This window comes from Exiguobacterium sp. s35, from assembly GCF_018617535.1.
GTDB classification, from domain to species: domain Bacteria; phylum Bacillota; class Bacilli; order Exiguobacteriales; family Exiguobacteriaceae; genus Exiguobacterium; species Exiguobacterium aestuarii.
On record NZ_JACSKI010000001.1, the window covers coordinates 1,210,985 to 1,268,655 of the forward strand.

The following is a 57,671-nucleotide window of genomic DNA, read 5'->3' on the forward strand; positions in this document are numbered from 1 at the left end:
GTGAAAAATCAGTTTTCAATATGGATGTATCAATCTTTTCTTCCTCTCCGACCTCTCCTATGTAATCTAATACATATTTCTTGAAGTTTTGTTTGTTCTCCTCCGCATCGGTTGTTTCAAGGGATGCATTCAAATATTGTTGGTATTGGGTGTAAAGTGGGACGATTGTCAATTCATTCTCTTCGTTGATTTTTATCGTTTCGATTGAAATATCAGGCTCAGACGTTTTAGATTCTGACGTTTTTTCATCATCACTACATGATGCTAACAGAAGTACTGAACTACAACATAGAATACCGAATAATTTTTTCAGCTGAATGACCTCCATCTCAATGATTAATATTCATCGTTCGCTTACTTATGTTAAATTATACCATTAATTACTCTCATGACCTTCCTAATCTCATCTAATACCATGATGTCATTATGACCTTCACAACAAAAAACGACTCAAACCCTTTCTAATGAGGGCTCAAGCCGTTTGTGATTATTCTTTCCCTGCAATTTGACGACGCACTTCTTTTTCGAGCTCCGGCTCCGGAGGCATCCATCCTTCAGGTTTCATAACTTTGTTGTCCGACTCGCGTAAAATCGGTTTCCCGTCCGGTCCAAGCTTCGCCATATTGGCACGCTGGACGATTTCAAACAACGGAACGGGATCAAGTCCGAGTTCAACGAAACTGCCCATCACAAAATATAACGCATCCGTTAACGCATCCCCTTGACCAACGAGGCGTTCCACATCATCTGACGGTGGTGCGTCTTGTAATGATTTTTGGACCGCGTTTTGGAAGCCTTCTTGGAATTGCTCGATGGCCTGTAAGAACTCTTCTTCAGTCTGTGACGATTGGTGTAAAAATTCAACGACCGCTTCCTCTGCCGTCCAAACCGATCGTTTTGTCGCACGATCAAGTGTCAACGGTTGCGGAGATTTTGCTCCTGGATGTCCGAAAGTCTCGTGGAATTGTTTCACTTCTTCAAAAAAGTAACGTTTGCTCATCTGTTCTTCCCCCATTGTTAGTCCACGGAAACGAATGCATCCAAATCGAATACTTCCGGGTGGACGATTGCAAAGATTTCATTGTCTTGTAAAAACATGCCGGTCGAGTCATACACGCGAGGTGTCACCATCTGACCGTTGATGGTACCTTCTTCCGGGTTGACCGTATAGAGGACGAGCTCTTCCGAGTCGAGCACGTATATTCGGCCTTGTCGCTCGACAAGCCCAACGCCTTCGAATCGCTCAAACTTTTGCTGGATTGAGGCGCTCATCCCGTCAGCCGATAACGCTTGACGCGAATCGAGCATCCATTCCGTTTCCGGTTCTTTTTCCTCGACTGCCTCATCTGGCGTATCCTGTTCATTCTCAGGTGCCTCTTCTTCCGCAACGGCTGTGTCACTAGAGACACCGTCACTCGTCGAAACGTTTTCTGTTGTCGTTTCTTCTGTTGATTCTTCAGTGCCTTCAACATTATCATCAGATTCTGTCGATTCTTCTGACTCGTTTTCTGCAGGCGCTTCCGGTTCAATTTCACGCTCTTCGATATAAAGGAGCTCAAGGTCCGGCGTGTCTGCTAATCGATTCATCATGAAGAGACGATTCGATTCTCGGTCATAGCCGAGACCAAAGATTCGGTCTTCCGATACGAGACCTTTGATTTGTTTACGCGGTCGTTCGACCCAACGCCCTTCTTCCCGCTCAATCGTGATGAGCGTCCCGTTTGCTGTCACCGCATATACGAGGTTCTCTTCGACCATCCGCATCCCGATAAAGTCATCGAGGCGCATCTGACCCGTATTTTCGAGTTGAAGCACTGAGTTAACGCGTGTGCCGTTTCCGCTCACTTCGAAAAACTCAGCCTGCTCGGTAAGCACGAGATAGGCCCCGATCGTATCGCTATAGTACACTTCATCGATCTGGTTGATTTGCTCGAGCGCATCGGTCGTATCAATATCTTCGTCATCTTGTGCTGCCTCCACAGGTGGGAGGGATGCCGTTTGATGACTCGTTTGAATGTCGATTTTTTCAAATGTCGAGGCGACCTGTCGCTGAATCTCTTCATCAGAGAAGACAAAGACGTAGCAAAGGATCACGCCGACCACGACAGCACATAGTGTCGTGTATAGCACATAAGAACGTTTCATGGACATGTCGTCCCCTTCTACTTCAGTATCGCCCTTTAGTGTATCAAAACCGACCGTAAAAGAAAATGACCTCACCAAAAAGAAAAGAATGTGCGACAATGTCACACATTCTTTCGATTATCCAACTACGATATTGACGAGTTTTCCAGGAACGACAATGACTTTACGAACCGTCTTGCCTTCTGTGAACTCTTGGACACGCTCGTTGCCGAGTGCCTCCGCTTCAAGCGCTTCTTTTGATGCGTCACGCGAAACGTGCATTTTCGCACGAAGTTTCCCGTTCACTTGGATGACGACTTCAATCGTGTCACTCACAAGTTTTGACTCATCGTACGTCGGCCAAGCCGCATACGTCAACTCTTCCGTCATGCCCATCTTCTCCCACAACTCTTCAGACAAGTGTGGAGCGACCGGTGAAAGCATCTTGATGAAGTCGACCATTTGCGATTTTGGCAACGTCTCTTGTTTGTTCGCTTCATTGACGAAGACCATCAATTGAGAGATTGCTGTGTTGAAGCGAAGTGCTTCATAGTCTTCAGTGACTTTTTTCACCGTCTGATGATACGTACGTTCAAAGTCGGCAGTCGGTGCCACGTCCGCAAAGTTCGTTTGATCGAACAAACGCCATACGCGGTCGAGGAAGCGACGTGCCCCGTCAAGACCATTCGTTGACCATGCGATTGCCGCGTCAAGCGGGCCCATGAACATTTCATAAAGACGGAGTGTATCCGCCCCGTGTGATTTCACGATATCATCTGGGTTGACGACGTTCCCACGAGATTTCGACATCTTCTCGTTGTTTTCACCGAGAATCATTCCTTGGTTATACAATTTTTGGAACGGTTCGTTCGTCGGGACGACACCGATATCGTAAAGGACTTTATGCCAGAAACGTGCATAGAGCAAGTGAAGAACGGCATGTTCCGTACCACCGATATACAAGTCGACTGGAAGCCAACGCTTAAGTTTCTCAGGGTCCGCAATCATTTCTTCGTTATCTGGATCGATGTAACGGATGTAGTACCAGCAGCTACCTGCCCATTGTGGCATCGTGTTCGTCTCGCGACGACCTTTTTCCCCTGTGACAGGATCTGTGTACGTCAACCACTCTTCTGCGTTCGCAAGTGGCGACTCACCCGTACCAGACGGTTTGATTTCATCGATGATTGGAAGTTCGAGCGGAAGCTCTTCGACCGGTACCGTCTTCATCGTTCCGTCTTCCATGTGGACGACCGGAATCGGCTCTCCCCAATAACGTTGACGACTGAACAACCAGTCACGAAGACGGTATGTCGTCTTCGCACGACCTGTACCAGCAGCTTCGAGTTCTTCAATGATCGTCTTGATCGCATCGGCTTTATTAAGACCGTTCAAGCTACCTGAGTTGACGTGTTCTCCGTCTTCGACGTAAGCCGCCTCTTCCAAGTTTCCACCTTTGACGACTTCACGGATCGGGAGGTCGAACGTTTTTGCAAACTCATAATCACGCTCGTCGTGTCCAGGAACGGCCATGACTGCACCTGTCCCGTATGTCGAGAGGACATAGTCTGCTGTCCAAATCGGAAGTTTCTCACCGTTTACCGGGTTGATTGCATAAGCGCCCGTGAAGACACCTGTCTTCTCTTTAGCGAGGTCTGTACGCTCAAGGTCCGTCTTCTTCGAAACTTCCTCGATGTAAGCCTCAACTGCCGTTGATTGTTCAGGCGTTGTGATCACTTTCGTAAACGGATGCTCTGGTGCGAGCGTCACATATGTCGCTCCGTGAAGTGTGTCCGGACGTGTCGTGAAGACTGTGACAATCTTGTCGTGACCGTCGACTTTGAAGTCGACCTCGGCACCGACCGATTTCCCGATCCAGTTGCGTTGCATCTCTTTTACGCTCTCTGGCCAGTCAAGACCTTCCAAGTCTTCAAGCAAACGCTCCGCGTATTCTGTGATGCGAAGCACCCACTGTTTCATCGGGACACGGTATACCGGGTGGTTCCCACGCTCTGACAAGCCGTCGATGACTTCTTCGTTCGCAAGGACCGTACCGAGTGCCGGGCACCAGTTAACGGCAACTTCGTCGACGTAGGCAAGGTCACGCTCGAACAATTGCGTGAAGATCCATTGTGTCCACTTATAATATTTCGGGTCCGTCGTGCTGATTTCACGAGCCCAGTCATACGAGAAACCGAGTTCTTTCAACTGACGGCGGAACGTCTCAATGTTACGCGCTGTGAATTCGCGTGGGTCGTTCCCTGTGTCGAGCGCGTACTGCTCGGCAGGAAGACCGAACGCATCCCAGCCGATTGGGTGAAGGACGTTATATCCTTGCATCCGCTTCATACGAGCGATGATATCCGTCGCCGTGTAACCTTCCGGGTGACCAACGTGAAGGCCGGCACCTGATGGGTACGGGAACATATCAAGGACGTAGAAACAATCCTTCTCCGGGTCTTCTGTCGTTTTGAATGCGTCTTTCTCTTCCCAACGCTTTTGCCATTTCGGCTCGATTTCTTGATGTTTAAAATAGCTCAACATTCTTCCTCCTCTGCATAATAAAAAGCCTTCCGTCCCCGAAAATGGGACGAAAGGCTTGAAAGCTCTCCGCGGTACCACCCATGTTGCATTGCTGCCACTTGAGACGCCGATAACGAGGCGTAACCCCGGTTTTCCCTACTCGGTTCAGGAAAACAGCTCCAAGGCGAGTTCACGACCTCCATTTATCGATTCGCACCAACCATCGACTCTCTTTGAAACGGAACGTTCGCTACTAATCCTCTTCATCGCTTGCTATTCATCGTAGTCTATTTTAGCCCATTCTGAAATTCAACGTCAACTTGATTTTTCAGCGACGCGAATGTCTTTCATAATGACGAATAGAGTAAGGGCGAACGTAGCGAGCAGAAGAAGCATGCCGAAGACCGCAGTAATACCGAACATGTCATAGACAAATCCAGACAATGTAGGCCCAATCATCCGGCCGACTGATGCTGCGATATTGACGAGTCCCTGATATTGTCCTGCTTTACCAGGCGGTGCGAGTTTCGCCGCAATCGTCGGGACTGCTGGCCAGACGAACATTTCCCCGATTGTCATGACGACCATCGCGACCATGAACATGCCAAATCCGCCGGCGAACGGCACGATTAAAAAGGCACCGAGGAAAATCGAGGCTCCGATAATCAATTGGCGTTTCAAGTCGTCCTCAAACTGTCGCAAGACACGGTTGAGTAACGGCTGTGCGAATACGATCATCGCCCCGTTCACCGTCCAAAGCAGTGAATATTGGCTGATTGTGACACCAAGGTCTTTCGAATGAACGGCGATCGTCCCTTGCCACTGAACGTACACGAACCAAAGCACGGCGTAACCGACGGCGACATACCACATCGACTTCATCGTTGCGCTCGAGAGCGTCGTGGCGGCTGCCTCTAACTGTGACTGAACGACAGGACGTGCCGGGTTTTTCAAATAGCGAAGTCCAAATAAAAGGACCACGACAAATAAGACCGACAAGAAGAAGTTTGCATAAAAAATCCACTCGATGTTCAAACGCGCGATTTGACCACTCATGGCCGTACCGAGTGCGACACCTACGTTTTGCGCAACGTAAATCGCGTTGAACGAACGGCGTCCACCTTCTGGCCAGATAAGTCCCGCAAACGCGTAAACGGTCGGAAAGACGAGTCCACCTGAGAACCCAATCATACCGAGCCACACCAAATAGCCGAAGAACGTGGCGTGGAACAGTAAAAATCCGAGTGAGCTCGCAAGCAACAAACCGACAGAAATCATGAGCGTCATCTTTCCACCGATTCGGTCGAATAATGTCCCTCCGATGTAGTTTCCGACGATTGCGAGTGCGGAGTTCACAAGAAGTGCCACCCCAGCAAGTGTCATCGACTCACCTAAAAAATCATGAATATACAGTGTGTTAAATGGCCATAAAAAAGACGCCGCCGTTGTATTGAGCGCCATCGCAATGACTAGAATCCATACCGAAATTGGCATTTTATTGTTCACACCAAGTCCTCCTTTCATTCCTCTTTCACATCAAAAAAAATCGGCACAAATGGCCGAATCGACAAGATTTCCTTATCAAACCTAAACGAATGCCAAAGAAGTGTCAAGAAAAATTACTTATTATGAAGTTTTGTCATTTTTCATTTGTGATAGCATGAGCAAGGAAGGAGAGAGATGTTGAATGAATCCATTTGGTCAAAACCGATATCATACGTTGAACGAGGCGTATCGCCGAGAATATGGAGGAAAGGTGTTCAAGGTCCCGCTCGATGGCGGATTCACCTGTCCGAACCGTGACGGGCGCGTTTCAAAAGGAGGATGTACGTTCTGTTCAGACGACGGGAGTGGTGACTTTGCAGGAAATGCTTGCGATCCGATTCCCGTTCAATTTGCCGAAGTGAAGGCTCGTCTTCACCGAAAGTGGAAGAACGCCAACTACATCGCTTATTTCCAAGCATTCAGTAACACGTACGCGCCGGTCGAACGGTTACGTGAGTTGTACGAACCTGCACTTCAAGAAGAAGGCGTCGTCGGTCTCTCGATTGCGACACGTCCGGACTGCTTGCCAGACGATGTCGTCGCCTATTTGGCAGAATTGAATGAACGTACGTCGCTTTGGGTGGAGCTCGGCCTTCAGACCATCCATGACACGACGGCGAAAAAAATCAATCGTGGACATGACTACGAGACATTTTTGAGCGGTCTTGCAAAACTTCGACGCCACAACATCCGTGTCTGTGTTCATATCATCAACGGTTTACCCGGTGAGACACTTGAGATGATGCTCGACACAGCCCGAGAAGTTGCTAAAATGGACATACAAGGAATCAAGATCCATTTACTTCACGTCTTGAAGCATACACCGCTCGCCCGTCAATACGAAAAAGGCCTACTCGACTTGATGGAGGAAGATGACTATGTCTCCCTCGTCTGCGATCAGCTCGAATGTATACCTCCCGAGGTCATCGTCCATCGTTTGACAGGAGACGGCCCACCTGACTTATTGATTGGTCCGTTTTGGAGCCGTCACAAGATGCAGGTGTTAAACAAGATCCGTGCAGAATTGGAACGACGAGATTCTTTCCAAGGAAAAAAGAAGGATGAGATGTATGGGATTAATGAGAGTACTACCTTTTGCAAAACAATTACTACATGACCACCTTGAAGAAGGTCATGTCGCCGTCGACATGACCGCCGGAAACGGACACGATACGCTGTTTTTGGCGAATGCAGTGGGCGAAACGGGTCATGTGTATGCATTTGATATCCAGTCAGAAGCGGTCGCGTCCACACGCGCACGTATACAGGAAGCCGGTCTCGATGAACGGGTATCCGTCATTCATGACAGTCACGACACGGTTCAAGCGGTCGTCGCGAACGAGACGCGCCCCATCTCCGCTGCCGTCTTCAATTTAGGTTATTTACCAGGAAGCGATAAATCAATCACGACTCACGGGAATACGACGATTGCCGCGTTATCTCAATTATTAGAGGTCATGACCGTCGGCGGCGTCATCGTCATCGTCATTTATCACGGGCATGAGAGCGGAAAAGTCGAACGGGATGAAGTGCTTCATTACGTGGAGTCGCTCGACCAAAAACAGGCTGGCGTCCTCCGCTACGGTTTCATCAACCAAATCAATCATCCCCCATTCATCGTGGCGATTGAAAAACGCGCATAAGCAAAAGGCGGCTCATTCGAGTCGCCTTCTGTCATTCTTGAATCAATTCATAAAACGTCATCAATGTCTCCGCAAACTTGGTGTTCAAACGTTCATATCCAAAATGCGGGAATCCTTCCAACCGACGGATGTACACTTGATCCCCACCAATCTTCCGGCAGACGTTTAACGTCAACTTCACGTCCGCAAATTGATCGTCTGGTGCGTAGAAACAAGCAAGCGGAAGTCGTGGTAAGTGCTTCTTCTCTTCTTGATGTTCCACGATTTCTTCTTCAATCTCTCGATATTGCGCATACGTAATCTCACCGAAGCGTGACGATTCCTCGCCTCCACCAGTGAATGTCATCATCCCGAGCGGTAAGTCTGGTCGGAAACGGTCGACAGCACTCGCGACGACTTGTTTCAATCCGCCCATTTGACGAGTGGCATGCCAATCAAATAAAGGAGAGATATACGTCAAACTCCCAAGCGGCACATCATACTCTTGCAAGAGTCGGTTCGTGAAAAGTGCCCCGAGACTGAATGCAACGACGTGGATTGGTAGTTTGTATTCCCCTGCCTCACGCAACGCTCGCTTGATGAGCTGTTTATGGTCATCTGCCGTCAATCCGACCGATTGGTCACGGACGACAATTACCTCGTACTCGTCTTGGAGTCGGCGAATAAAGTTCTCACTAATCCGAGACGTGAACTGTAGCGGGTACACGATGACGATGACCCCTTTTCGTGCTTCTTCATATGTCATGCTGCCGTCACCTCATTTATGGACTATGTGTATTGTATCAAAAAAACATCAGCCGCAACTGATGTTTGAAAAAAATCCGTCTGGAGGCTTAGCTCGGATGATATCGTAAATGAATGAGTTCCATCGGTTGGTCGTATACCTCTTCTTGGATCCGATTCACTTCTTTAAACGATTGATGCAAAAGGAAGGCAATCGCTTGGTCATTTGAATTTTCAACGTACACTTCCATCGGTTGTGTTTTTTTCGATTGGAGATAGTTTAAAAAGGCTGCCCCATATCCGTTCCGGTGATAATCAGGGTGAAGATAAAGACGAAGCATCTCCCACATGTCACCGCGATCGATGGCATGACAAAATCCGATGACATCTTCTTCGAACTCGCCGACGATAAAATATTGCTCTCGTGCTTCTTCACTCGAATTGATCGCTCGAACAATCTCTTCTTGTCGATAAGCGCGCTCCATTGCTTTCAAACGATTCAAATCATCCTCTGAAATCGTCGCAAGTGCAATCGTTCGAATTAATGCTGCATCTTCTGGAACTGCTTCCCTCATGTTCATGACAGCTTCCCCCTTTTGGCCAATCTATTTGTATCATTCCCTATCGTCACGTTTTTATCCTGCCATTCGTTTCTTTTTCATGACGATTCATAAGAAAACGTTATGTCCGCAATCGACTAGGGTATAACACTAGCAATGCCAATCACATGAAGGAGTGGAACAACATGGAACCAAAATTAGAGCATGACCCGAAAGTCGAACAAACAGAGAATCCGAACCGTCAATTTGACCAAATGGATGCAGGAGGTCCAAAAATCAGCGTTGTGACCGGGATGTTACTCGGTGCCCTCGTCGGTGGTCTCCTCGCCTTACTTAGCTCTTCGAATCGGGAGCAGACGAAACAATCGCTTACGAATGCAAAATCTTCGGTCGGAGGCATCGTGAACGAAGTCAAACAAGACCCAGCAGGGAAAGCATCTCAAGTCATTGAACAAGTAAAGACCGCTTCTGGAAAGATTCAGGAAGTCTCAACAGACGTTCAAAACGTATATGAAAAAGTGGTCGGAGAAGTCGATACAGTCAAAGAAGACGTCAATAAAATCGTCGAGACGGCCCAAGAAGCCAAATCAGATTTACAAGACATCGGTGAAAAAGTCGTCGAAGCGAAGGATACCGCGCTTGGACAAGAAAACACTTCAACTGATTCGTCATCGAATGATCATAAACAGACACCTCCAACGACTTGAACCTAAAAAAACGACCTTTCCGTGGAAAGGTCGTTTTTGTTGATTACGCGAAACGCTTCGCGCCTTCTTCAAGAACTGCTGCTTTATCTGTTTGCTCCCATGGGAGTTCGATATCTGTACGACCGAAGTGACCGTAAGCTGCTGTTTGCTTGTAGATTGGACGGCGAAGGTCAAGCATCTTGATGATGCCTGCTGGACGGAGGTCGAAGTTCTCACGAACGAGTTCAACGAGCTCTGTTTCGCTCAATTTACCAGTGCCGAACGTATCGACAGCGATTGATACTGGATGTGCTACCCCAATCGCGTAAGCGAGTTGAACTTCTGCTTTATCCGCAAGTCCTGCTGCAACGATGTTTTTCGCTACATAACGAGCTGCGTATGCTGCCGAACGGTCAACTTTTGTAGGATCTTTACCAGAGAATGCGCCACCGCCGTGACGTGCGTATCCACCGTACGTATCGACGATGATTTTACGTCCTGTAAGACCTGCATCTCCTTGTGGTCCACCGATTACGAAGCGACCAGTCGGGTTGATGAAGTATTTTGTTTCAGCATCGATGAGTTCAGCCGGGATGACTGCTTCGATGACATACTTTTTCAAGTCTTCTTGAATTTGCTCGAGTGTGATCTCTTCTGCGTGTTGTGTCGAGATAACAATCGTGTCGATACGAACAGGGTTGTTGTCCTCATCGTACTCAACCGTTACTTGCGTCTTACCATCCGGACGGAGGTAATCAAGCATACCGTTCTTACGAACTTCAGCAAGACGACGTGACAATTTGTGCGCCAATGAGATTGGAAGCGGCATGAGTTCAGGTGTCTCGTTTGTCGCGTATCCGAACATGAGACCTTGGTCACCTGCTCCGATTGCATCGAGTTCCTCTTCAGTCATCTGACCTTCACGTGCTTCGAGAGCTTGGTCAACACCTTGCGCGATGTCTACTGATTGCTCGTCAATCGACGTCAAGACTGCACATGTTTCTGCATCGAAACCATATTTCGCACGTGTGTATCCGATTTCACGGATTGTTTCACGGACAACTTTCGGGATATCCACGTAAGTTGACGTTGTGATTTCACCAGCTACGAGTACAAGACCCGTTGTGACAGACGTTTCTGCCGCAACACGGGCATTCGGGTCTTCCGCTAAAATGGCATCCAAAATCGAGTCAGAGATCTGATCACAAATTTTATCTGGATGTCCTTCAGTAACCGACTCTGAAGTAAAAAGTCGACGGTTCAATTTTGACATTCAAAAAACCTCCTATAATAAGGGTGATATGTGGACGGTACTCGTTCCCCTTACGCGTTGCTTTGGGACGGTAATGAAAAAAACCTCCCCCGATGACATACATGGGGAAAGGTTGAATCGTTCTTCCTTACCCTCTTATCGTTCGAAGCTAATGGCTTCGCTTCAGGATAGCACCTTTTCCGCACAAGACTTCATGTCGGACGGTTGCTGGGCTTCGTAGGGCCTTGTTCCCTCCACCGCTCAGAATAAGAGTATCCGTTACGAAAACCATCATATAAATGACGCTCGATTATGTCAAGGGAATCAGACGAATTCGTTAAAGTTTTCACCGACTTGCAAAACATTTCTGTTTGTGAATCGTCAAACATTTTTTTAATTCGTTTCTGTTTTTTAACACCTTGTGATAAGAGAATGTGATAAACTGTCTTTGTAAGAAAGCGCTTACTTAGAGAGAAGAAACGCTTGTGTTTGATTAGTGTGTCACATATAATTAAAAATGTCATACTGATTAATCGTAATCGCGGAAGTATGCGGATTTCATCCACATCTATTTAGGGGAAAGGTGGGATTCAGGATGGCGACAACGCTCCTGAAAATCGAAGAATTAATTAATGGTGCCGACATGAAACGGAACTTGACGGTTCCAGAATTGGTGGAAGAAGCCATCCAAAATGGTGAAGGTGTACTGACAAAAGACGGGGCTTTATCTGTCAGCACCGGTGCTTTTACCGGACGGTCACCGAAAGACAAATTCGTCGTACAAGATGAAGTCAGCAACAACCTTGTCGATTGGGGAAAAGTGAACCAACCGATCGCGGAAGAGAAGTTTTCAGCACTTCTCGACAAAGTACTCAACCATTTAGAAAAGAAAGACAAACTTTATTACCTCGAAGCGTCTGCTGGTGCCGATGAGCACTATACGTTACCGGTCCGTGCCATCACGGAATATGCATGGCATAGTCTGTTCGCAAAACAGCTATTTCTACGCGAATGGCCAACGAAAGGTGCGTTCGATCCGTTCACTGTGATTTATGCACCGAGTTATAAAGCAGATCCTGCAGTGGATGGCACGAACTCAGAGACGTTCATTCTCGTTTCATTCGCCAAGCGCACAATTCTGATCGGGGGAACAGAATACGGTGGCGAAATTAAAAAATCAATCTTCTCCGTCATGAACTTCTTGCTACCTGAGCAAAACGTCTTATCGATGCACTGTTCGGCAAACGTCAACGATGCAAACGAAACGGCACTCTTCTTCGGGTTGTCGGGAACTGGGAAGACGACACTTTCAGCTGATCCACAGCGCCACTTAATCGGAGACGATGAGCATGGATGGTCACCGGATGGGGTCTTCAACATCGAAGGCGGTTGCTACGCGAAGACGATCAACCTTTCGCGTGAGAACGAACCACAAATCTATGATGCAATCCGTTTCGGTTCATTGATTGAAAACGTCGTATTGAATGAAGATCGTACGCCGGACTACAAGAACATTTCCTTGACTGAAAATACGCGTGCGGCATATCCGATCGAATTCATCGACAACGCGATGCTCCCATCACGTGCCGGTCATCCAAATACGATCGTCTTCTTGACGGCCGATGCGTATGGTGTCTTGCCACCAATCAGCAAACTGACGAAAGAACAGGCGATGTATCACTTCTTGTCTGGTTATACGTCTAAGCTTGCCGGTACGGAGCGAGGAGTCACAGAACCACAAGCAACGTTCTCGACTTGCTTCGGTTCACCGTTCCTTCCGCTCGCTCCTGAGCGTTATGCGGATATGCTCGGTAAATTGATTGAAGAACACGATGTGGATGTCTACCTCGTCAACACGGGCTGGACAGGTGGAGCATACGGCGAAGGTTCACGTATGAAACTCGCCTATACGCGTGCGATGGTCAATGCCGCCGTCAACGGTCAGCTTCGTGATGTGGAGACGATGAAACATGACATTTTCAATGTCGAGATTCCTGTAGCCATCGATGGTGTACCGAGTGACGTGCTCAATCCGCGAGATACGTGGAGCGACCCAGCTCGTTATGATGTAGAGGCAAAAGCACTCGCCATGAAATTTAAAGAAAACTTCAATCGCTTCACGAAAGCAAGTGAGTCCGTCATCGCAGCCGGACCACTCGTCATCTAACACAAAAGCACTGACTCGATTTTTTTATCGAGTCAGTGCTTTTTCCTGTCGCAACATCCAATCCATCGCTTGTTCGGTCGTCTCCCATTTATCCCAAAACGGGAGCTGGTGACCGAACGGGAGCACCCAAAACTCTGCCTGTTCTCCTAATTTCTCGGCGACGGCTGTCGCATGACGTAAGCGAACTTGTTCATCGTCCGTACCGTGGATGAGCAGTGTCGGGGCGACCCATTCCTTGTAAAGCGGAGAACGGTCGACATACGCAGATTCTGCAGACTCGGGGTCCCCACCCGTCATCCGACGTAACATCTTCCGCATCGAACGCTGTTCTTCATACGTCCACTCGAGGTTTGTCACGCCAGCCCATGAAGTAACCGTCGTGACCGGTCGTTCGGAAGCGAGCGAGAGGGCCATCATGCCCCCTCTTGAAAAGCCGAGGACGTGAACCGGTCGTCCACTCATATGGACACGGTCGAATAGCGAGAGCACGTCCTCTAAGTCTTCTCCTCCAAAGTCTTCTTTTCCCGTCCCGCCGTGATTGCCACGATAGACCGGGGCGACGACATGAAAGCCCCGCGATGCAAACTGCATGAGACGTGGTAAACGAACATCCCCGATTCGCGCCGTTCCTCCTCGTAAGTACATCAACACTTGGCCGTTTGAACGTTTCGGCTCAATCGAATACGCCACGACCTCTTCCCCATCTGTCGTTGTATACCATCCTCGTGTCACTCGGTAACCCGCATAAGGTGGTAACACATCGATTCGGTCAAACCAGTTTTTGATCATAAAGAACCCTCATCGTTTCTGGTAGGACACGGTCTTTCATCATGAAGCTGTAGCGTGGATTGCGCAATAAGTTATCCGGCAAGGCATCGATCAAGACAGCCCCATCTGTCTCGTCAATGGCAGGATGATCCTCGAATCGCTCAATCTCCGCATAATAAATGTTTTTGATGACCGTATCACCTCTACCTAACACACGGTACTGTCCTAAATAGCGCAACGTTTTGACGACTCCACCGGTCTCTTCGTACACTTCCCGGATAGCGGCATCGTCCTCGTGTTCTCCTGGCTCGACTTTCCCTCCTGGAAACTCGAGTCCGCGCTGTTTATGCTTCGTCAATACCCACTTGTCTTCATATCGGGCGACGACCCAGACGTGGAGCGGCGTGTCTGAGAACGGATAATGGGTGAAGCTTAACTCGACTTGATTATGATAGTAATCCTTGAATGTCTTCATAGTCCATCCCTTTCTTTCCCCTGTCTACTCTCACTTTACCTTGTCTTCACCCAGTTTCAAACAAAAAAATCGGTCCGACGCGCGGACCGATTCGTTTTCTTATTGATTCAAACGTTTTTCGAGCTCTGCTTTTTGTTCTTCATACCCCGGTTTACCGAGTAACGCGAACATGTTCGCTTTGTAAGCCTCGACGCCTGGCTGGTTGAACGGGTTCACCCCGAGGATGTATCCGCTCATCGCACATGCTTTTTCGAAGAAGTAGAACAAGTAGCCGAGGTGATACGGTGTCATCTCTGGCAATTCGACGACCAAGTTCGGTACATCGCCGTCAGTGTGTGCGAGAAGTGTTCCTTCTGTCGCTTTGTCGTTCACGAACTGAATCGTTTCGCCTGCGAGGAAGTTCAAACCGTCCAAATCTTGAGCGTCTTCTGGGACGTTCATCGAATGACGGACTTCTTTCACACGAATGACCGTCTCGAACAAGTCACGACGACCTTCTTGGATGTATTGCCCCATCGAGTGGAGATCCGTCGAGAAGTCGACAGCCGCTGGGAAGATTCCTTTGTTGTCTTTTCCTTCTGACTCACCGTAAAGTTGTTTCCACCATTCTGACACGTAGTGAAGAGCTGGCTCATAGTTGACGAGCATCTCAATCGATTTTCCTTTCGCATAAAGGGCGTTACGTACGACTGCATACTGATACGCTTCGTTTTCAGCCAATTCTGGTGAGCTGTAAGCGTTCTGCGCTTCACGTGCACCTTCCATCAATGCATCGATATCAATTCCAGCAGCGGCAATCGGAAGAAGTCCGACTGGCGTGAGGACAGAGAAACGTCCACCGACATCATCTGGAATCACGAACGTCTCGTATCCTTCTGCGTCCGCAAGTGTCTTGAGTGCACCACGGGCACGGTCTGTCGTTGCATAGATCCGCTCACGCGCTCCATCTTGACCGTACTTGTCTTCCATGAACTGCTTGAGAACACGGAATGCAATCGCAGGTTCTGTCGTCGTTCCTGATTTTGAGATGACATTGATTGAGACCTCTTTGCCTTCAAGTACTTGAAGCAACTCTCTCATATACGTTGAAGAGATATTGTGGCCCGCATAGAATACTTGTGGTGCCTTGCGCTCTTCTTTTGACAATACGTTGAAGAACGAATGTTGAAGCATTTCGATCGCTGCACGGGCACCGAGGTAAGATCCTCCGATTCCGACGACGACGAGAACGTCTGAATTCTCGCGAATTCGTTCCGCCGCAGCTTTGATTCGTGCGAACTCATCTTGATCGTATTCGGTCGGAAGATCGACCCACCCAAGAAAATCACTTCCGGCACCGCTCCGCTCGTGAATCACCGAGTGAAGGGTTTTTACCGTTTCTTGCATTTGGTCGATTTCGTGCTTCCCTACGAATGAGAGCGCGTTTGAATAATCGAAACGTACAGTTGACATGTCATTTCCTCCTTTAAATCGCTCGTAAAAGAGCCATACATGACCCATCATAAACGGAAACGCTAGATTCGTTCAATCATTATTGCAAAATAGGCAATAAATTGCCTTATTTGCTGAGTTCGAGGATATGCGCGACATCTTCACGTTCGAGTGTACGGAAACGACCGAATGCGCCACGTTTCATCGCAGAATCGAGAATCGCATCGAATGTCGACTCATCGATATCGTAGTCACGGAGTGAGTTTGGTGCACCGAGCTGGTCGAAGAATGCACGAATCGCTTCGATTGTACGTTTCCCAGTCTCCAAGTCGTTTTTACCTGGCTCCACATCGAATACTTCCGTACCGAGTCGGGCGAAACGTGAAGCATTGTCTTCATCCAATACGTGCTCCATCCAACGTGGGAAGAGGATCGCGAGACCACCAGCGTGCGGGATATCGTGGACAGCCGATACAGCGTGCTCGATGTTGTGCGATGCCCAGTCCCCAGCAGCACCCATTTGAAGGACGCCGTTCAACGCCATCGTACCTGAGAACAAGATGATGGCACGTAAATCGACGTTTTCCAAGTCGTTCACGAGTTTCGGTGCCGATTCAACGACCGCTTTCAAGACACCTTCTGTCATGCGTTCCTGTACTGGCGCATGGTTCGGGTGGAAGTATTGTTCGAAACAGTGGCTCATCATGTCGACAATACCGTAAATCGTCTGATCTTTTGGAACCGAGACCGTGTAGCGTGGGTCAAGGATTGAGAATGTTGGGAAGACGAGTGGGTGACCCCAACCGAACTTCTCTTGTGTTTCCCAGTTCGTGATAACCGATCCTGAGTTCATTTCTGATCCTGTTGCCGCGAGTGTGAGGACCGTTCCAAATGGTACCGCCTCTGTCGGGATATGTTCGCGAAGCACGATGTCCCATGCATCCCCTTCATAAGGAATCGCTGCTGAAATCAGTTTCGTACAGTCGATGACGGAACCTCCGCCGACCGCGAGCAACGCATCGATGTTTTCTTCACGTGCAAATTTGACCGCACGACGTACTGTCTCAATACGCGGGTTCGGTTCGACGCCAGAGAAGTCTACGTATGAGATGCCTGCCTTTTCAAGCTCAGCCACGACTTCATCGTACGTTCCGTTCTTTTTGATGCTTCCGCCACCATAGACGAGCATCACTTTCTTCGCGTCGAGCGCGCCAAGTTCTTTCGATAATGTTTCGACTTGATGTGTACCGAAGATCAATTTCGTCGGGTTTTTGTATTCAAAGTTGTGCATGATTCATCCTCCTCGTAGAAATATGTAACACCTACACTATATACCCTGTTTTCAAAGAATGAAAAGTATCGTGCTTATGCGTAAATGCGATCGATGATGCGATGGAGTATGACGGCTTCCTCTGCTTGCCGATAGTTCGGTTCCTTTCGGCACGCTTCGAGAAACAGCTGAATTTGACGTTCATACGGATCATGCTCCGTCAAATAGGCAGGTCGTTCGTCAAACAACGCCCCATATTTTTCAGTATGGAGCGTGAGCGGGAATAGACTTGCCCCGGCATTCGTACCTCGGCACTCGACACGCATCGTATCTTCTGCTTCGACATTGGCCATGTAACTGACGTCGAGCAATAAAGAAGCACCCGTATCGAAGGTGATCATCGCTCTCGCCGTGTCTTCGACAGACAGCGATTCATGGTCCCATTTGCCCATCAAGCCCACACCCGGACGGTTCCCTAAATATTGCCCGACATGACCGACAACCTCTTTCGGTTCCGGATAACCCATCAAGTGAAGCGCGAGATCTAACATATGGACGCCGATATCGAGTAGTGCCCCTCCGCCTTGTAGTTCCTTGTTCGTAAACACGCCCCATCCAGGAATGCCGCGTCGGCGAAGGGCAAGTGCCGTTGCCGCATAGATGTCCCCCATCTCTCCTGCGTCAATCATCCGTTTTAGGAGAACCGTGTCGGCACGATGCCGATAATGAAACCCATAATGGAGCGTCTTTCCCGCTCGTTTCGCTGCTTCTAACATCTCCACCGCTTCATCTTCCGATATGCCCGGAGGCTTCTCACAAAGCACATGGCATCCCGCTTCTAGTGCAAGAAGCACTTGCTCTTTATGTAAGGCGTTCGGCGTACAGATGCTGACCGCATCGAGCTGTTCGTGCGTGAGCATCTCTTCGACCGTTTCATAGACGTTCGAAATGTTAAACTGTCGTGCGACACGTTCACCGTTCGCCCGTGTCCGATTCATGACCGCTACCACATCCACCCCTGCTTTTACATAATTCGGAATGTGAGCACTCGTCGCAATCCCGCCCGTTCCAATGATGCCAATCTTCATCTAATCTCCCCCTATTCGAATTACAGTTTCGTCATAAGCCCCATCGATTCCTGTAAAACACAAAAAAGGTGACCCGTTTAGAACGGGTCACCTTGGAACACTTACTTCTTGAAGTTTGTGTTTTTGATCCAGTCTTCAAGTTTGTCTTTGAGGACTGTGAATCCTGGAGCTTCTTCTTGCTTGAAGTTTGAAGATGCTTCGTTGCGGCGTGGCGCACGACGAGCTGGCTTCGCAGACTTCTCGCGTTTTGGAGCTTCTTGAGTCGCTTTCATTGAAAGCTTGATCTTTTTAGAAGCTTCGTCCACTTCAAGGATTTTCACTTCAACTTCTTGACCAACTTGAACGTAATCGTTTACGTCTTTTACGTAGTCGTGTGAGATTTCTGAAATGTGTACAAGACCTTGAGTCTCGTCATCGAGTGCTACGAAAGCACCGAAAGGTTGAATTCCTGTTACTTTACCTGTTAATACTTGATCTTTTTCGTATTTTGCCATTACAAACAACTCCTATGCTAAATTCATCAACTTACTATAACATACTTTTTTCGATAAAGTGTACAAATTAGTAAAAAAGATTATTTTTGACGTGTTGTTATGTTTTAAAGTCGAAGCGCGGGGTAAATACAAATCAAGCAAGACTTCAAGTATTCCCCCCTGATTCCGCTAGGCGACTCGCCTAGCCCTTTTTTTGTTCAAAACGTCGTGAACGGCTTTTGATGGCGAATCGGATAGACCGTTTCTCCAACCATTTCGTTCAACATCACCGCATTTCGATAGACAGCCATTCCTAGATTCGTCGCGGCGGGGCCATGGGAATGTTCCAAGTTCGTATGTGTGAACAACTTCCCACCTAACGACTCGCTCATCACCACTTCATATGTGTCATGCACTGCCCATTCTCCCTCTTCTTCCCATACTACCGGAAGCTTATCTACCCAAGATGGGATTACCGGGCGATACCCTGTCGCCACAACGACGAGGTCGTACTCTTTCTCAATCACTTCTCCTGTATAGCGCTGCGTCCCCTTCAAACGATGCGTCAACCAATCATAGGAAATGGATTCCACCTCGACTTGCGTCAGCATCTCTGCTCGCTTCGGCTCACCTTCTGCAGTCCGGTGATAGAGCGCCTCATAAATCGCCGTCATCGTCTCAGGGTTGACGCCATGGCGGAAACGTTCAAATGACTGAAGCAATTTCTGACGTGCTTCGTAAGACAAACCGTGAAAATATTCGATGTAGTCCACACTAAAAATCTCGTCCCCAATCTTTCCTGCTTCAAGTGACTCGAAATGATCGGAACGTGTAATCCAGTCGACACGTTGTTCATCCGTCGCTTCACGAAACAGATCAAGAAACACTTCTGCCGCACTCTGTCCACTGCCGACAACCGCGACGCGATAACGATCTCGAAGGACGTCCCTATAGGTCAAATACTCGCTCGTATGGATCACTTGTTCAAAACCTTCCGGCACAAACGGTTCTGCCCCAGTTCCAAGAACAACATGTGTAGCTTGAACTTGAGTCGTTTCACCGTTTGATTCGACCGTCACGAGAAAACCATTTTCCTCGACCGACACATCCGTCACCTCATGATTGAAGTGGACGGTCGACAGCTGTTCGGTGACCCAACGCAAATATCGATTGTATTCCGTCCGAGGTATCTTATCTTGTTCTTGCGTGATGAACGTCTGGAGACGCCCCGTCCCACTCAAGTAGTTCAAGAAACTCGATGGATTGGTCGGGTCTGCGAGCGTGACGAGATCTTGTAAGTAATGTGTCTGCATCGTCATCCCTTCGATAAGCATCCCTTCATGCCACATCATTTCCTTCCGCTTTTCAAAGCAAATCCCGCGCAATGATGTCTTTTCCGCGAGAGCCATTAATCCAAGATTATAAGGACCACATCCGATTGCAACAAAGTCAACTTGTTTCATTTTCTTCACCTCGCCCGTCTTTTCCCTCTCATTATATCGCTAAAACGGCAAAAGACCCTCACGAATGAGAGTCCTTGACCGCTGTGACTTCGAATTGCTGCATGAATCGATGGATGCGTCGAATCGCTTCTTGTAACTGTTCGAGCGACGTCGCATAGCTCGCCCGAACGAACCCTTCCCCACTCTCACCGAAGGCGTTCCCTGGGACGACGGCGACCCGTTCTTCAAGCAAGAGACGTTCCGCAAATTCTTCACTCGTCAACCCCGTGTGTCGAATCGACGGGAAGGCATAGAAAGCTCCACCCGGCACGTGTGTCGGGAGACCTGCCTCGTTCAGCGCCTGAATGAAATAGTTCCGACGTTGACGATAGCTCTTCACCATGTTCGGTACGTGTTGATGACGTGAACGAAGTGCCTCGAGTCCGCCGAATTGAACGAGCGTCGGGGCACACATCATGCCATATTGATGCACCTTCAACATTTCCCGCGTCACGACTTCAGGGGCACAAGTGAAACCGAGGCGCCATCCCGTCATCGCGAACGCTTTTGAGAAACCATTGATGACGATTGTCCGGTCCCGCATATCGTGAAGTGTCGCGAAACTCGTGAACGGCTCGTCATAGCAAAGTTCTGCATAAATCTCGTCACTGACAACCCAAAGGTCATACTTGGTCGCGAGTTCCGCGATTTGCGCGAGCTCGTCGGCGTTCATCGTCGCTCCCGTCGGGTTGGACGGGAAGCAGAGGAGAATCGCCTTCGTCCGCTCGGTAATGACGCGCTCGACATCATCACGGTCGAGGCGAAAACCCTTTTCAGGACGACAGGCGACAGGAACAACTTTCCCACCCGCCATCTCGATGAGCGGTCCGTAAGATACGAAGGCAGGTTCGACGACGATGACTTCATCTCCTGGGTTCAGGAGGGCACGGAATGCGATATCGAGCGCCTGTGAGGCACCTGTCGTCACAATTAATTCCGATGCCGGATCGTATTTGACTGAAAATCGTTCTTTCATATAAGTAGCAATCTCTTCTCGTAGTTCGATGAGCCCTGCATTGGCACTATACGCCGTATACCCTTGTTCGAGTGCGACATAGCTCGCTTCTCGTACGTTCCAAGGCGTGATGAAGTCCGGTTCCCCCACCCCGAGAGAGACCACGTTTTCCATCGTTTGCGCCAAATCAAAGAAACGGCGGATGCCTGATGGCTTCATGGAGACGACTTGATTTGATAATGACTTCATGGCGTGATGTTCAACCGCTTGTCTTCAGTTTGTGGGGTGAACAAAATCCCGTCGTGTTTGTACGTCTTCAATTTGAAGTGTGTCGTCGTCGATAAGACCGAGTCAAGTGGTGACAACTTGTCAGAGACGAACGAAGCCACGTCTTGGAGCGAGCTCGCTTGAATGACGACTTGGAGATCGTAAGCACCTGACATCAGATAAAGGGCCGTCACTTCCGGGAAGCGATAAATACGCTCGGCCACATCATCAAATCCACGTCCTCGTTTCGGCGCAACTTTGACATCGATAAACGCCGTGACATCATGCCGGTTGATTTTTTGCCAATTGACCATCGCCCGAAAACCAAGCAAAATGCCGTCTTGTTTGAACTTCTCGAGCATCGACTCAATCGTTTCTTCATCAAGCGCCAACAAATCAGCCAACATCTTCGTCTCCAAATAGCCCTTTTCTTCTAACAACTCTAATAGTTCAAGTTCTTTTGATGAATACATACTTATTCTCCTTCCGTCCGACCAGGTAACACGCCTGTGAACGTTCTCTCTGTCTGCCTCACATATGGACGTCGTTCCTCTTGGACCATATGGAAATTCTTCATCCCCATGTCTGTCAGCCCATGCTTCTGACAAAAGCGGTCAAAGTAACGACGTCTCGTTTCGTCTTGTTTCGCTGATAAGTTGTCTGTCCCATTGAATGCGTAGAGAACCGTTGCTCGAGCGGGATGGGACACGGTGAACGTCTCCATGACCCTCAAGAAAAAATCCCAGTCCCAATAATTATAGACATCTTCATCGAAGAGACCGATTGTGTCATGGATTGATTTGCGATACATCGTACCGGACGGGATGAACGTCGAGTCCTTTCGCATCCGCTCACGGTCGAAGTCATATGCGAACGGTTCCCAGTCCGTCACTACTCGACGACCGCCTTCCCATGTAAAACGGAATAGCTCGGCATCCGTATAGACGAAGTCCGCTTCTTGAAGATCGTGCAAACCGTCCTCGATGTGAGTCGGCATGAGCAAATCATCATCGTCTAACAGTAAGATGACGTTCCCTTTCGCTTCGAGTACGCCACGATTCCGCGCACGGACGTGATGATTCTCCCCGACTTCAATGACACGCACATCCAATTGATTCAAAAAAGGCGCCAAAATATGCTGTTTTGGCGGCCCTTCATTATTCATGACCAAGACTTCGAACTGCTGAAACGTTTGGACCGTTAAGCTTTCAAGCAGCTCCGTCAATTCCATCTCGCGCTTATAGGCTGGAATGACAATCGAGACAACCGGGTTCATCCGCGATATGCCGTCTCAACGTGTGGAAGGATTGCTTCCCAACTCACGCCATTCTCTTTTGAAACGGTTACAAAGTCGCCGTATGCGAATACACTCTCGACACCTTCAATCTCGACAAGTTTCGCAAGGAGCGGCTGATCTGTCGCTTCTCCTGCTTTCACACTTTGGCTTTTTGCGCCGAATACGTTCTCTGGAAGTGTGACTTTCATTGCATTCGGGTTTGGTGTTGGATCAATTCGTAACATTATTCTTCCTCCTTATAGTTGGCAAGATGACGACGCGAATAATTGCTGCGCCATCTTCATGATTTCTTGTTCAGGTGGACACTCATCGAACGCCTCAAGAAGCGTGCGGCGAATCACCTCGGTCAATTGTTCTGGGGATTCGACATAGGTCAATGCCATCATCACCTCATCGAACTCCGGTCCGTATGAACCTGTTCCATAACCGAGCGGGTCCCATGTTAATAATAAGTCTTCTGTACGCACTTGTTAAACCCTTCTTTTCGTTGAAATCCATGTCCTACCTCATCAATCTACCTTACTTTTTGTTCGGATACCAGCCTTGACAAACGGATTCATTCGTCACGATTTGACGAAACACTATATCTAGTGTCGACCGATTCATGCAGGTATTCTGATGATCGACGTCAAATACAATACATTCGTGCCTATATAGAGGTTCAAACACCCCTTCTTCGAAGATGAAATCGAATTCATTTTTCTGTGAAGAACTATGCAATTAGAATTCATAAAAATTTTTCATCTCATTTCTCTGTCTCAAATTGGGTCATGAAGCCCTTTTCGAACAAAAGCAAAACACCGCCCTGCACATTCAAGAATGTCAAGGATTGAAAAACTAAATATAGGTGTTTTATGATTAAAAAGATAAAAATGTGTCAATATATAGTTAACAGCTATTTTGGTCGTTGACACATTATTGTGACAGGTTAGGAAGTTCTTATTATACTTTCATAACGTCTATATCTATTAAAGGAGTGATCGATTTTGACATCCCCTATCCACCACGAGACGATGCTACCAGCAGCACCAACGCTTGCTGATGTTTCTTCTCTTATTCAATCTATCCAAACACGGTATCCTCATTTAAGTGTACAGCGTTACGAGGAACGCGCGATTCGGGCGCTCGATACGAAGACGCTGACACAAGATGTAGTATATGACTTATTGACGATGCATGCGCTCGATATGTTGAAAGCCGAAGAACCGGACTGGACGTTCGTGGCGACTGAAATGTATTTGAACCGTCTCTATCTAGAAGCGGCACGCAATCGCGGCTATGATGCGTCGATGCGCTACGGCAACTTCCATCACTTGATCGAGACGTTGACATCAAAACGCATCTTCACTTCAGCACTAATTGATACGTACTCAAAAGAAGATATGGACCACCTCGAGACCTTGATTGACCCGTCTCGCGACCGTCTCTTCACTTACATCGGACTTCGCACGTTATCGGACCGTTACCTCGGCCGCGACCATGTGAAGAACTTATACGAGCTTCCACAAGAGCGCTTCATGGTCATCGCGATGACCCTCATGCAAAAAGAGGATGAAAAAACACGCCTCAAACTCGTCGAAGAAGCGTACTGGGCGCTCTCAAACCTTTATATGACCGTCGCAACACCGACGTTATCGAACGCTGGTAAGTCATATGGTCAGCTCAGCTCTTGTTTCATCGATACAGTCGACGATTCGCTTCGCGGCATCTACGATTCCAACACCGACGTGGCAACACTTTCAAAAGGTGGCGGCGGAATCGGCGTCTACCTCGGTAAAATCCGCTCACGCGGAAGTGACATCAAAGGATTCAAAGGCGTCTCGAGTGGTGCCCTTCCTTGGATGAAACAATTGAACAATACGGCCGTTTCTGTCGACCAACTCGGCATGCGCCAAGGTTCGATTGCCGTATATCTAGACATCTGGCATAAAGACATCTTCGAATTCTTAGATGCAAAGTTGAACAACGGGGATGAGCGTCTTCGGACGCACGACTTGTTCACAGGAGTCTGTTTACCGGACCTCTTCATGCGTACGGTCGAGGCACGCGGTGAGTGGCATTTGTTCGACCCGCATGAGATTCGCACGGTGATGGGATATAGCCTTGAGGACTACTTCGACGAAACGGAAAACGGCGGTAGCTTCACAGAGAAATACATGGAGTGCGTCAACACACCAGAATTGTCTCGCGTGACCGTACCTGCCATCGATCTCGTGAAACGTTACATGCGCTCACAGCTTGAGACAGGTACGCCGTACATGTTCTTCCGTGACGCCGTGAACCGGGCAAACCCAAACAAACACGCCGGTATGATCTATAGCTCGAACCTCTGTTCAGAGATCGCACAAAACATGTCGGCAACGACGATTGAAGAAGAGTACACACAAGACGGAAAAATCGTCATCACGAAAACACCAGGTGATTTCGTCGTCTGTAACTTGAGCTCAATCGCACTCGCCCGTGCGGTGAAAGCAGACGTCCTCGAACGCCTCATCCCGGTTCAAATGCGTATGCTCGACAACGTCATCGACTTGAACACCATTGAAGTGCCACAGGCGATGATTACGAACCAGAAGTATCGTGCGGTCGGTCTCGGCACATTCGGATGGCATCATTTACTCGCCCTCGAAGGAATCCGCTGGGAATCGGTCGACGCCGTTCAATACGCAGAGAAACTTTATGAGAAGATTGCTTACCTCACGATTCAAGCTTCGATGGAACTCGCGAAGGAGAAAGGCGCGTTCGGCGTCTTCGAAGGATCGGAATGGCATACAGGGGAATACTTCAAGCGCCGGAACTATCGCTCGCACGATGATTTGGATTGGGATGGTCTCGCAGAAGCCGTTCACCAAAACGGTGTCCGTAACGCCTATATGATGGCTGTTGCACCGAACTCGTCGACTGCTATCATCGCGGGTAGTACCGCTTCGATTGACCCGGTCTATAAGAAAGTCTACTCAGAAGAGAAGAAGAACTATAAGATTCCAGTCACGGTGCCAGATTTGACACCTGAGACGAACTGGTTCTACAAATCAGCTTTCGAAGTCGATCAACTATGGAGCATCCGCCAGAACGCATCGCGTCAACGTCACATCGACCAAGCAATCAGCTTCAACTTGTACGTGAAGAACGATGTGAAAGCGACAGAGCTTCTCGCGATGCACTTAGAAGCTTGGTCTCTCGGTATGAAATCGATTTATTACACACGTTCAACGACCGTTGAAGTAGATGAATGTGAGTCTTGTGCCTCATAACTGATTAACTAACGAATTCGTCCGTTTTTATGAAAGGTGGTTAACGACATGAACATTGCAATCATTTGTCATTCGATGAGCGGAAACACGGAAGAAGTGGCGACGCTCATCGAGTCGACCCACCATCATCGTGGTGACCACGTTGTCCGCTACGACGCAGATCGGGTCGGATACCGGGAAGCCCAGTCTCTTGCGTCATGTGACCTCGTCTATTTCGGATCATATACGTGGGCAGATGGCATCTTGCCGGATGAAATGAAGGACACGTTCCGTCTCGTGCTGAAAGAATTGAATGTACCGATTCGTCAGGCAGCCGTATTCGGAACAGGTGATAAAATGTTTGTTCACTTCTGTCGAGCGGTCGATGAGATGGCGTACCACCTTTCAAAATACGGAATCCCACTCGCCGGTGAACTGCTCAAAATTGAGCAGTCGCCTCGCAACCAACCGTTCAACGTCCAGCACTGGGCAGAACGGATGGCTCAGAATGTAGAAGAAGGAGTCATGCACCATGTCGATTCAGAAAATCAAATTATTGTCGCCCAAACATCCTAACCGGGCAACCGCCATCATCGGTGGCGAAACAAGCTCAATCGTGAACTGGAACGATATCGCATATCCTCAGTTTTATACGATTTACAAACAATTGCTTTCAAACTTTTGGATCCCAGATGAGATCTCGATGTCGAAAGACATGCAACAATGGCCGCAGTTAACGGAACGTGAACAAGATGCGTTCAAACGGATCATCGGGCTGTTATCGATTCTCGACTCTGTCCAGACACGATATATCCTCGAGTCGTCGATGTTCTCATCAGATTCATCCGTACACGCCGTACTTGCCGTCATCGCGCAACAGGAAGTCGTACACAATCAATCGTATAGTTACGTTTTATCAAGCCTTGTCCCACTCGCTGAACAAAATCGCATTTTTGATATTGCGAAAGATGACGAGATGGTCATGAAACGTAACCAATTCATCTTGGACTTATATGAAGAGTTCCGCTACACGCCAAACGCAGAGAATTTCGCAAAATCACTTGTGGCCTCGGTTATTTTGGAAGGCATCAACTTCTATTCTGGCTTCGCCTACTTCTATAACTTGGCCCGTCATCAAAAGATGGTCGGGACGTCAACGATGATCAGTTATATCCAGCGTGACGAGATGCAACATTCTTACTTCATCAGCCAGTTGCTCCGTGCCGTCTTGACTGAAAATCCAAAGATTGATGCGGATGGACAGTTCAGCCAATTCGTATACGATACGATGGCAGAGGCCGTCGACCTTGAGATTGAGTGGTGTGAATACGTCCTTCGCGACCTCGATGGACTAGACGTCAGTGAGATGCGTGACTACGTCAAATACTTGGCAAACAAACGCTTACGTGTAATCGGTCTGAACGACTTATACGAAGGATATGACGAAGATGTCATGCCTTGGATCCGTGCATACTCAGACGACTCGCTCAACGCAACAAAATCTGATTTCTTTGAACAAAAATCGCGTTCGTATGCGAAAGTGACAGACGCCAACGGTTTCGACGATTTGTAAGATACGCGATCAACCGAACCTTTACATGGTTCGGTTTTTTTGTTGCATCAAAAAAACCTTAGACACGTTCGTCTAAGGTTTTTCGAATTAATGATAAGTTTGTACGTATTTAGCGATTCCTTCCGCAACACCCTCTGCCATACGTTGGCGGGATGCGTCACTGCGAAGATACGTCAAATCCGTTGGAGAAGAAATGAATCCGAGCTCTACGAGAGCTGATGGCATCGTATTATACGTAATGACGTAATAGTTTGCCGTCTTAACGCCTCGGTTTGACATCCCACTCATCTTTCCGACTAGGTTGCTTTGAATGTTCGAGGCCAACACGCTGCTACGTGCACTGTGGGCCGAACGTGTCGAATAGAATGTTTCCAATCCTTTTGCCGCTGACGAACCTGCTGCGTTGACGTGCATACTCACAAATAAGTCACCACGCAACGACTTCGCTGCAGCGACACGTTGATCAAGTGTCAAGTAAACGTCTGTCGAACGTGTCAGACGAACTGTATAGCCGTATTTCGAACGAAGATAGGCTTCCACACGTTGTGATACATCTAATACAATCGTCTTTTCATAAAGGGAACCGTTCAATGCCCCTGGGTCTTTCCCACCATGTCCAGGATCAAGAACGATGACAGCTCCAGAAGATTCACTCGGTTTCGACGACGAGACGAATCCTGAGGAAACGTAAGCATCTTTTCCGTTGTACTTAATCTTGTGGAAACCATTTACCGTTGCATAGTAGGCAACAGCCGTGCCGTGATCGAGTTTCCCTACTACGCTTGAGTTAAGGCTCGCTTGAGAACGAACATTCAGCACATCACCTGGTGTGTTGATATATACCGTTCCTTTTGGTGCCGCTTCAGGCGCAGCCGGAGCTTTTCCAGCCGTCAACCATGAACTTGCCGTGTAGTAGACTTTCGACCCGATGTGAACTGTCGACCAGCTTGCATTATACGATTTGTATGATACAGCTGTGTATTTCGGAAGCACAAGTTGCACTGGCGAACTTTGATGCGTTCTTCCGAACAAGTTGACGTTTCGGTTGGCATACCCCTGAGTCAATCCGTCGTTTGGTTCCGTTGTTGTAGGTGGTTGTGTTTCCGTTTTAGAAGTTGAGATCCAAGCTGTCGGTGTATAGTATGTCGCATTCCCGATATATACGGTCGACCAACTTGAATTGTACTTACTTGAAACGACTGCAGTATTGATTGGCAATACTTTCGCTACGCTAGAACTTTGGCTTCTCATCACGAAAAGTTTTAACTCTCGGTTTGCGTATCCATTCTCTTTGACAATCTGTGGTTTGAGCGATCCAGGCGTAATCCACGCTGTCGGCGTATAGTATGTCGCGTTTCCGATATACACGGTCGACCAGCTCGAGTTGTATTTGCTCGAAGTGACGACTGTATGTTTCGGTAACACCTTCTGCACAGCCGAACTTTGACTCCGCATCGCAAACAATTTCATTTCACGGTTTGCGTAACCTTCCGTTCGGTTCACTGTTGCATCTGTCAGTTTTGGTGCAATGTACATCTTCGCAGCATAGTATGTCTTTCCGTTCAAATAGACTTTCGCCCATGAAGAGTTATGAACGGCATACTTGACTTCTGTCCCTTTTTTTAACGTCGTGACAATGCTGGCTGCACGATGTGATGTGACACGGATGTTTAAGTTTTCGGTTGTCACACCTGTTGAAGTTGCTGACTGAGTCGTCAACGAACTCGAAGGAGAAGAAAGTTTGCGGATGTATTGAGCCGATGCATAATATGTACGACTATCGACATACACTTTATGCCAGGACTGATTATAAGTCCCGTATTTCACTTTCGTGCCTTTCGGCAATGTCTTGACGACTGTCCCGCTCAAACTTGGTGTTGAACGAATATTCAAATTCACAGTCGTCTCCCCATCGTAAGTTGCGGCTTCAACTGAAGGAAGTTGCATTCCAAATAAGAGAACCGTTAAGATGAGTGCGATTTTTACAAGCTTCATTTTCATCCAAAATATTCCTTTCTTCTAGCGGCATTTCCTACTAACAACAATTTCATATTAGCATAATGCTTTTTTAAAAAAAGTAAATATTTGAAAAAAAGATGAATGTTTTTGATAAAAAGGTAAATGTTTTTATTGATGGGGTTTGATGACTAAGAATTGATGATTTTCGTAAGTTTCTTCTACAATATGAAAGGTTTCAGGAATCCGATATTCATAACCATCTTCATATAAAAGACCATCTTTTGATTGTTGAATCACAAATCCATCAAGTCCCTCAATATGAGCAATTTTCAAAAAACGTTCGACGTGTTTCTCTCTCTCCATATATCGGTCAAACCGCTCAAAAGGTTTAGGGTCAATCCCACCCCAATAGCGTCCAGACTGATACGTGACGTAGGTTCTGACGGAAGTTTCCGTAATCGGATCCGGTGTATGATCGAAACGCCCAAAGTCACGGGTCGATTTTTCATCAATTAATGCATACAATGAGTCAAACAATTCATAGTTGCACTGTTCCCCTAAAGAAATCACAGCACGTTGCAGTTGCTCGATATGAAGCTGTAACGACTCTCCTTGGCGATTTGGCTTCAGCTTTTTATCTCCTTCGTAAGCATTCAATATCCTCGCCACTTCTCCGGCCTCTTCTACGATTTGAAAATATAACTGTTCTTTCGTCACTTCTCTTACATCCGCTTCTTGTTGTTGAAGTGAGATGGCATACTGGTTCGCGAGACACGTGGAAATGACGAGCACATCGAGCAGTTCTTCTTTTAGCTCCTCCGCTGATTCTCTCCGCATCGCCCCTCCCACTTCTCCTACTTCTTCTAATAATCGTGCCAGCCCCGATAACGGTCTCCAATAACCTCCCAAATGAAGAATCATCGTATCAATTTTTTGTTGAATCTCTCTCATGTTCATTCACCTATCTTTCTGCTTTATTTACCGTCTACATGATATACTATGCTCAATCTAACTGTCCGGAAAGGGTGGGTTTTTCATGTCTTCGGTAAGACTTTGGCAACTGCTTCGGTTCGTACTTGTCGTAATCGGCTTATTTTTGATTACATGGGTACTGAACATCCTCTTCGAATATACGTATCCTTTCGTGTTTGCCCTACTCTTATCACTCTTGACCGTTCCACTCGTCAATTTTTTCGAACGAAAAACCAACATGCCGCGTGCACTCGGGACACTGATCTCGTTGTTGATCGTCCTCAGTATCGTCGTCGGCATCATCACCATCGTCATCATCCAATTGATTCATTATGCGACAATCGCAGCGGAGCGACTTCCTGAACAAATCCAAACGTTCACTGAATATGTCCAGCGCTTGTTCAACGAAAAGATTGCACCACTCGTCAACGATGCGTACGAGAGCTATCAACAATTGAATCCTGGACAGACGACTTCATTAGAAGGCGGGATCACAGAGCTCGGTGTCCAACTCGCGGCCGCAATCGGTGTTTTATCCCGTGGTGTGGCAAGTGTCCTACAAGGCATGTTGGCAGCACTCCCACTCGTCCTGCTGCTTGTCGTCGTCATTGTGCTCGCCTGGTTCTTTATTACAAAAGACTGGCCCTCATACGTGACGTCTCTAAATCGCCTGAATAAACGCAAAGGTTTTAAAGAGTTCGAGGAAGTGATGATCAACCTGAAGTCCGCTTTATTCGGTTACGTTCGAGCACAACTGACGCTCATTTCCATCACCTTCGGAATCGTACTGGTCGGTATGTTCATTCTCCGAGTCGACAATCCGCTCTCATTCGCTTTACTCGCAGGGTTCTTCGACCTTTTACCTTATTTAGGTGTCGGTACACTACTCATTCCGTGGGCCGCCTATGCCGCAGTATCGGGCGATTGGTTCGTCGCCATCGGATTGATTGTGCTATATATCATCGTCATCGTTCAACGAAACCTGGCCGAACCGAAGATTGTCGGTTCCCACATCGGGTTGAATCCGCTTGCCGCACTCATCTCGATTTTCGTCGGTCTAAAACTATTCGGTGTATTCGGCTTCATCTTAGGTCCCGTACTCGCCGTTCTATTGAAGGCTTTATACAACGCCAAAGTCTTTCATTATATGTGGCGGTTCGTCGTCGGTCCGACCGCCACGACAGCAAAAGAGCGATGAAATCAACATTTCATCGCTCTTCTTTCATTTGAGGTACAGCTACTTTCGGCTCATTTGCTTCAGCCGGGTGTAACGAAAGACCACTCGTCCCCGCTTCATAGGCGGCTACTGCCAAGATGCAAGCATCGATAATGTCATCGATTTGGACGTTTGACATTTTCCATTTCCACGGAGTGCTTTTCGAGTATTTTCGAAGTAACTCGATTCGCTCATCCTGCCCTTCGACTGTCTTTTTCGAATGACTTGCCTCATGCCCCATCATGACCGAGAAGCATACTTCTGGGTGAGATTCATAAACGTCTTCCGCTAACACCTGCTGGAACTCACGGATACGCGGAACCAAATGCCAAGCCTGTTTGCTAATCCCTTTATCGATCAACAATCGACTTCGTTTGTTCGCTTCCTCGTATGTCTCTTCATGAAGCACTTCTTGAATCGGCGGGGTGAAGACGGACGATTTCCGCTCGACGAGTTGGCTCCGCATCCACGCGTCACATGCTCGACTCGGATGGTCGACCGTCCCTAAATCTTTCGGCATATCCACGAAATGCATCGCACCGTCAATGAGCAACTCCTCTAGCGTTTCTGAAATCGTCAAACATAAGGAAATGCTATCGTATGTGATGCGCACCCAGCCTCCGCGTGCGCCGTCAATTCCTACTCCTACCATGTCGTACCTCCTGTAACATCATCAACACGCCGAACACGGCGAAAAATACTGTACATCCTAACCAGATCCGGTTCGGCCAAACCGTGTACGCAAAGCCACACAGAATCGCCAAACCGATCAAGAGGAGCGCTCTTAGCGCTCCCACGTTTCAATCATCCGTGCAAGCGTTCGGACCATGACACCAGTCGGGCCTTTCGGGCCGAGGTCGTTCGCTGCAGCACGTTCGCTCGTTCCTGCGATATCGAGGTGAAGCCACGGTGTATCGCCGACAAACTCGCCGACAAACGCTCCACCGAAAATCATGTGACCGAAGCGACCAGGTGAGTTGTTCAAGTCGGCTACTTCTGATTTTCTCACTTTGTCGATGAACACATCAAAGTATGGCATTTGCCAAACGAGCTCATTCGTCTCGCGACTCGCTTCTTCGAGTGAGCGATAGAGGGTATCATCGTTCGTCAGACAGCCCGTCACGTCTGTACCGAGTGCGACGAGTACACCGCCTGTTAGCGTAGCTACGTCGATGATTGCTTTTGGCTCATACGTTCTCGCGAACGTGACAGCATCCGCTAGGACGAGGCGCCCTTCCGCATCTGTGTTGAGTACTTCGATCGTCTTGCCGTTCATCGCCGTGATGACATCATCCGGCTTGAAGGCATCGCCTGAAATCATGTTGTCTGTCGCACCAATGATTCCGATGACGTTTTTATTCGGACGTGTGCGTCCGAGTGTCTCGAATAGTCCAAGGACAGTAGCCGCACCACCCATATCGCCTTTCATTCCGACGATGCCGTCTTTCGGCTTGATTGAATAGCCACCTGTATCGAACGTGACGCCTTTTCCGACAACCGCAATCGGAGCTTCTTCCTCTGCACCACGATATTCCAACACGATCAATTTCGGCGGGATCGTCGAGCCTTGGTTTACGGCGAGGAGTGCACCCATTCCGAGCCCTTCCATTTCTTCTTTTTCTAACACTCGGTATTTGAAATCATGGCGTTTCGCTAATTCTACCGCATAATCCGCCAACGTCTCTGCTGTCAAAATATTAGCCGGCATCATCGTCAACGTTCGGGCGACATTGACCCCTTTCCCATAAGCAACACCTGCATCGATATCTTCTTGTGACACATCCCCAAGAAGTGTGATGTTTGGCTCTTCGACCGTTTGTTTCGGCTCTGACTTGTATGTAGGATGAGCATACGTCGCCATTTCAAATGCTTCTGCGAAGATGCGAGCCGCGTCGTTTGTGAACGTGTCGAGTGCGACTGCGACGTCCTTTAGTCCACGCGCATGGACGAGCTTCGCCACTTTCCCGAACCAGTTCCGTACATTCTCTGTCGTGATGTCGTTTCGTTGTCCAAGTCCGACAAACAAGACGCGTGCCGTTTCCCCAGCAAACGTCGGCAATAACGTCACTTCTCCTGTTTTCGTCGAAAGGTCTCCTGATTGAATAAGTGCTTTCACTCGTCCACCGAATAATGCGTCGAGCCCTTCATCGATTGAATCAGCCGCACCGATTCCAACGATCATCGTGTCATATGAATCTGTCCAATTTAATTGAGCAATTTGATACATCTTGCCACTTCCCTTCTTTATATATGGTAAGCATAGCGAACTTCTCCAAAATAATGAAATAGTATGCGTAAGAGTCAAGAAATCTTCGAATTCAGGGGCTATCTCCTCGTTGTGACGTTGTTTTATTTTATGATAGGATAAGAAAGTACGCAATCGGGCTTCTCTTCATCGTGAAGTGAGGCCAATTTGACTGGTCGAGGCTTCCCCTAGTCGTAGACCGTTGCTACTTTAACTTTCTTCGTTCTCGTTAATTCTTTTTTCTTTTCGGGTATGAAGTAACGAGGCAGGAAAGTACACTATTTCTTTGAAAAGAGGGACTACGCTTATGTCACACATTAAAGGTATTGGTGCATCTGCAGGAATTGCAGTTGCAAAAGCATTCGTCATGGAGACACCTTCATTTGATATCCCAACACACAAGATTGAAGATGTCGCTGCAGAAAAGGCACGTTTCCAAGATGCAATCGCACAATCTAAAACAGAGCTTGAAGAAATCCGCGAGCACACGCTTCGTGAACTTGGTCCAGACAAAGCCGAGATTTTCTCAGCTCACCTTTTAATCGTTGAGGATCCAGAAATCGTTTCGCAAGTGAACGATAAAATTGAAAGCGAAAACATGAACGCGGCGAAAGCACTTGACGAAGTCGCACAGACGATGATCATGATTTTTGAATCGATGGACAACGAGTACATGCGCGAACGTGCAGCTGACGTTCGTGACGTGACAAAACGTGTTTTGGCACACATTCTTGGGGTGACATTCGTGACACCTGCATCGATCTCAGAAGAAGTGATCATCATCGCTGAAGACTTGACGCCTTCAGACACGGCACAACTCAACCGTAAATACGTCAAAGGGTTCGCGACAAACATCGGTGGACGTACGTCTCACTCTGCCATCATGTCACGTTCACTCGAAATTCCAGCGGTCGTTGGTACGAAAGTGGCCCTTGAAGAAATCAAAAACGGTGACCTCGTCATTATCGACGGTACGGAAGGTGACGTGTTCGTCAACCCTTCTGAAGACCTCGTCAAAGAGTACGAAGGCAAACGTGCTGATTTCGAAGCTTACAAAGAAGAGTTGAAGCAACTCGTCAACGAAGAGTCTGTCACTGCTGACGGTCATAAAGTGAAGCTTGCAGCAAACATCGGAACGCCAAACGACTTAGAAGGCGTCTTGAAAAACGGTTCAGATGCAATCGGTCTTTATCGTACAGAGTTCTTGTACATGGACTCTGAAACATTCCCGACAGAAGAAGAGCAGTACACGGCATACAAAACGGTTCTTGAAGGTATGGAAGGCAAGCAAGTTGTCATCCGTACACTCGATATCGGTGGCGACAAAGAATTGTCTTACCTCGACCTCCCGAAAGAGATGAACCCGTTCCTCGGCTATCGTGCGATTCGCCTTTGCCTCGAAGAAACAGATTTGTTCCGCACACAACTTCGTGCCCTTCTCCGCGCATCAGCTCACGGTAACCTCGCGATCATGTTCCCAATGATTGCGACACTTGAGGAGTTCCGCGCAGCGAAAGCTATTCTCCTTGAAGAAGAAGCGAAGTTGAAAGAAGAAGGAATCGAAGTCGGTCAATACGAAACAGGGATGATGGTTGAAATTCCATCAACGGCTGTCATGGCGAAACAATTCGCAAAAGAAGTCGACTTCTTCTCAGTCGGTACAAACGACTTGATTCAATATACGATGGCGGCTGACCGCATGAACGAAAAAGTATCTTACTTGTACCAACCGTTCAACCCTGCCATCTTGAACCTTCTCCACAACGTCATCACAGAAGCACACAAAGCTGGCAAATGGGTCGGTATGTGTGGAGAGATGGCTGGAGAAGAACTCGCGATTCCAATCCTTCTCGGTCTTGGACTCGATGAATTCTCGATGTCAGCTTCAAGCGTCCTTCGTGCACGTAGCCTCGTGAAACGCTTGACGAAGACAGAAACAGAATCGATCGTCAACGAAGTCCTCAACATGGACACAGCTGAAGAAGTCGTGAACTTCCTTAGCGAAAAGTTTGACATCAAAAAATAACGTCAAAAGTCCTTCTCTCGAGCGAGAGAAGGACTTTTTTACATACCTATTTAGAAATCAAAGTCGTCCGGGTCTGGACCGACACGTTTATGCTGGTCGAGTGCATCAATTCGTTCCATTTGTTCTTTGCTCAACTCAAAATCATGCAGACTGAAGTTTTCTTCGATGCGATGCGATTTGACCGATTTCGGAATGATGACCCATCCTGTCTGAAGATGCCAGCGCAACACCACTTGAGCGACAGAACGCTCCACTTCTTTCGCGATTGTAACTAACGTCGGCTCTTCGAACAATCCACCTTGCATGAGCGGTGCCCAAGCGACCGGTACGATGCCATGCTCGGTCATATACGATGATAATTCGGTTTGACGAAGCAACGGATGCCGCTCGACTTGGTTCACGGCTGGAACGAGTTCACTGTTTGCAGCCAATGTCTCAAGGTGATGAATCTGGAAGTTACTCACTCCGACCGCTCCGACACGTCCGTCTCGGTACAATTGTTCAAGGGCGCGCCAAGAGTCAACGATTTTGTCTTCCACCGGCCAATGGATCAAATACAAATCTAATTGTTCTAAGCCGAGGCGTTCGAGTGAAGCTTCATACGCAGCGATAGCAGCATCATATCCTTGATCGGCGTTCCAAAGTTTCGATGTGATGAATAAATCATCCCGGGAAATATTCGCCATCTCCATCCCTTTTCGAATCCCGATTCCTACACCTTCCTCGTTCTCATAGACGGCTGCCGTGTCGATGTGGCGGTATCCTTGACGAATCGCTTCCACGACGGCATCGATGACCGTATCCCCGTCCTCTACTTTGAAGACACCAAGTCCAATCGCAGGAATAGCTTTTTGTCCGTGATTCAACTCTATAGATTGTTTCATTTGTACCCCTTCTTTCGTGAGAATTCTTCTTCACTATAAAAGGGATTCCTACTTTTCGGAATAAGGCACATTGAAGTAACTATACAAAAAGAGCCGCTCCATTACTGGAGCGGCGTGTGAAACTTGGTTACTCTGGACCTCTGTCATCGGCTCTAAAGTCGAGCGCTTCACCTGCGACGACCGTCTCACCGAACGGTACGACGACGACTTTTCCGTCTCCGTTCGTCCAAATGATCGGTGTGATGAGTGAAGGTACTTTATCTCGAATCGCATTGAGATCGACTTCGAGAAGTACGTCTCCCGCTTCGACTCGAGCACCTTCTTCTACTTTCGCAGTAAATCCTTCCCCTTTCAAATTGACCGTATCGAGACCGACATGAATCAGTAGTTCACGTCCATCGTCAGCCAAGATACCGATCGCATGTTTCGTTGGGAAGAATGTCGTGATTTGACCCGTCACCGGCGAAACGACCTGACCTGAGCTTGGTTCAATCGCAAATCCTTCTCCCATCATCCGACCAGAGAAGACTTGATCTGGTACATCATCAAGTGACAACAATACACCTGACATCGGAGCGAGGAAGCGATGATCAGCTTGTTCAGCCGCTTCCGGTGTAATCACCGCTTTTTCAACTTTTTCTTTCGGTTTATACTCGCCACCTTCGATGATGGTCGCGATTTGTGATTTGAGCGTATCCGACTTCGGTCCAAAGATGGCCTGAATGTTATCCCCTACTTCAAGGACACCGGCAGCACCAAGTGTTTTCAGGAGGTCTTTGTCGACTTGTTTGACGTCATTGACCGTAACACGAAGTCGAGTGATACAAGCATCCAAATGTTTAATGTTTTCAGGACCACCGAGTCCGACGAGCACTTCATACGGCAAGTCGTCCCCAATACCTGCTTTGTCCCCTTTCGCGGCGGTCTGAACGTCACGTCCAGGGATTTTCAGGTCGAATTTCGTAATAGCAAAGCGGAATCCGAAGTAATAGATAACCGCAAAGACGAGTCCGACCGGAATGACGAGCCACCAGGCTGTTCGGTTCGGCAAGACGCCGAAGAGAAGGTAGTCAATAAGACCTCCAGAGAATGTCATCCCGATCTTGACGTTCAGGAGATGCATCGTCATAAAGGAGAGACCCGCAAAGACGGCGTGAATTCCGAAGAGAAGTGGTGCGACGAAGACGAATGAGAACTCGACTGGTTCTGTGATCCCTGTCAAGAATGACGTGAGGGCAGCTGAGAAATAGAGACCTTCGACGTCTTTCCGACGTTCTTTCGGAACCGTGTGGAACATGGCGAGACAGGCAGCGGGTAACCCGAACATCATGAACGGGAATTTCCCGGTCATGTACGTACCGGCTGTGAACTCGACGCCGTCACGTAGTTGCGCGAAGAAAATCCGTTGGTCCCCTTGTACGAGATCACCGGCTTGGTTCGTATATTCCCCGAATTGGAACCAGAACGGAGAATACCAAATATGGTGAAGACCGAACGGAATCAAGGAACGTTCTACCAATCCAAAGATGAATGCTGATAAGGCAACGTTTGCCTCGATGACCGTACTTGAGAACGTATTGATCGCATTCCCGATCGGTGGCCATATATACGCGAGCGCAATCCCGATAATCAAACTGAATGCGGCCGTCGCAATCGGGACGAACCGCTTCCCGGCAAAGAATCCTAAGAAATCTGGCAACTTGATGTTGAAATACTTGTTGTACGCATAAGCTGCAACAAGACCTGCGATAATACCCCCGAATACCCCCATTTGGAGCGTCGGGATACCGAGAACAGACGCATACTGCGGATCGCCTTGAACGATTTCCGCGGTAATCCCGTTCCACGTGCTAATAACTTTGTTCATGATCAAATAACCGACAATGGCTGCCAGACCAGCAACCCCATCCCCGTTCGCCAGGCCAATCGCGACCCCGACGGCAAACAGTAACCCTAAGTTTGCGAAGACGATGTCCCCGGCATCTGTCATGACTTGCCAAATCAGGACAAGTGAGTCATTTGCCAGAAACGGGAGCAATTCAACGAGGTCCGGGTTTTGGAATGCGGTACCAAACGCCAAGAGAAGACCGGCTGCCGGTAAAATCGCAACCGGAAGCATGAGTGCTTTCCCGACCCGTTGTAAAACGCCAAACACTTTCTTCCACATCATGGTTCCCTCCTTTGTCAGAATACTTACTTTTTCCCTCTAACGTTTGGATGAAACCGTTTCATATAAAAGAAAAAGACCAACCCCGAAGGATTGGTCTAAATGATGATTAGTTTGCTTTCTTTTCGTTACCTGAAGCGATAACCGCTTGAATTTCTGATTTCAATGCATCCGAACGTGGTCCGAAGATTGCTTGAATGTTGTTACCAACTTCAAGGACACCAGATGCGCCAAGGCGTTTCAACTCATCTTTGTTGACTTGGTTCTTATCTTTTACTTCGACACGAAGACGTGTGATACATGCATCGAGGTGCTTGATGTTTTGTGAGCCACCAAGACCAACGAGGATATCTTGTGCAAGTTCCGAACCAGTAGCTGTTGATTGTTCAACAACCTCATCTTCACGACCTGGTGTTTTAAGGTTGAACTTACGGATAACGAAGCGGAATCCGAAGTAGTAAACAACCGCGAACACGAGACCAACTGGAATGACGAGCCACCAAGCCGTACGACCTGGAAGAACACCGAAGAGCAAGAAGTCGATCAAACCACCTGAGAACGTCATCCCGATCTTAACGTTCAAGAGGTGCATCGTCATGAACGAAAGACCTGCGAACACTGCGTGTACTGCGAAGAGAAGTGGTGCTACGAACAAGAATGAGAACTCGATTGGTTCTGTGATACCAGTCAAGAACGATGTAAGGGCAGCAGAAGCCAAGAGACCACCGACAACCGCTTTACGCTCAGGACGTGCTTCATGGTACATTGCGAGTGCTGCTGCAGGAAGACCGAACATCATGAACGGGAATTTACCAGTCATGAACGTACCTGCTGTCAATTCAGCACCGTCACGAATTTGTGCGAAGAAGATCGCTTGGTCACCACGAACGACGTTACCCGCTGCATCCGTGTATGAACCGAATTCAAACCAGAACGGTGAGTAGAAGATGTGGTGAAGACCGAATGGAATCAATGAACGTTCGATCAAACCGAAGACAAACGCTGCGAATGTACGGTTTTCTTCCAACATGATTTTTGAGAATGCGTTCAAACCATCTTGTACTGGTGGCCAGATCAAAAGCATGACGAAACCAGCAACGACTGCTGCAACTGCTGTTACGATTGGAACGAAACGTTTACCAGCGAAGAAACCAAGGAACTGTGGCAATTCAATATTGAAGTACTTGTTATAGGCCCATGCGGCGATGAGACCCATGATGATCCCTCCGAATACCCCTGTTTGGAGTGTTGGGATACCGAGTACGTTCGCGTATGCTGGGTCACCTTGAGCTAACACTTCAGGTGTGAGTTCGAGCCAAACACCCATCACTTTGTTCATGATCAAGAATCCGACGATTGCTGCAAGTCCGGCAACTCCGTCACCTGCTAAACCGATGGCGACACCGACTGCGAACAAGAGCGCCAAGTTCGAGAAGATGATTCCACCCGCTTGCTCCATCAATTGAGCGAATTTCACGATACCGTCGTTTGTTAACCAATCGGCGCGTGATGTAAGTTGTGGGTTTTGCATTGCGTTACCGAATGCAAGAAGAAGACCGGCTGCCGGCAAGATCGCAACAGGAAGCATAAGTGCTTTACCGACTTTTTGAAGAACACCAAAGATCTGCTTAAACATCAACATTTCCTCCTTTTTTTTAAGTACGTATAAACAATATGATAGCGGTGTAGATGTCAGACAACCGACGTATCTAAACGTTTTCATAAATCACGTTTATAAAAACAGAAAAGGCATGAATAAGGATAGAACGTAGACCTCTCCCAACGGAGACATCACATAACGTTCCACTCCTTACTCATGCCTGATCGAATCAGTAACACGTAAGACACGTGGTATCATTTATCTACTTGTTAGGCGCTGGAGATGCATCGTCAAATATGTCGCTTCACCTCGTGGGACGGGACGCTTTAACTCGCGTTCCATGATGCCCATCAGCTCCCAAGCAGTACTATAGCATAGCGGATATTCGTCGCGCAACACCTTTTCAATTTTTTGTGGTGCCTCGACCATCTCACCCGTCGCAACCCGCTCAACGGCGTACCTTAAGTGCCGAAGTAAGCGCTTATAATCGAGTGAAGTTCGGTCCAATTTTACGTTCAAACGACTCTCAATCGTCTGGACGATTTGGCCGATGATTTGGTTATGACGATTCACTTCCAGGACATTTTTGAACGTCGTCGCTGAGTGAATATGGAGGGCAATGAATCCAGTCTCCGCATCTGGAAGAAGTACGTTCAAGCGTTCATGGAACATATCGACGATTCGTTCCGCGAGCGCAAACTCGTTTGGATAAAGAGATTCCGTCTCAAGTAAAAACGGATTCGTCACTTCCATCCCTTGCTCGATTCGTTTCATCGTGAAGAACAAATGGTCGGTCAAGCCGATATGAATGTGCTCATCGACTTTTTTACCCGTACTCGTCTCGATGAAGCCGACGATCTCTTGCATGAACGCAATAAAATCCTCATCGACATGTTTGACGAGCTCTTGATACTGCGACTGTTCTTCTTTATCTGTCAGTTGATACACTTTCTCCGGGACGCTGGCCGGGTCGACGAGGTCGCCTGGTTTTTTGCCAAAGCCAATTCCCTTCCCGAGTAGAATGACTTCCGGATCCGTATCATGTTGACAAATGACAACGCTATTATTCAACACTTTTTTGATCGTATACATCGGTAATGTCATTCGCATCGCATCCCTTACTAAAAATCGTTTCGCTATCTAGTATATCGGTTCATGCCCTAAAAAAGTAGGGACAAAACAAAAAAGGCGAACATTTCTGTCGCCATTTAAAACATTGAATAACCGCTCTTCCGTAAGAAACGAATCGTCACGCCAGCCAAGATTGCTCCGAGCAACCCGAAACCGAGCATGAACAAATCGAGAAGTTGCAATCCGACGAGACCTTCATAGATCCCCGTGAGTGCAGTTGACGTCTCGGTCACGTAACTCGAAAGTTTGACATTATCAATCATCATGATGACAAAAATCGGATAAATGAACACGAGTGTCCATGTCTTTTTAAGTAACATATTCAAGATGAAGCCGATACTGAAAAAAATCGTCATATATAAAACGGCCCCAATGACTGCTTGGATAATATGCATGTGATGCCCCCCTTGTCCGCTCTCCATTATACAAAATTTCAACCGACGTGGTCAAAGAACTTCCTATGACAATTTCGAAAGAAAACAGCTCGTTCTGAATCAGAACGAGCCGTACGTTAATCGAAAATTAGAACTTCCCTTTTTTGAGGACGAGTCCGTATTTTTTCAATTCGATGAAGTGTTTGTTGTCGATGACTTTCTTCATGAATGAAGCGTTGCGACCGAAGATTTTTTTACCCATGACGATTCCGATTCCATCGTTATGACCGAGCGAAGCGACTGTTCCTTTGCTCTCGTAAGTGAACTTCGAAGTCGATTTGCCATTGATGAGCGCAGCAATGTTTTTCGCAACGTTGTGCGCTTGTTGTGTTGCGATTTGTGCCGTTGGTGGGTATGGACGGTTCGAAGCAGGATCCATGACTGCCGAGCAGTCACCGATGATGAAGACGTTGTCGTGACCTGGTGCGCGGTTATCTGCTTCCACCATGACACGGTTACGAACCGCTTCAAATCCTGATTTTTCGATGATCGGGCTACCACTTACGCCACCTGTCCAGATGATCGTGTGGGCGTGGATCGTTTCCGTCGTGTCACCTTGAAGTGGACCGAATGTCACAACACCCGGCTCAACACCTTTGATTCCGTTACCGAGTTTCATCTCGACACCGTTACGCTCCAACCATTTCTGTGCGTACGTTGTGAGTTCTGGGTCGAAACCTGGAAGAACCGTTGGCGCTGCTTCAATGTTGACGATGCGAACAGCTTCGCGTGGAACGTCATATTGTTTGCAAAGCTCTGGGATTCGGTTGACGATTTCACCGAGGAATTCGATTCCCGTGAATCCAGCACCACCGACAACAATCGTTACGAACGAGCTGTCAGAAGAACCGTTTGTTTTATATTGAGCGAATGAGTACTCGATGTGCTCTTTAATTTTACGAACACTGTTCAATGAGCTAATTGTCATGGCATTTTCTTTCAAGCCTGGGATACCGAATGTTTCCGGTACACCGCCGAGACCGATGACAACGTAGTCGTATTCGACGACAGAACCATCTTCAAGCGTGACTTGTTTCGCAGCAGTATCGACGCGATCGACGATCCCTTTGACAAGTTTCACACGTGACGGGTTCACAATGTCGTTAATGTAAATGCGTGCTTGGTCTGGGTTCATCGTTCCAGCAGCTGGTTCGTGAAGCCAAGTTGTTTGGTAGTGATAATCATGCTTGTTGATGAGCGTGATGTTCGCGTCACCTGCAGCGAGTGTCTTTTGAAGGTTGACGGCTGTGATGAGTCCGCCAAAGCCCGCGCCAAGAATAACAATGTTAGGTCGTTTCATGTTCATTTCCACCTTGTTTAAAGTTTTGTTTTTTCGAACAACTATGTTGTGTGTTTCTTCACATAGATGTTCACAATAAAGCCTATTCTTGTTCAACATCTGTTCACAATTGCTTCTGTTTCATTGTACGCTCTTTAATTTGAATTCTCAATGGAAAAGCTTATCTTCTTGAATTTTTTTTGAAAGTGTTGCATGTTTGTACTGAATGGATTTAATTCAATAAACTCTCTATAATAAATGTATACGCTTTGAGGAGGAATTCGATGAAGACGACGAAAGATGTAATCATCATCGGTGGAGGTCCGGTTGGATTGTTCACCGCATTTTACGCAGGCATGCGCCAACTCGATACGACGTTGATTGAAAGTTTACCGCAACTCGGCGGTCAATTGTCAACGCTCTATCCTGAAAAATATATTTATGATATCGCTGGCTTCCCGAAAGTGAAAGCACAGGATTTGATTGATCAATTAAAAGCACAGGCTGATCAATTCGAGCAAGACTACCGCCTCGGAGAAACGGTGGAAACGGTGGAACGTCTCGAGGACGGCACGTTCGTTTTAACGACGAATAAAGAAGAGTACCATACGAAAGCGGTCATTATCACTGCCGGAAACGGTGCCTTCTCGGCTCGTCCACTTGGTCTTGACGGTTGCGAAGATTACGCAAACCTTCATTACTTTGTCGATAACATGGAGAAATTCCGTGATCGCCGCGTCATGATTGCCGGTGGTGGTGACTCTGCTGTCGACTGGGCACTCATGCTCGAAGGGATCGCGAAAGAAGTACACATCGTCCACCGCCGTGACCGTTTCCGTGCTCACGAACATACGGTCGAACAAATGAAAGCATCGACGATTAATGTCCTTACGCCATACAACATCGAGTCACTCTCAGGTGAGACACATATCGAATCTGTTGAATTGACAGATAAGGACGGCGAGTCGAAAATCGTTGAGATTGATGATTTGATTTGTAACTACGGATTCGTGTCATCTCTTGGTCCAATCAAGAACTGGGGAATGGAATTTGAGAAGAACACAATCCGTGTCGACTCACGTATGGAAACGACAGTTGCAGGGATCTTCGCTTGTGGTGATATCGCCACATACGAAGGAAAAGTGAAGCTGATCGCGACAGGTTTTGGTGAAGCACCAATTGCCATCAATCAAGTGAAGCAACTTGTGGACCCGACTGCACGTCATCCGCAACATTCGACATCTGTATTTGCCGGGAAATAATGATCAATCCTCTGTGGACCGTGTCCACAGAGGATTTTTTCATTTCCGCATCGTCTGAATGATGACCCGGTCAATCCAGTCATCGAGTTGCGTGAACACGAAGCCCGCCTTTTTCGCTTCAGCGATCGACATGTAATAGTCGACATCCGAATCATATGGGGACGACTCCCCATCTTTTATGATATGGACAGGTTTTCCGACATGTTGCCCGATTCGCTCCATTAAAGCACCCATGGAGATGAGACCATCACTCGCTGCGTTGAAAGGTCCAGTCACGTTCGCACGTCCCACCCATTCTAAAAATGCTGCTGCTTCCGCGCTCGAGATGAAGCCCATCTTCGCTTCTGGATGATGCAACACAATCGGTTCCTCGTTGCGAATGGCGTCCACATAAAATTTGAGTCGATCTGTATAATCATCTGGTCCGAGGACAATTGGTAAGCGTACGGTCGCAACTGGGAATGAAGCCCGGTGGAAGAAGAACGACTCTGCCTCTCGCTTTCCTTGTCCGTAGTCATGCTCGGCTTCTAGATGATATTCATAATGGAGCGGATTAAAGTCACTCTCCTTTAAATCAGGTCCCGGCGCGTATACCGACATTGTAGACGTCAGGACATACTTTCCGACCTTATCCATGAACGCATCCGAAGCGATTTTTGCCTGATACGGGGTAAAACAAATATTGTCGTAGACAAGGTCGAACCGTTCGCGTGCCAAGTCTTTCATCGTCGCGACCGATTGCCGGTCTCCTTTAATGGACCGTATTCCTTCGGCTTCTGGAACTTGCAATTGCCCCCTCGTCACAATTGTCACATCATCCCCCGCCTCCGCGAGTCGCAAGGCAAGTCGTTTCCCGAAATAGCGCGATCCTCCAAAAATCAATACTTTCCTCATCACCCTAGCCCCCTTCAATACGATTCTCTTCCCTACATTCCCTTTCCCCGACGTTCCGTAACTGGTCGAATCGCACAAAAAAAAGACTATGGCGCTCCATAGTCTAAAATAATTAACATTCTCCTGGTGTACCGGCGTTCGTTGCCGTACGGAAACTTGAACCGCAGCCACACGTGGCGATGGCATTCGGGTTTTTAATCGTGAATCCTCCACCGAGCATCGATTGCTTGTAGTCAATCTCGAGCCCATCGACGACCCCGTGATCGACTTCCGCAACGATGACACGGACGCCGTGATGGTCGAATTGAATATCTTTATCCGTCTTTTCCTCATCAAAGCCCATTCCATATGAAAGTCCTGTACATCCGCCACCTTGGACCTTCACTCGCAAATATTGTGCATCCGGGCGTTCGGTCTGTTTCATCATCTCTTGTACTTGAAGTGCTGCTGATTCTGTCAAATGAATCATCTGAACTCCTCCTCATTTTATCTTCAATTCAAGTCAATTGACTTGTAGTTTTGTGCATTATCTTGTATAACTAAACTGTAACAAAAAAAATTAAATCGTTCCATCTTCGGGGCAGGGTGAAATTCCCGACCGGCGGTATTGAAGAATTTATTCTTCTCAGCCCGTGAGCGAGCAAGGCGTTGCTTGCTGATTTCGTGAGATTCGAAAGCCGACAGTACAGTCTGGATGGGAGAAGATGGCGGCATCCGACCGATATCCGGATGTTTTCTTTGACGTGGACATTTCCACCTCGGAAAACATCTATTTCGTATGCGCGTAAACTCTCCCGATTGTCTTCATTGCAATCGGGTTTTTATATGCGACGGATGCCATTCATCGAGGAGCGACCTAAAGGAGAGATTCTGATGAAAACTACGCGCAACAAACGATTGACAACTATGGTGACTTTGGCGATGCTCGGGACGATTTCGTTCGTACTCATGCTATTCAACTTCCCGCTCCCATTTTTACCGCCATTCCTCAAAGTGGATTTCAGTGACATTCCTGCACTCATTGCTGGGATCGTCTTTTCTCCACTCGCAGGTGTCGTGGTCGTCGGATTGAAAAACGTCTTGTACTATGTCTTTAACGGTGGCGGTGTCCCGGTCGGAGAAGTCGCAAACTTCTTCGCAGGTGTCGCATTCATGTACCCGGTCGCATGGTTCTACCACAAACGGAAGACGAACAAAGCACTCGCTTCTGGACTACTCGCCGGTACAATCACGATGGCACTCAGCCTCGCCATTTTAAACTATCTCGTCATCTTGCCAGCCTATGCCTTCTTCTTCGGAATGGCAGACATGGCCGACCCGGCCGTGAAGACGGACCTCGTCCTTTACGGGATCTTACCGTTCAACTTGATTAAAGCGATCTTGATCAGCGCACTCTTCGTTCCACTCTTCTTGAAATTGAAGCCGTGGATCGAACGTCAGCGCGTACAACTTCAAGCATAATCGATATACGAGCATCTAGGCGTTGCCTAGGTGCTTTTTTCAATCCGATGGATCAGGAGGAGTTTGATTGATGAAACATGAAGAGGATTTGATTGATTTCTTACAACAAGATGCAGAACTTATGAACCTTCTTCGCACCGTTTCTACCCTTCATCTGCCCGACTGGTGGATTTGCGCGGGCTATATTCGCGCAAAAATATGGGACCATCTTCATGGATACGATGCACCGACCCAAACGGACGACGTCGATGTGATTTATTTCGATCTTACTCAGTCAGAAGAATCCATCGAAAAAGAATTAGAACAGGTGTTGAATCAACTCGACCCGAACGTACCTTGGTCTGTAAAAAACCAAGCGAGGATGCATCATGTGAACCATTTGCCACCATATACATCATCAATTGATGCCCTAGCGCACTTCCCCGAGACGGTGACCGCAATCGGGGTACGTCTCAATGTAGACGGTGAGCTCATTCTCTCAGCACCCTATGGCGTTCAAGACCTTCTCACACTACAAGCTAGACCTACACCGTATTTTGAAACAAGCACCTCAAAACATCCAATCTACTTGAAACGAATGGCTCAAAAAAATTGGCCAGCTCAATGGCCGAACGTCAAATTGTATACATCATCCCTACACTAAAAAAACGCGACCACCGAAGTGATCGCGTTTTCTTATACTAATTAGAGAAGAAGTCCAGCCAATGTAGCTGACATCAAGTTTGCAAGCGTACCTGCGAGAATTGCGAGGACACCCATACGTGCGATGTCACCACGACGGTTTGGTGCCATACCACCAAGACCACCGAGAAGGATCGCGAGTGATGAAATGTTTGCGAAACCACAAAGTGCGAATGCGATCATTGCTTCTGTACGAGCTGACAAATCACCAGTACCGATGATTGGTGCAAACTCAGAGAATGCAACGAATTCGTTCAAGACTAATTTTTGACCGAGGAAGCTACCAAATTGTACTGCATCTGCCCACGGTACACCGATGACGAATGCAAGTGGCGCGAACACGTAACCAAGGATTAATTCGAGTGACAAGCTATCAAATCCGAAGAGTCCGCCGACTGAACCGAGGATCAAGTTGACGAGCGCAATCAACGAAACGAACGCGAGAAGCATTGCACCGACGTTCAAAGCAAGGAAGAGACCGTCAGAAGCACCACGTGCCGCTGCATCGACGAAGTTCGCCGCTCTGTCTTCTTCTTCCTCTACAATCTCGATGTCATCATCGTATTCTTCTGTTTCTGGAACGATGATTTTCGCGAACAAGAGACCAGCTGGCGCTGCCATGAAGCTCGCTGCGAGCAAGTACTCGAGCGGTACACCGAGTGCTGCGTATCCAGCAAGTACAGAACCGGCAACTGATGCGAGACCACCGACCATAACTGCGAAGAGCTCAGACTGTGTCATCGTAGGAAGGTAAGGCTTGATGACAAGCGGTGCTTCCGTTTGACCGACGAAAATGTTTGCTGTTGCTGAAAGTGACTCTTTACGTGACGTTCCTAACGCTTTCGCGAGTGCCGTACCAAGGATACGGATGACCCACTGCATGACGCCAAGGTAGTAGAGTAACGCGATTAATGATGACATGAAAACGATAATCGGAAGGACTTGGAATGCGAAGACGAAGTTATCGCCGCCGACCGCTGTTCCGAATACGAACGCGATCCCGTCACCCGCCGTGTTCAAGATTGCTTGAACCCCGCTCGAGATCCATTCAAGTGCTGCACGTCCCCAAGATGTGTACAGAACAAGAAAAGCAAACGCGAATTGAACAGCGAACGCTGCCAAGACCGTGCGCCATTTGATGGCTTTACGGTTGGTAGAGAAGATGTAAGCGATTGCAATTAGTGCCAAAATACCAACCACACTCATGATTTTCATTGATGTTGTGCTCCTTTCATATTAAACAAAGCTATTATATGTGTCATACCCGAAAAGAGATGTGCCCTACCGTTTGAAACGCTTTCTTTTTCTCGTTGTTAAACGTCAGACAACCTACATTCGAACCTCTTAGAATATAACATCCCTCTTTTTAAAATGCAACGGGTGAAATAAAAAAGTTTGAGGTCATCCCTCAAACTTTTCACCATGCCATCTCTTCAATTTTTTCATACACCTTCGTCACCAACTCATCCGGTGTTTCACCGGTCACAACTTCCCCGTCGACGAGGCAAAAGAGGTCGAGGGAACAGACGCCACAGTAGCCTGTACAGCCGTATTCGACTACATCGAGATCAGGGTCAGACTCTAATTTCGCTCGGGCCACTTGTGAGCCCATCGCTAAATTCGAGGCGCAAAATTCGATGATCGGATTCATCATATATGTCACCGTCTTTCTTTACGTGAATTATCGGAAAATGGTTCTTCTACGGCAGATTATAACATGATACAGTTGAAGAGTAACAAAGGGGGATTATTATGCGCAAATTAGTCGTCTTAGGGGGCGGTTACGGGGGTATGCGTGTCATCGAAAGAGTTCTTGGACATCAGTTGAAGGACGTATCGGTCACGCTCGTCGATCGCTTACCTTATCATGGATTAAAAACAGAGTATTATGCGCTCGCTGCAGGAACGGTCTCGGACCGCGATATTCGCATCGATTTTCCGGAAGAAATTGACTACATATACGGACAAGTCACGGATATCGATACGGAAGACAAGATGGTTCTTCTCGCGAGTGGAGAAAAAGTACCTTATGATGACCTTGTCATCGGATTAGGCTGTGAAGACAAGTATCACAACGTCCAGGGGGCAGCAGAGTTCACGTACAGTATTCAAACACTTGAAGAATCACGAAAAACACAGCAAGCGATCAACGGGTTACGGCCCGGATCGGTCGTCTCGGTCGTTGGAGCCGGATTATCCGGCGTCGAACTCGCAAGCGAACTACGCGAGAGTCGTCCTGATTTGACAGTTCGCTTGTTTGACCGTGGACCTTCCGTATTATCATTCTTGTCCAATCGTGTCTCCATGTATGTGCAATCTTGGTTCGAAGAGCACGGAGTCGAAGTCATCAACAACGCCAATATTACACGCGTCGATGCCGATGGCTTATGGAACCATGAAGATTTGTTCCTTTCCGACTTGACCGTATGGACAGCCGGAATTCAACCAGTCGCTGTTGTACGCAATCAAGGATGGGAGCTTGATGGAGGCGGACGTGTCAAATTGACGGAGCACCATTTCGTCCCTGGCCTACCAGACGTATTCGTCGTCGGAGACAATGCGAGCTTGCCATACGCACCGTCCGGACAGCTCGCCGAAGCTCAGGCAGAACAAATCGTTCAAGTGCTCCTCTGTAAATGGAAAGGACTTGCCTATCCAGAGTTACCAGACATCAAATTGAAAGGGACGCTCGGCTCCCTCGGGAAGAAAGCAGGCTTCGGGGTGTTCATGGGGAAACAATCACTCACCGGCAAAGTCGCTCGCTTGTTGAAGTCCGGTATTCTTTGGAAACATAAAGTCATCAAGTAAACAATTGCGAATGGACCTGACGGGTCGATTCGCTTTTTTTATGCATCGCATCATCGATTTTCTTTTACCGTTGCGTCCTCTTGAGTCAAAAGTCTTGTATCTGAATCCCCTGTATCCCTATCTAAATATTCAGATTTTTAATGCCATCGACATATTCTATCCATTGGAAATACTTGTTACTCTATGAACACGGCAGCCCGACATCCTGTCATCTTGCCAACTACCCTAAAGGAGGAAACAAGTTGAAGAAAATCTGTAGCACCGTCCTTGCATCATTGCTCGTCTTATCAACCGTCCCCGGAGGCGCAGAAGCCGCCCCGAACAAGGAGAAAGAACGCGTCCTCGTCGTCTTCAAAGAATCGGCAAAGAAAATCCCGCTCTCGATTGAAGGCATGGAAGTTAAACAACAGTATTCGAATATTCCTGCAGCAGCACTCGAAGTTCCGAAAGCTGCCTTGAACGGACTGAAGAATAACCCGCATGTCGCACACGTGGAAGTCGATCAAACGGTACATATCGAGAACCAAAGCCAGGATTGGGGAATCCCTAAACTTCAAGCTCCTTCCGCTTGGCAAAGTGGGTTTACTGGGAAAGGTGTCAAAGTATCCGTCGTCGACACGGGTATCTCCGCTCATCCTGACTTAACGATTGCTGGTGGTGCCTCGTTTAGTACGGTCACGAGTTCTTACGCCGATGATAACGGTCACGGCACGCACGTCGCCGGGATTATCGGAGCCCGCAATAACAGCATCGGTACGGTCGGAATCGCTCATGAGGCAAGCATCTATGCCGTCAAAGCACTTGAGGCGAACGGTAGTGGTAGTCTATCAAGCATCATCGCCGGCATTGACTGGTCGATCACAAATGACATGGACATCATCAACTTGAGTCTTGGGACGACAAGCCCTTCGACGACACTCCAACAAGTCGTGGATCGTGCGAATAACGCAGGCATCCTCGTCGTTGCGGCAGCCGGAAACAACGGACGTACCGATGGGTCGGGCGATCTCGTCAACTATCCAGCGCGTTACAGTTCGGCAATCGCCGTCGCTGCGACGGATATCAACAACAACCGTGCCTCGTTCTCAGCGACAGGTGGCACAGTCGAAGTCGCAGCACCTGGTGTCAGCATCAATTCAACCCTCTCAAATGGCGGCTACGGTCAAATGAGCGGGACATCGATGGCGACGCCTTACGTTGCAGGTAACCTTGCGCTCATGAAGCAAGCCTTCCCAACGTTATCGAGCACGCAACTCCGTACGAAATTATCGCAAGATTCGATTGACCTCGGTACGGCAGGTCGTGACTCTTGGTTCGGAAATGGACTCGTCCAAGCCCCTACTTCTGGTGGTACGACACAACCGGTACAAGCACTCACGACGACAGTATCGACTTCGAAGTCATACTACTACGCGGGTGAAGTCGTCTCGATTTCTTCAACAGTTCGTAATTCGAATGGCCAAGCGGTCGCAAACGCTGATGTCCGTGTGACGGTCACACAACCGAACGGGGCGACGCTCGTCGGTACAGGCAAGACGAATGCTTCAGGTGCCATCACGTTCACACTCTCTACGAACTCTTGGTCACAGCGTGGAACGTATCAAGTGAAGTCTGACGCGACGCTTACAGGTTACACGGCTGGTTCAGCAACGTCATCGTTCCAACTTCTCTAAACAAAAAAAGTCGAGCGCTTCGCTCGACTACACTGATTGACGAATCACGTCGCTTCATACGACCTGGTTCGTCTTTTTGTAGTGTGAACATCTACAATCGTTGCGCCGTATCCATCAACTGTGTCGAAGATGTCGCAATTTGTGTCGTCGCCCGCTTGAGTTCGGCAATCGACTCGACAATCTCATCGATGTCCCCGGCAAGGCTCCCCATCTGTCCGTCGGCATGCTCCGAGTCACCAGAGATCTGGAGGAAGGCATCCGTCACTTGATTGATTCGTCCCATCGTCTGCTTCATCTCTTGCTCGGTTGAAAGCACTCGACTCGATGTCTCTTCCATTTGATTCGTCAGGCGCTTCACCAAATCCTCAACTTCTTCCGCTGCTTGCTTAGACTGACTCGCAAGCGTCCGGACCTCGGAAGCGACGACTTGGAACCCTTTCCCTTGCTCTCCAGCACGTGCTGCTTCGATGGCCGCGTTCAAACTGAGCAAGTTCGTCTGATTGGCAATCTGCTTCACCGAATCCGCAATCGTCATGATCTCGTTCATCAACTTTTCGAGCGCTTTGATTTCTTGGGCAGAATCCGAAAGGTCTCGTGTGATTTCATCGAGGCGGCCTGTCTCGGACAAGATGGCGTCTTTCCCGCTCACCGATGAATGAAGCACCGTCCTTAACTTCGTCTGAGTCAATGAACTCGAATGTTTCATATCATCTGCTCTCTCGTTCATCGACTGGAAACTGGCCATGACCTCTTGGGAGAGTGCCGCCAAATCTTCGCTCGCCTGTTGGATCGTTTGACCAATCTCATCTTTCACAAGTTGCATTTGGTCACGAACGACTTCAGCCTCATCATCAAACATCTCGAGCACGATCTGTTGCTCGAAATTAAAGATTTTCGAAACGGCCATCATCAACTTCATTTTTGATTCGGCGTCGAGCTGCTCATCTTGAATCGATAAGACGAGTGTCTCAAATATTTTTTGGAAGGCAGCCATGTACCACTTTCCTTTTAAGCCGATTAAATAATGACGTTTGGCAATCACGAGGCGTCTGTTAATATACGCTTCATTCAATTTTCCTTCAAACATCTCCATGATGTGGTTCGAGAGGGTCAGTTTCAATTTGTCCGAAGACGAGTGTTGCCGAATCAAGTCTTTCATCTCATCAATCTTTTCGAGCTCCTCATAAAACACATCAACTAAACGGGGTGTCAACTGACGTAGTTCATGTTGATAGGCACGCAAATACGCGAGATCTTCACGTTCGAGGCGAATCAACTGACGTTGTCTTTCTAAATCCTCCGGTAACGCGATCAACAAGTGCTCCATTTGGGACGAAGTGTCTAAATGGATCGGCATGTTTCGTTTTCGGGCAAACATTGAACAGTCCTCCTTCAATGAATGTTTTCGTTAAATTTTCAAAATATTATAAAAATTATGCAGGTTATGTTCAGTTTAGCTCGTTAGTCAAAAGTTGTAAAATCGATTTCGGAAGAATAGGTAAACAAAAAACGAACCTTGCATTCGCATGGTCCGTCTGTCGTCAATACTCATTTATGATTGCTTCGCTTCAATCGCCGCATATACTTTTCTTAACTGAACGACGCCTTCGTCAATCACTTCCCCGTCTAACAAAACGAGCGGATAGAACCATTCGTCCTCTTTAAGTGCTTGGGCGAACTCGTCTTCACTTTGTTCGAAGTCGATATATTCGAACGAAAAGGATTGCTCTGGATACTTTCGTCCGAGTGCACTTTGCAACCATTCATACGTCTCGGTCGAACTCGGTGCACCGACACAACTCGCACATTGAACTTCAGCCCCATATACCGTAATTTTCATCTTCATTCCCCCTCAAAACCATTATACAAAATCCTTCCCTTACTCGATGATGAAACGCTCAGCGTAAATGATTGAGAAACACTCTCAAACTTGCTAGAATAAAGTAGAACGAGAAAGGGGTAGATACCATGGAAATGTTTGATCAAGTCCAAGAAGTGCTCGATAAATTGCGTCCGTTCTTGCTTCGTGACGGCGGAGACGTCGAACTCGTAGATGTCGAAGAAGGCATCGTCAAGCTCCGTTTGATGGGTGCTTGCGGCAGCTGCCCGTCTTCAACAATCACGCTAAAAGCCGGTATTGAGCGTGCGCTCATCGAAGAAGTACCAGGCATCGTCGAAGTAGAACAAGTATTCTAAGCAAAAAGGGAGACATTCGTCATCCCTTTTTTTCATGCTTCCATTCATCTAAGCTCTCGACCATATAGGTTGGGAGTTTTTCTTGTTCTTGGATAAATGCCGGTCCATGTACACCTGAGTTCACATGGAGCGTACGAATGCCACCATTGATTCCAAATAAAATATCTGTGTGATAGTTATCCCCTACCATGACGACATCTTCTTTATTCAACCCAATCATGTCGAGTGCGATGTCGATCATAACCGGTTCCGGCTTTCCGATGAAGAAAGGATCTTTCTCCGTCGTCACGGTCAACACGGACGTGAGTGATCCGTTCCCCGGTAAAAATCCACGTTCGGTCGGAATGGCGATATCCCCATTCGTCGAGATGAATCGAGCCCCTGAACGGATGGCGATTGCGCCTCGCGCCAACTTCTCATACGTGATGTGTCGGTCGAGTCCGATGACCACGTAGTCCGCCTTCGGTTCGTCCGTGACATGAAAACCACGAGACTCTAACGCGAGACGAAGTCCGTCTTCCCCGATCATGTAGACGGTTGCTCCTGGAGACATCTTCTCAATATAAAAAGCCGTCGCCATCGCGCTCGTCAAGACGTTTTCCGCCTTCACGTTTGCGCCCATCGCAATCAATTTATCCGCGATCTGTTGTTGTGTCATCGATGCGTTGTTCGTGACGAACAAATATGGGACGCCCGTCGCTTCTAGTTCGTTGACGAAATCAACCGCTGCCTGAACGGGTTCTGTACCGGCATACATCGTGCCGTCTAAATCAAACAAATATCCTTTAATCGGTTCCATCCAATCACTCGCTTTCTGGTAAGAATGCGGACACTGGTCCAAGCTCGACTTCTAAGTAGTGACGAACTTGTGCGGAGAATGCCGTGAAGTCTTGTTTTGACGTCTTCACCCACTCATCAAATTTTGATGCGTCGGCGTGCACAAACTCACGAACGTAGTAGGCACGTAATCCGACGAGCGCTTTCGTCGCGTTTGCCGTCGTTTCATCAAGTACACGCTCATCCAATAAGATGTCGACAATGTCTTCATAACTGCCCGGATCTCGCATAATGAACCCGTCAATCATCGAGTTCCCAACATCGATGACACCTTCCATAAGAAGGACGGCCATTCGCTGTTTCGCAAGCTCCACCGTGAACGCATCCCCCGTCAATTGATCGGTGTGCGCTAACATCGTCTCCATTTGTTCCAGTGTCTGATTAATCTTCTCTCTATTCACAAAATACATGATGATCCCCCCTGCTGTTAATACTAATCTTTTTTCGGTCAGGAGAAAAGAATCTGTCCTATTTACATCATTTATAAAATTGTGATACACTAATCAACGGATTTAAGCCGTAAAAAGTATAACACATTGAATAGATATAACGTGGAGGGTACAACACTATGGAACGTGAATTAGCATTAGAAATCGTACGGGCAACAGAAGCAGCAGCACTCGCATCATCGAAATGGATTGGACGCGGGCAAAAGAACGAGGCCGATGATGCGGCAACGTCAGCGATGCGAGAAGTTCTCGGAACGGTCAACATGGACGCGACTGTTGTCATCGGAGAAGGTGAACTCGATGAGGCCCCGATGCTCTACATCGGGGAAAAACTCGGAACGACGTTCGGTCCGAAAGTTGACATCGCCGTCGATCCGCTCGAAGGGACATCCATTGTCGCAAAAGGCCTTGGAGATGCGATGGTCGTCATCGCCGTTGCTGATGAAGGTGCCCTCCTCCACGCACCAGATATGTACATGGACAAGCTCGTCGTTGGTCCAAACTTAAAAGGGAAAGTCTCACTCGACGAACCGCTCGAGTCAATCATTGAAAAAGCTGCGAAATATAATAACAAGCGTATCGAGGAAGTAACGGTCATCATGCAAGACCGTGACCGCCACGAACATCTTCGTCAAGCTGTCATGAATGTCGGCGCACGCGTCAAGCTCTTCGAGGATGGCGATGTGTCTGCGGGAATCGCTGCCGCCGTCAAATCGAACCCGATCGATATTTTCATCAGTACAGGCGGAGCTCCTGAAGGAGTCATCACAGCCGCTGCTGTCAAAGCGCTCGGTGGAGACATGCAGGCCCGTCTACATCCGATGAACGAAGAGGAATCAGCTCGCGTCATCTCGATGGGAATTGAAGACCCACTTCAACTCCTTACGCTCGACGACCTCGTCAAGAGCGACGACTGCATCTTCGCCGCGACGGGTGTCACGTCTGGTGAGTTGCTCGATGGCGTCAAGTTCTTGACGGATGATATCGTCGAGACGACGTCACTCGTCATGCGCTCGAAGACACGCACGATTCGTAAAGTCGTGGCTGAACATCACTTGTCACTGAAGCCATACTTACAAAAAACTGAAGTCAACGCCTAAAAAAACGCCTTGCTCAATAAAATGAGCGAGGCGTTTTGTTGATTAGAAGCCTTGTTCCGTTCCGTGCACTGGCTCGTCCGAACTAACTTGGTTATCGCGAATCGAGTCATAGAACGTCGCATACGTTGTCGAGAAGTAAGGACCGATGAAGAAAAATCCAATTCCGAGCGTCAAAATCCCGACGAGGAACCATCCGAAGAACGACAAGAAGAGCATGAATGCTTCCATCTTGTGCCCGTCCATGAGACGACGCGATTCCGTGATCGATTCGAGTGCCGAAAGCTCAGGCTGATCGCGTAAGATATACGGCGTAAGCGAGTACGAGAATCCTTTGATGATTCCAGGTACAATCAATAACAGCGTCCATAATACGATAAAGAGGCTCATCACAAATGAAGTGATGACATGTTTCACGTAACGCGTTTGGAACGGTTTGAACATTGTCGAAAGCGAGGCGCCATTTCCGCGTGATACGTTAAGTGCGAGCCATGACCAACCGATGGCAAGTGGCGCAATCAAGATTTGAAGAATTGTCGACACGAAACTTAACGTGGCGTCTGTCGATGTGAACGCTTCTGGTGAGTTGGGATCCATTTCAGGAGCGAACCACTGTGGAATCCCGTTGACGATGATGAACAAAAGCGCCAACCCGGCCATGAGCCACCATTTTCCTTTCAGTGCTTGTCGTGCATGTTGTTTCCATTCAGATCTCATTGTAACCCATCCTTTTTTATAGTCTTCTCTACAGTGTACGTGAAAAGGTTGAAGGACGTTTCAAAAAAACATAAAAAAAGGGAAAGGATTTTTTCCTTTCCGCTTAACGAATCATGACATTACCTAAA

General features: G+C 47.9%; 55 protein-coding genes, 1 pseudogene, 2 riboswitches and 1 other annotated feature (2 of these 59 running past the window's edge). Of the genes and pseudogenes, 16 read left to right on the forward strand and 40 right to left on the reverse strand.

Annotated features, from left to right (window positions below; all coding sequences use genetic code 11):
* From KNO75_RS06270 to KNO75_RS06290, 5 genes are all read right to left on the reverse strand, one after another.
* Positions 1–172 carry the beginning of a DUF2268 domain-containing putative Zn-dependent protease gene (locus KNO75_RS06270; RefSeq protein WP_251126056.1) on the reverse strand. 665 nt of this gene lie to the left of the window's left edge, so only the first 172 of its 837 coding nucleotides appear in the window; its start codon is at positions 170–172; its stop codon lies beyond the left edge, outside the window.
* 315 nt (positions 173–487) lie between these two features.
* Positions 488–1,000: a pyrophosphohydrolase domain-containing protein gene (locus KNO75_RS06275; RefSeq protein WP_214820465.1), complete on the reverse strand. Its 513-nt coding sequence runs from the start codon at positions 998–1,000 to the stop codon at positions 488–490.
* A 17-nt stretch (positions 1,001–1,017) separates the two neighbouring features.
* Entirely contained in the window at positions 1,018–2,145 is a 1,128-nt protein-coding gene (locus KNO75_RS06280; RefSeq protein WP_251126057.1) for a hypothetical protein, read from the reverse strand.
* A gap of 117 nt (positions 2,146–2,262) precedes the next feature.
* A complete protein-coding gene (gene leuS, locus KNO75_RS06285; RefSeq protein WP_214693368.1) occupies positions 2,263–4,668 on the reverse strand; it encodes a leucine--tRNA ligase in 2,406 nt (801 codons plus the stop codon).
* A gap of 39 nt (positions 4,669–4,707) precedes the next feature.
* Positions 4,708–4,923 (reverse strand) — a binding site (T-box leader).
* A 39-nt stretch (positions 4,924–4,962) separates the two neighbouring features.
* Complete coding sequence (locus KNO75_RS06290) at positions 4,963–6,153, reverse strand: MDR family MFS transporter (RefSeq protein WP_243834736.1); 1,191 nt, start codon at positions 6,151–6,153, stop codon at positions 4,963–4,965.
* A gap of 181 nt (positions 6,154–6,334) precedes the next feature.
* On the opposite strand from KNO75_RS06290, the gene mnmL reads away from it, so the two are divergent.
* Complete coding sequence (gene mnmL, locus KNO75_RS06295) at positions 6,335–7,309, forward strand: tRNA modification radical SAM protein MnmL/YtqA (RefSeq protein WP_214820469.1); 975 nt, start codon at positions 6,335–6,337, stop codon at positions 7,307–7,309.
* Positions 7,263–7,835, forward strand: a complete 573-nt coding sequence (mnmM, locus tag KNO75_RS06300; RefSeq protein WP_214820471.1) for a tRNA 5-(aminomethyl)-2-thiouridylate-methyltransferase MnmM — start codon at positions 7,263–7,265, stop codon at positions 7,833–7,835. Before mnmL ends, mnmM begins: the two co-directional genes overlap by 47 nt.
* A gap of 31 nt (positions 7,836–7,866) precedes the next feature.
* Here mnmM and KNO75_RS06305 read toward each other — a convergent pair whose 3' ends face one another.
* Entirely contained in the window at positions 7,867–8,580 is a 714-nt protein-coding gene (locus KNO75_RS06305; protein ID WP_214820473.1) for an alpha/beta hydrolase, read from the reverse strand.
* Positions 8,581–8,668: 88 nt separating this feature from the next.
* Positions 8,669–9,139 (reverse strand): GNAT family N-acetyltransferase, encoded by a 471-nt coding sequence (locus KNO75_RS06310; RefSeq protein WP_214820475.1) that lies wholly within the window; start codon positions 9,137–9,139, stop codon positions 8,669–8,671.
* A gap of 164 nt (positions 9,140–9,303) precedes the next feature.
* Between KNO75_RS06310 and KNO75_RS06315 the strand changes: the two genes are divergently transcribed.
* The gene (locus KNO75_RS06315; RefSeq protein ID WP_214820477.1) at positions 9,304–9,825 is read left to right on the forward strand and encodes a hypothetical protein; all 522 of its coding nucleotides are present in this window, start codon (positions 9,304–9,306) and stop codon (positions 9,823–9,825) included.
* A 43-nt stretch (positions 9,826–9,868) separates the two neighbouring features.
* On the opposite strand, the gene metK is transcribed toward KNO75_RS06315, so the two are convergent.
* Positions 9,869–11,077: a methionine adenosyltransferase gene (metK, locus tag KNO75_RS06320; RefSeq protein WP_214820486.1), complete on the reverse strand. Its 1,209-nt coding sequence runs from the start codon at positions 11,075–11,077 to the stop codon at positions 9,869–9,871.
* A 132-nt stretch (positions 11,078–11,209) separates the two neighbouring features.
* A riboswitch (SAM riboswitch) is annotated at positions 11,210–11,329 on the reverse strand.
* Between the two features lie 322 nt (positions 11,330–11,651).
* On the opposite strand from metK, the gene pckA reads away from it, so the two are divergent.
* The gene (gene pckA, locus KNO75_RS06325) at positions 11,652–13,223 is read left to right on the forward strand and encodes a phosphoenolpyruvate carboxykinase (ATP) (RefSeq protein WP_214820488.1); all 1,572 of its coding nucleotides are present in this window, start codon (positions 11,652–11,654) and stop codon (positions 13,221–13,223) included.
* Between the two features lie 24 nt (positions 13,224–13,247).
* On the opposite strand, the gene KNO75_RS06330 is transcribed toward pckA, so the two are convergent.
* From KNO75_RS06330 to KNO75_RS06385, 12 genes are all read right to left on the reverse strand, one after another.
* Complete coding sequence (locus KNO75_RS06330) at positions 13,248–14,012, reverse strand: alpha/beta hydrolase family protein (RefSeq protein ID WP_074033491.1); 765 nt, start codon at positions 14,010–14,012, stop codon at positions 13,248–13,250.
* A complete protein-coding gene (gene ytkD / locus KNO75_RS06335; RefSeq protein WP_074033492.1) occupies positions 13,993–14,466 on the reverse strand; it encodes an RNA deprotection pyrophosphohydrolase in 474 nt (157 codons plus the stop codon). Before ytkD ends, KNO75_RS06330 begins: the two co-directional genes overlap by 20 nt.
* Before the next feature lie 99 nt (positions 14,467–14,565).
* Positions 14,566–15,918 (reverse strand): glucose-6-phosphate isomerase, encoded by a 1,353-nt coding sequence (locus KNO75_RS06340; RefSeq protein WP_214820490.1) that lies wholly within the window; start codon positions 15,916–15,918, stop codon positions 14,566–14,568.
* Between the two features lie 106 nt (positions 15,919–16,024).
* Positions 16,025–17,188, reverse strand: a complete 1,164-nt coding sequence (locus KNO75_RS06345) for an iron-containing alcohol dehydrogenase (RefSeq protein ID WP_214820492.1) — start codon at positions 17,186–17,188, stop codon at positions 16,025–16,027.
* Positions 17,189–17,262: 74 nt separating this feature from the next.
* Positions 17,263–18,255, reverse strand: a complete 993-nt coding sequence (locus KNO75_RS06350) for a Gfo/Idh/MocA family protein (protein WP_214820494.1) — start codon at positions 18,253–18,255, stop codon at positions 17,263–17,265.
* 101 nt (positions 18,256–18,356) lie between these two features.
* Entirely contained in the window at positions 18,357–18,749 is a 393-nt protein-coding gene (gene yugI / locus KNO75_RS06355; RefSeq protein ID WP_074033496.1) for a S1 domain-containing post-transcriptional regulator GSP13, read from the reverse strand.
* Between the two features lie 197 nt (positions 18,750–18,946).
* Complete coding sequence (locus KNO75_RS06360; protein WP_214820496.1) at positions 18,947–20,191, reverse strand: lysine N(6)-hydroxylase/L-ornithine N(5)-oxygenase family protein; 1,245 nt, start codon at positions 20,189–20,191, stop codon at positions 18,947–18,949.
* A 58-nt stretch (positions 20,192–20,249) separates the two neighbouring features.
* Positions 20,250–21,434: an aminotransferase gene (locus tag KNO75_RS06365; RefSeq protein WP_214782077.1), complete on the reverse strand. Its 1,185-nt coding sequence runs from the start codon at positions 21,432–21,434 to the stop codon at positions 20,250–20,252.
* The gene (locus KNO75_RS06370) at positions 21,431–21,925 is read right to left on the reverse strand and encodes an Lrp/AsnC family transcriptional regulator (RefSeq protein WP_074033499.1); all 495 of its coding nucleotides are present in this window, start codon (positions 21,923–21,925) and stop codon (positions 21,431–21,433) included. Before KNO75_RS06370 ends, KNO75_RS06365 begins: the two co-directional genes overlap by 4 nt.
* Before the next feature lie 2 nt (positions 21,926–21,927).
* Positions 21,928–22,728 carry a glycosyltransferase family 2 protein gene (locus KNO75_RS06375; RefSeq protein WP_214820498.1) on the reverse strand — a complete coding sequence of 267 codons (801 nt, stop codon included), beginning with the start codon at positions 22,726–22,728 and terminating at the stop codon, positions 21,928–21,930.
* A complete protein-coding gene (locus KNO75_RS06380) occupies positions 22,725–22,973 on the reverse strand; it encodes a NifU N-terminal domain-containing protein (protein ID WP_012726804.1) in 249 nt (82 codons plus the stop codon). The genes KNO75_RS06375 and KNO75_RS06380 overlap by 4 nt, the downstream gene beginning before the upstream one ends.
* Before the next feature lie 12 nt (positions 22,974–22,985).
* Complete coding sequence (locus tag KNO75_RS06385) at positions 22,986–23,216, reverse strand: DUF1871 family protein (RefSeq protein ID WP_214820500.1); 231 nt, start codon at positions 23,214–23,216, stop codon at positions 22,986–22,988.
* Between the two features lie 546 nt (positions 23,217–23,762).
* On the opposite strand from KNO75_RS06385, the gene KNO75_RS06390 reads away from it, so the two are divergent.
* Genes KNO75_RS06390 through KNO75_RS06400 form a run of 3 tightly spaced genes read left to right on the forward strand, consistent with a single transcriptional unit; the run spans position 23,763 to position 27,555 of the window.
* Positions 23,763–26,003: a ribonucleoside-diphosphate reductase subunit alpha gene (locus KNO75_RS06390; RefSeq protein ID WP_214821708.1), complete on the forward strand. Its 2,241-nt coding sequence runs from the start codon at positions 23,763–23,765 to the stop codon at positions 26,001–26,003.
* Between the two features lie 48 nt (positions 26,004–26,051).
* Positions 26,052–26,558 (forward strand): flavodoxin domain-containing protein, encoded by a 507-nt coding sequence (locus KNO75_RS06395; RefSeq protein ID WP_214693399.1) that lies wholly within the window; start codon positions 26,052–26,054, stop codon positions 26,556–26,558.
* A complete protein-coding gene (locus KNO75_RS06400; RefSeq protein ID WP_214820503.1) occupies positions 26,515–27,555 on the forward strand; it encodes a ribonucleotide-diphosphate reductase subunit beta in 1,041 nt (346 codons plus the stop codon). The genes KNO75_RS06395 and KNO75_RS06400 overlap by 44 nt, the downstream gene beginning before the upstream one ends.
* 87 nt (positions 27,556–27,642) lie before the next feature.
* Here the strand turns inward: KNO75_RS06400 and KNO75_RS06405 are convergent, their stop codons facing one another.
* Both KNO75_RS06405 and KNO75_RS06410 read right to left on the reverse strand, forming a co-directional pair.
* Positions 27,643–29,556, reverse strand: coding sequence for an N-acetylmuramoyl-L-alanine amidase family protein (locus tag KNO75_RS06405; RefSeq protein ID WP_214820505.1), 1,914 nt, complete (start codon positions 29,554–29,556; stop codon positions 27,643–27,645).
* Between the two features lie 126 nt (positions 29,557–29,682).
* Positions 29,683–30,465, reverse strand: a complete 783-nt coding sequence (locus KNO75_RS06410) for a MazG nucleotide pyrophosphohydrolase domain-containing protein (protein ID WP_251126058.1) — start codon at positions 30,463–30,465, stop codon at positions 29,683–29,685.
* Positions 30,466–30,550: 85 nt separating this feature from the next.
* Between KNO75_RS06410 and ytvI the strand changes: the two genes are divergently transcribed.
* Positions 30,551–31,684, forward strand: a complete 1,134-nt coding sequence (ytvI, locus tag KNO75_RS06415) for a sporulation integral membrane protein YtvI (protein ID WP_214693404.1) — start codon at positions 30,551–30,553, stop codon at positions 31,682–31,684.
* Between the two features lie 10 nt (positions 31,685–31,694).
* On the opposite strand, the gene KNO75_RS06420 is transcribed toward ytvI, so the two are convergent.
* Both KNO75_RS06420 and KNO75_RS06425 read right to left on the reverse strand, forming a co-directional pair.
* The gene (locus KNO75_RS06420) at positions 31,695–32,354 is read right to left on the reverse strand and encodes a DUF429 domain-containing protein (RefSeq protein WP_214820509.1); all 660 of its coding nucleotides are present in this window, start codon (positions 32,352–32,354) and stop codon (positions 31,695–31,697) included.
* A 132-nt stretch (positions 32,355–32,486) separates the two neighbouring features.
* Positions 32,487–33,929, reverse strand: a complete 1,443-nt coding sequence (locus KNO75_RS06425; RefSeq protein ID WP_214820511.1) for a leucyl aminopeptidase — start codon at positions 33,927–33,929, stop codon at positions 32,487–32,489.
* Between the two features lie 325 nt (positions 33,930–34,254).
* Here KNO75_RS06425 and ptsP point away from each other — a divergent pair, with 325 nt between their 5' ends.
* Positions 34,255–35,973 (forward strand): phosphoenolpyruvate--protein phosphotransferase, encoded by a 1,719-nt coding sequence (gene ptsP / locus KNO75_RS06430; RefSeq protein WP_074033510.1) that lies wholly within the window; start codon positions 34,255–34,257, stop codon positions 35,971–35,973.
* 50 nt (positions 35,974–36,023) lie between these two features.
* On the opposite strand, the gene KNO75_RS06435 is transcribed toward ptsP, so the two are convergent.
* The 6 genes and pseudogenes from KNO75_RS06435 to KNO75_RS06460 all read right to left on the reverse strand — a co-directional run bounded on the left by KNO75_RS06435 (position 36,024) and on the right by KNO75_RS06460 (position 43,489).
* Positions 36,024–36,857, reverse strand: a complete 834-nt coding sequence (locus KNO75_RS06435; protein ID WP_214820513.1) for an aldo/keto reductase — start codon at positions 36,855–36,857, stop codon at positions 36,024–36,026.
* 127 nt (positions 36,858–36,984) lie between these two features.
* On the reverse strand, positions 36,985–39,024 hold the full coding sequence (gene ptsG / locus KNO75_RS06440; protein ID WP_214820515.1) for a glucose-specific PTS transporter subunit IIBC: 2,040 nt from the start codon (positions 39,022–39,024) through the stop codon (positions 36,985–36,987).
* A 136-nt stretch (positions 39,025–39,160) separates the two neighbouring features.
* Positions 39,161–40,660, reverse strand: a pseudogene (gene ptsG, locus KNO75_RS06445) (glucose-specific PTS transporter subunit IIBC); the annotation flags it as partial.
* A 222-nt stretch (positions 40,661–40,882) separates the two neighbouring features.
* The gene (gene glcT, locus KNO75_RS06450) at positions 40,883–41,728 is read right to left on the reverse strand and encodes a glucose PTS transporter transcription antiterminator GlcT (protein WP_214746281.1); all 846 of its coding nucleotides are present in this window, start codon (positions 41,726–41,728) and stop codon (positions 40,883–40,885) included.
* A gap of 104 nt (positions 41,729–41,832) precedes the next feature.
* On the reverse strand, positions 41,833–42,150 hold the full coding sequence (locus KNO75_RS06455; protein ID WP_012726819.1) for a YuiB family protein: 318 nt from the start codon (positions 42,148–42,150) through the stop codon (positions 41,833–41,835).
* A 127-nt stretch (positions 42,151–42,277) separates the two neighbouring features.
* Complete coding sequence (locus tag KNO75_RS06460; RefSeq protein ID WP_214820519.1) at positions 42,278–43,489, reverse strand: NAD(P)/FAD-dependent oxidoreductase; 1,212 nt, start codon at positions 43,487–43,489, stop codon at positions 42,278–42,280.
* Between the two features lie 263 nt (positions 43,490–43,752).
* Between KNO75_RS06460 and KNO75_RS06465 the strand changes: the two genes are divergently transcribed.
* Positions 43,753–44,730: an NAD(P)/FAD-dependent oxidoreductase gene (locus KNO75_RS06465; RefSeq protein ID WP_074033516.1), complete on the forward strand. Its 978-nt coding sequence runs from the start codon at positions 43,753–43,755 to the stop codon at positions 44,728–44,730.
* A 39-nt stretch (positions 44,731–44,769) separates the two neighbouring features.
* Here the strand turns inward: KNO75_RS06465 and KNO75_RS06470 are convergent, their stop codons facing one another.
* Together KNO75_RS06470 and KNO75_RS06475 are read right to left on the reverse strand one after the other, a co-directional pair.
* Positions 44,770–45,624, reverse strand: a complete 855-nt coding sequence (locus KNO75_RS06470) for an NAD-dependent epimerase/dehydratase family protein (RefSeq protein WP_214820521.1) — start codon at positions 45,622–45,624, stop codon at positions 44,770–44,772.
* A gap of 112 nt (positions 45,625–45,736) precedes the next feature.
* Positions 45,737–46,093, reverse strand: coding sequence for a HesB/IscA family protein (locus tag KNO75_RS06475; protein ID WP_074033519.1), 357 nt, complete (start codon positions 46,091–46,093; stop codon positions 45,737–45,739).
* A 98-nt stretch (positions 46,094–46,191) separates the two neighbouring features.
* A riboswitch (FMN riboswitch) is annotated at positions 46,192–46,334 on the forward strand.
* A gap of 163 nt (positions 46,335–46,497) precedes the next feature.
* Between KNO75_RS06475 and KNO75_RS06480 the strand changes: the two genes are divergently transcribed.
* Both KNO75_RS06480 and KNO75_RS06485 read left to right on the forward strand, forming a co-directional pair.
* Positions 46,498–47,085, forward strand: coding sequence for an ECF transporter S component (locus KNO75_RS06480; protein WP_214693438.1), 588 nt, complete (start codon positions 46,498–46,500; stop codon positions 47,083–47,085).
* Positions 47,086–47,155: 70 nt separating this feature from the next.
* Entirely contained in the window at positions 47,156–47,728 is a 573-nt protein-coding gene (locus tag KNO75_RS06485; protein ID WP_214820523.1) for a nucleotidyltransferase family protein, read from the forward strand.
* A gap of 41 nt (positions 47,729–47,769) precedes the next feature.
* On the opposite strand, the gene KNO75_RS06490 is transcribed toward KNO75_RS06485, so the two are convergent.
* Entirely contained in the window at positions 47,770–48,981 is a 1,212-nt protein-coding gene (locus KNO75_RS06490) for a NupC/NupG family nucleoside CNT transporter (protein ID WP_214820525.1), read from the reverse strand.
* A 202-nt stretch (positions 48,982–49,183) separates the two neighbouring features.
* Positions 49,184–49,420: a YuzB family protein gene (locus KNO75_RS06495; protein WP_074033523.1), complete on the reverse strand. Its 237-nt coding sequence runs from the start codon at positions 49,418–49,420 to the stop codon at positions 49,184–49,186.
* 98 nt (positions 49,421–49,518) lie between these two features.
* Here KNO75_RS06495 and KNO75_RS06500 point away from each other — a divergent pair, with 98 nt between their 5' ends.
* Together KNO75_RS06500 and KNO75_RS06505 are read left to right on the forward strand one after the other, a co-directional pair.
* On the forward strand, positions 49,519–50,574 hold the full coding sequence (locus KNO75_RS06500; protein ID WP_214820532.1) for an NAD(P)/FAD-dependent oxidoreductase: 1,056 nt from the start codon (positions 49,519–49,521) through the stop codon (positions 50,572–50,574).
* A 242-nt stretch (positions 50,575–50,816) separates the two neighbouring features.
* On the forward strand, positions 50,817–52,247 hold the full coding sequence (locus tag KNO75_RS06505; RefSeq protein WP_214820534.1) for a S8 family serine peptidase: 1,431 nt from the start codon (positions 50,817–50,819) through the stop codon (positions 52,245–52,247).
* Between the two features lie 91 nt (positions 52,248–52,338).
* Here the strand turns inward: KNO75_RS06505 and KNO75_RS06510 are convergent, their stop codons facing one another.
* Positions 52,339–53,625, reverse strand: a complete 1,287-nt coding sequence (locus KNO75_RS06510) for a globin-coupled sensor protein (RefSeq protein ID WP_214820536.1) — start codon at positions 53,623–53,625, stop codon at positions 52,339–52,341.
* Between the two features lie 174 nt (positions 53,626–53,799).
* On the reverse strand, positions 53,800–54,087 hold the full coding sequence (locus KNO75_RS06515; RefSeq protein WP_224861643.1) for a YuzD family protein: 288 nt from the start codon (positions 54,085–54,087) through the stop codon (positions 53,800–53,802).
* Between the two features lie 128 nt (positions 54,088–54,215).
* On the opposite strand from KNO75_RS06515, the gene KNO75_RS06520 reads away from it, so the two are divergent.
* On the forward strand, positions 54,216–54,443 hold the full coding sequence (locus KNO75_RS06520; RefSeq protein WP_012726833.1) for a NifU family protein: 228 nt from the start codon (positions 54,216–54,218) through the stop codon (positions 54,441–54,443).
* A gap of 19 nt (positions 54,444–54,462) precedes the next feature.
* On the opposite strand, the gene KNO75_RS06525 is transcribed toward KNO75_RS06520, so the two are convergent.
* On the reverse strand, positions 54,463–55,242 hold the full coding sequence (locus KNO75_RS06525) for a TIGR01457 family HAD-type hydrolase (protein WP_214693457.1): 780 nt from the start codon (positions 55,240–55,242) through the stop codon (positions 54,463–54,465).
* 4 nt (positions 55,243–55,246) lie between these two features.
* Positions 55,247–55,690: a DUF86 domain-containing protein gene (locus KNO75_RS06530; RefSeq protein WP_074033528.1), complete on the reverse strand. Its 444-nt coding sequence runs from the start codon at positions 55,688–55,690 to the stop codon at positions 55,247–55,249.
* A 158-nt stretch (positions 55,691–55,848) separates the two neighbouring features.
* Between KNO75_RS06530 and glpX the strand changes: the two genes are divergently transcribed.
* Positions 55,849–56,829 carry a class II fructose-bisphosphatase gene (gene glpX / locus KNO75_RS06535; RefSeq protein ID WP_047795127.1) on the forward strand — a complete coding sequence of 327 codons (981 nt, stop codon included), beginning with the start codon at positions 55,849–55,851 and terminating at the stop codon, positions 56,827–56,829.
* 42 nt (positions 56,830–56,871) lie between these two features.
* On the opposite strand, the gene KNO75_RS06540 is transcribed toward glpX, so the two are convergent.
* Both KNO75_RS06540 and KNO75_RS06545 read right to left on the reverse strand, forming a co-directional pair.
* Positions 56,872–57,543, reverse strand: a complete 672-nt coding sequence (locus KNO75_RS06540) for a DUF975 family protein (protein ID WP_214820538.1) — start codon at positions 57,541–57,543, stop codon at positions 56,872–56,874.
* A 103-nt stretch (positions 57,544–57,646) separates the two neighbouring features.
* Positions 57,647–57,671: the 3' end of a hypothetical protein gene (locus tag KNO75_RS06545; protein ID WP_074033530.1), read on the reverse strand. Its footprint extends 281 nt past the window's final position; only the last 25 of its 306 coding nucleotides appear in the window; its start codon lies beyond the right edge, outside the window; it ends in the stop codon at positions 57,647–57,649.

What these genes read in the sequence shown, in the direction of transcription:
- KNO75_RS06525 (WP_214693457.1), bottom strand. Translation starts at nt 55,242, where the DNA reads ATGGAACCGATTAAAGGATATTTGTTTGATTTAGACGGCACGATGTAT.
- KNO75_RS06485 (WP_214820523.1), top strand. Translation starts at nt 47,156, where the DNA reads ATGAAACATGAAGAGGATTTGATTGATTTCTTACAACAAGATGCAGAA.
- KNO75_RS06540 (WP_214820538.1), bottom strand. Translation starts at nt 57,543, where the DNA reads ATGAGATCTGAATGGAAACAACATGCACGACAAGCACTGAAAGGAAAA.
- KNO75_RS06305 (WP_214820473.1), bottom strand. Translation starts at nt 8,580, where the DNA reads ATGACATATGAAGAAGCACGAAAAGGGGTCATCGTCATCGTGTACCCG.
- KNO75_RS06515 (WP_224861643.1), bottom strand. Translation starts at nt 54,087, where the DNA reads ATGAAAATTACGGTATATGGGGCTGAAGTTCAATGTGCGAGTTGTGTC.
- KNO75_RS06275 (WP_214820465.1), bottom strand. Translation starts at nt 1,000, where the DNA reads ATGAGCAAACGTTACTTTTTTGAAGAAGTGAAACAATTCCACGAGACT.
- mnmL (WP_214820469.1), top strand. Translation starts at nt 6,335, where the DNA reads ATGAATCCATTTGGTCAAAACCGATATCATACGTTGAACGAGGCGTAT.
- ytkD (WP_074033492.1), bottom strand. Translation starts at nt 14,466, where the DNA reads ATGAAGACATTCAAGGATTACTATCATAATCAAGTCGAGTTAAGCTTC.
- pckA (WP_214820488.1), top strand. Translation starts at nt 11,652, where the DNA reads ATGGCGACAACGCTCCTGAAAATCGAAGAATTAATTAATGGTGCCGAC.
- KNO75_RS06340 (WP_214820490.1), bottom strand. Translation starts at nt 15,918, where the DNA reads ATGTCAACTGTACGTTTCGATTATTCAAACGCGCTCTCATTCGTAGGG.
- KNO75_RS06280 (WP_251126057.1), bottom strand. Translation starts at nt 2,145, where the DNA reads ATGAAACGTTCTTATGTGCTATACACGACACTATGTGCTGTCGTGGTC.
- KNO75_RS06500 (WP_214820532.1), top strand. Translation starts at nt 49,519, where the DNA reads ATGCGCAAATTAGTCGTCTTAGGGGGCGGTTACGGGGGTATGCGTGTC.
- KNO75_RS06530 (WP_074033528.1), bottom strand. Translation starts at nt 55,690, where the DNA reads ATGTATTTTGTGAATAGAGAGAAGATTAATCAGACACTGGAACAAATG.
- KNO75_RS06350 (WP_214820494.1), bottom strand. Translation starts at nt 18,255, where the DNA reads ATGAAGATTGGCATCATTGGAACGGGCGGGATTGCGACGAGTGCTCAC.
- KNO75_RS06390 (WP_214821708.1), top strand. Translation starts at nt 23,763, where the DNA reads ATGCTACCAGCAGCACCAACGCTTGCTGATGTTTCTTCTCTTATTCAA.
- KNO75_RS06370 (WP_074033499.1), bottom strand. Translation starts at nt 21,925, where the DNA reads ATGTATTCATCAAAAGAACTTGAACTATTAGAGTTGTTAGAAGAAAAG.
- KNO75_RS06495 (WP_074033523.1), bottom strand. Translation starts at nt 49,420, where the DNA reads ATGATGAATCCGATCATCGAATTTTGCGCCTCGAATTTAGCGATGGGC.
- ptsG (WP_214820515.1), bottom strand. Translation starts at nt 39,024, where the DNA reads ATGTGGAAGAAAGTGTTTGGCGTTTTACAACGGGTCGGGAAAGCACTC.
- KNO75_RS06460 (WP_214820519.1), bottom strand. Translation starts at nt 43,489, where the DNA reads ATGAAACGACCTAACATTGTTATTCTTGGCGCGGGCTTTGGCGGACTC.
- KNO75_RS06490 (WP_214820525.1), bottom strand. Translation starts at nt 48,981, where the DNA reads ATGAAAATCATGAGTGTGGTTGGTATTTTGGCACTAATTGCAATCGCT.
- KNO75_RS06425 (WP_214820511.1), bottom strand. Translation starts at nt 33,929, where the DNA reads ATGTATCAAATTGCTCAATTAAATTGGACAGATTCATATGACACGATG.
- KNO75_RS06455 (WP_012726819.1), bottom strand. Translation starts at nt 42,150, where the DNA reads ATGCATATTATCCAAGCAGTCATTGGGGCCGTTTTATATATGACGATT.
- yugI (WP_074033496.1), bottom strand. Translation starts at nt 18,749, where the DNA reads ATGGCAAAATACGAAAAAGATCAAGTATTAACAGGTAAAGTAACAGGA.
- KNO75_RS06345 (WP_214820492.1), bottom strand. Translation starts at nt 17,188, where the DNA reads ATGCACAACTTTGAATACAAAAACCCGACGAAATTGATCTTCGGTACA.
- KNO75_RS06510 (WP_214820536.1), bottom strand. Translation starts at nt 53,625, where the DNA reads ATGTTTGCCCGAAAACGAAACATGCCGATCCATTTAGACACTTCGTCC.
- KNO75_RS06380 (WP_012726804.1), bottom strand. Translation starts at nt 22,973, where the DNA reads ATGTTACGAATTGATCCAACACCAAACCCGAATGCAATGAAAGTCACA.
- KNO75_RS06420 (WP_214820509.1), bottom strand. Translation starts at nt 32,354, where the DNA reads ATGGTAGGAGTAGGAATTGACGGCGCACGCGGAGGCTGGGTGCGCATC.
- KNO75_RS06365 (WP_214782077.1), bottom strand. Translation starts at nt 21,434, where the DNA reads ATGAAGTCATTATCAAATCAAGTCGTCTCCATGAAGCCATCAGGCATC.
- KNO75_RS06435 (WP_214820513.1), bottom strand. Translation starts at nt 36,857, where the DNA reads ATGAAACAATCTATAGAGTTGAATCACGGACAAAAAGCTATTCCTGCG.
- glpX (WP_047795127.1), top strand. Translation starts at nt 55,849, where the DNA reads ATGGAACGTGAATTAGCATTAGAAATCGTACGGGCAACAGAAGCAGCA.
- ptsP (WP_074033510.1), top strand. Translation starts at nt 34,255, where the DNA reads ATGTCACACATTAAAGGTATTGGTGCATCTGCAGGAATTGCAGTTGCA.
- KNO75_RS06410 (WP_251126058.1), bottom strand. Translation starts at nt 30,465, where the DNA reads ATGAGAGAGATTCAACAAAAAATTGATACGATGATTCTTCATTTGGGA.
- leuS (WP_214693368.1), bottom strand. Translation starts at nt 4,668, where the DNA reads ATGTTGAGCTATTTTAAACATCAAGAAATCGAGCCGAAATGGCAAAAG.
- glcT (WP_214746281.1), bottom strand. Translation starts at nt 41,728, where the DNA reads ATGACATTACCGATGTATACGATCAAAAAAGTGTTGAATAATAGCGTT.
- KNO75_RS06330 (WP_074033491.1), bottom strand. Translation starts at nt 14,012, where the DNA reads ATGATCAAAAACTGGTTTGACCGAATCGATGTGTTACCACCTTATGCG.
- KNO75_RS06315 (WP_214820477.1), top strand. Translation starts at nt 9,304, where the DNA reads ATGGAACCAAAATTAGAGCATGACCCGAAAGTCGAACAAACAGAGAAT.
- KNO75_RS06360 (WP_214820496.1), bottom strand. Translation starts at nt 20,191, where the DNA reads ATGAAACAAGTTGACTTTGTTGCAATCGGATGTGGTCCTTATAATCTT.
- KNO75_RS06310 (WP_214820475.1), bottom strand. Translation starts at nt 9,139, where the DNA reads ATGAACATGAGGGAAGCAGTTCCAGAAGATGCAGCATTAATTCGAACG.
- KNO75_RS06480 (WP_214693438.1), top strand. Translation starts at nt 46,498, where the DNA reads ATGAAAACTACGCGCAACAAACGATTGACAACTATGGTGACTTTGGCG.
- ytvI (WP_214693404.1), top strand. Translation starts at nt 30,551, where the DNA reads ATGTCTTCGGTAAGACTTTGGCAACTGCTTCGGTTCGTACTTGTCGTA.
- KNO75_RS06395 (WP_214693399.1), top strand. Translation starts at nt 26,052, where the DNA reads ATGAACATTGCAATCATTTGTCATTCGATGAGCGGAAACACGGAAGAA.
- KNO75_RS06405 (WP_214820505.1), bottom strand. Translation starts at nt 29,556, where the DNA reads ATGAAAATGAAGCTTGTAAAAATCGCACTCATCTTAACGGTTCTCTTA.
- KNO75_RS06520 (WP_012726833.1), top strand. Translation starts at nt 54,216, where the DNA reads ATGGAAATGTTTGATCAAGTCCAAGAAGTGCTCGATAAATTGCGTCCG.
- KNO75_RS06400 (WP_214820503.1), top strand. Translation starts at nt 26,515, where the DNA reads ATGTCGATTCAGAAAATCAAATTATTGTCGCCCAAACATCCTAACCGG.
- KNO75_RS06375 (WP_214820498.1), bottom strand. Translation starts at nt 22,728, where the DNA reads ATGAACCCGGTTGTCTCGATTGTCATTCCAGCCTATAAGCGCGAGATG.
- KNO75_RS06470 (WP_214820521.1), bottom strand. Translation starts at nt 45,624, where the DNA reads ATGAGGAAAGTATTGATTTTTGGAGGATCGCGCTATTTCGGGAAACGA.
- KNO75_RS06475 (WP_074033519.1), bottom strand. Translation starts at nt 46,093, where the DNA reads ATGATTCATTTGACAGAATCAGCAGCACTTCAAGTACAAGAGATGATG.
- mnmM (WP_214820471.1), top strand. Translation starts at nt 7,263, where the DNA reads ATGGGATTAATGAGAGTACTACCTTTTGCAAAACAATTACTACATGAC.
- KNO75_RS06465 (WP_074033516.1), top strand. Translation starts at nt 43,753, where the DNA reads ATGAAGACGACGAAAGATGTAATCATCATCGGTGGAGGTCCGGTTGGA.
- metK (WP_214820486.1), bottom strand. Translation starts at nt 11,077, where the DNA reads ATGTCAAAATTGAACCGTCGACTTTTTACTTCAGAGTCGGTTACTGAA.